This window comes from Pseudomonas donghuensis (genome assembly GCF_000259195.1).
In the GTDB taxonomy this organism is placed as follows: domain Bacteria; phylum Pseudomonadota; class Gammaproteobacteria; order Pseudomonadales; family Pseudomonadaceae; genus Aquipseudomonas; species Aquipseudomonas donghuensis.
Genome location: NZ_JH650762.1, coordinates 124,183 through 168,715 on the forward strand (window position 1 = coordinate 124,183; position 44,533 = coordinate 168,715).

The following is a 44,533-nucleotide window of genomic DNA, read 5'->3' on the forward strand; positions in this document are numbered from 1 at the left end:
CCAGCTCGCCGCTGGCCGGGCCCTGCTCGACCTGCAACGCGTGGCTGGTGAAGCTGGCCACCGTGGCCAGGCTTTGCACGGTCTGGTACTGGAACAGGTCTTTGGGGCTGAAATGAATACCGGCCTGACGCGCGCGGCTGACCACCTGGATGGAGACGATCGAGTCACCGCCCAGTTCGAAGAAATTGTCCTGGCGCCCGATCTGTTCACGCTTGAGCACCTGCGCCCAGATCTGCGCGATAGCTTGCTCAAGATCGCCCTGGGGCGCGCTGAAGGTTGTGCTGCCCGCCTCGTTTTCAGGCAGCGGCAATGCCTTGCGATCCAGTTTGCCGTTGACCGTCAAGGGCAGTTGCGCCAACCGCAGCAGGTGGCTCGGCACCATGTGCGCCGGCAAGCGAGCGGCAAGCGCTTCGCGCAGGGCGTGCACCTGGACCTCTCCCTCGGCCACCACATAGCCGACCAGTTGCGGCCCGCGCGGCCCCTCCTGGGCCAGCACCACCGCTTCGCGCACGCCGGCCTGGGCCTGCAGGCAGGCCTCGATTTCACCCAGCTCGATACGCAGGCCGCGCAGCTTGAGCTGATGGTCGATACGCCCGACATAATGCAGCTCAGCCTGCGCCCGGCGGCGCACCAGGTCGCCACTGCGGTACAGGCGCGCGCCAGGGGCACCGTAAGGGTCGGGGATGAAACGCTCGGCGGTCAGCCCGGGCCGGCGGTGGTAACCGCTGGCCAGCGAGGCGCCTCCCAGGTACAGCTCACCCAGGCCGCCCTGTGGGCAGCGCAGCAGGTTGGCGTCCAGCACCTGGGCACTGACGTTGCTGATCGGTGCGCCGATGCGGATGATGTCCTCGGGCTCCTGCCAGGTCAGCTCATGGCTGCTGGCATCGATGGTCGATTCGGTGGGGCCATAAAGGTTGATCACGCGGCCCTGCCAGTGCTGCGCCAACTGTTTTACCAGGCTGGCCTTGAGCGCCTCGCCGCCGACGAACAACAGCCGCAGCGACGCCAGTTGCCCAGGCTGCAACGAACTGAGCAGCCCTTGCAGCAGCGAGGGTGCCAGTTGCAACACGCTGATGCGCTGCTCGGCCACCAGTGGCCACAGCTGGGTCAGGTCCTCGTTGAGCTCGGCCGGTGCCAGCACCAACGGCGCGCCGCACAGCAGCGGCAGCCAGAACTCCCAGACCGAGGCATCGAAACTGCAGGCAGTCTTTTGCAGCACCCGGTCATCGGCCTGCAGCGGATAGGCGCGCATCATCCACTGCATGTGGTTGGCCAAGCCGCCGTGGCGAATGGCAACACCTTTGGGCTGACCGGTGGAACCGGAGGTGTAGATCACATAGGCCAGGCTGTGCGGGTGCAGCACCAGCGCGGGCGCTCCCGGGTCGCTGGCCGGTACGCCCAGGGCCTGCTCGTCGAGCAGCAGCGTACGTGGCGCCGACAGCGGCCCCAGGCGAGCACTGAGTGCGGCGTGGCTGAGCAACAGCTGCATGCCGCTGTCGTCGATCATGTACTGCAGGCGCTCGCGCGGATAATCCGGGGCCAGCGGCACATAGGCCGCACCGGCCTTGAGCACCGCCAGTTGCGCCACGACCATCTCCAGGCTGCGCTCCAGCGCCAGGCCCACCAGGCTTTGCGCGCCAATGCCGGCCTCGCGCAGTTGCCAGGCCAGGCGGTTGCTGCGCGCCTCAAGTTCGCCGTGGCTGTACGACTGCCCGGCGACGATCAACGCCACCGCGTCGGGCTGGCGTTGCAGTTGGGCACGCAACATCGGCAACAGCAGTTCGCCCGGCGCCTGCTCTGCCAGGCCCTGCGCGCAGGCGGGCTCGGCGTCCAGGGCAATGGCCTCCAGGCGCTGCCGGGTATCACCGGCGAACGCCTGCAACAGCACCTGCCAGTGGCCGGCCATGCGTTCGATGGTCGCTGCATCGAACAGGTCCAGGGCGTAGGTCAGCGATGCCCACAGACGCTCCCCCTCCTCGAAGGTGTCGAGGTTGAGGTCAAAGGGCGAGGCATGGCTGTCCCAGTTCAGCGCCTCGATGCGCAAACTGCCGGCAAGCCCGGCAGCACTGGCGCCCTGCCCGGCGTCGACCTGGTGGTTGAACATCACCTGGAACAACGGATTGAAGCTCAAGCTGCGCTCCGGCTGCAGGGCTTCGACCAGTTGCTCGTACGGCAGGTCCTGGTAGGCCTGGGCGGCGAGCGCGGTGTGTTTGACCTGTTGCATGAACGCGCTCAGCGTCTCGCGCCCATGCACCTCGGCCTTGAGCACCTGGGTGTTGACGAAAAAGCCGATCAAGCCCTTGGTTTCGGCGCGGTTGCGGTTGGCCACCGGCACCCCGACGCGGATCTGCTGCTGGCCGCTGTAGCGGTGCAGCAGCAGTTGGAACGATGCCAGCAGCAGCATGAACAGGGTCACCCCTTCACGCTGGCAGGTACGCCGCAGGCCACTGAGCAATTCAGGCGGCAGGTCAATCTGCCAGCGCCCGCCACGGTAGCTGCTTTGTGCCGGGCGCGGGCGGTCGTGGGGCAGCTCCAGCAAGGCCTGCTCATCACCCAGGTGTGCGGTCCAGTAAGCCAGTTGCCGCTCGCGCTCGCCGGCCTCCATCCAGCAACGCTGCCACAGCGCATAGTCGGCGTACTGGATCGGCAGCGCCGGCAGCGAGGCCGGCTGGCCCTGGCTGAAGCCCAGGTACAGCGCCACCAGTTCTTGCACCAGCACCTGCATCGACCAGCCATCGGCGACGATGTGGTGCAGCGCCAGCACCAGCACATGCTCCTGCTCGTCCAGGCGCAGCAAGCGCGCACGCAGCAGCGGCCCGTGCTGCAGGTCAAAGGGCTGTTGCAGGGTGCTGTCGACAAAAGCATCGATCAGCGCCTGGCGCGCCGGGGCCTGGGCCGGCGCCTCAACACTGTGCAGCTCCAGCGCCAGTTCGGCGTGTGCCTGTACCCGCTGGACGGCGTGCTCGGCCTGTTGCTCGAAGGTGGTGCGCAGGCTTTCGTGACGCGCGACCAGGGCCGTGAGGCTGCGCTGCAGGGCCTGGCTGTCGAGCGCGCCGTGCAGGTGCAAGGCGGCCGGAATATGGTAGGCACTGCTGTGCCGGTCCAGTTGCCAGAGGAACCACTGGCGCTGCTGGGCGTAGGACAGCGGCAGGTCGCCGTGTTCCAGGCGGCTGACCGGGATCGGCAGTTGCGCCAGGCTCATGCCCTTGCCGGCGAGTTTTTCCAGGAACAGCCGGCGCTGCTGCGCAGGCAGCTTGATGAAGCGCTGCACCAGCTGCGTATTGTCCATTCCAGCCATGTCAGTTCGCCTCCAGTTCGTTGAGAAAGTCAAACATGTCGCTCAGGTCTTCCTCTCGATTCGATCTCATGCACGCGGCCACGGCCTCGGCGTATTCCGCCAGGCTGCGGGCCTTGAAAATCAGCTCCAGGGCCAGGTCCGCGCCAAGCTCCAGCTGCGCCTGGGCGGTAGCCTGGGTGGCCAGCAGCGAGTGCCCGCCCAGTTCGAAGAAGTTATCCAGCAGACCGACCCGCTCAACCTTGAGCACCTGCTGCCAGATCGTCGCCAGGCGGCGTTGCAGGTCGCTTGCCGGGGCCTGGTAAGCCTCACTGCCGTGCAGCGCCTGGGGTGCGGGCAAGGCCTTGCGGTCAAGCTTGCCGTTGGGGGTCACGGGCAACTGTTCGAGCTGCATCAGCTGGCTCGGCACCATGTACGCCGGCAGCTGGCTTTGCAGCTGCACCTTGAGGGCGCTGAGCCAGGTTGCAGGCGCCTCGGCCAGGCCGTCGCGGCTGGCGACCAGGTAACCGACCAGGGTCTTGCCATGGGCGCCGTCACGGGCCACCACCACCGCCTCGGCAACCCCTGGCTGGGCTTGCAGGCAGGCTTCGATTTCGCCCAGTTCAATACGGAAACCGCGCACCTTGACCTGGTGGTCGATGCGCCCCAGGCAATCGACGATGCCGCTGACGCGCTGGCGCACCAGATCGCCGGAACGATACAGGCGCCCGCCAATGCTGCCGCTCGGGTCGGGCACGAAACGCTCAGCCGTCAGCCCCGGACGGTTCAGGTAGCCACGCGCCACCCCATAGCCCCCCAGGTACAACTCACCCGCCAGGCCATCGGGCAACAGGTTCAATGCAGCATCGAGTACCTGCACGCTACGCTCGCCGACCCGGCTGCCAATCGGCGCGTACGCCGCACCACAGGTGTCGCTCGCCGCCGCTTTCCAGATCAGCGGGGTGACCACGGTTTCAGTCGGGCCATAGCCATTGATGATGAACTCGGGTTTGAGCGCCCGCCGTGCCAGTTCGAAACTGGCCTGCGCCACGGCGTCGCCACCAAAGCAATAGATGCGCACCGCCGGCGGGTTGCCGCGGCGCTCGGCCAGCTCGGCCAATTGCTGCAGGTACACCGGCGGGAACGCCGCCACCGTCACCCCGTGGCGGTGCAACGCCTCAAAGGTCTGTTCCGGGGTCCACAGGCTGTCGTCACGCAACAGCACGCGCCCGCCGTGGGTCAGGGTGGTCAGCCAGCGTTCGTGAGCGCCGTCGAAGGCAAACGACATGAACAGCAGCTCGCAATCGCTGGCGCTCATGCCGTAGCGCTCGCCGATCCGCGCGCAGTGCATGGCCAGCGGCCCGTGGGCCACGGCAACGCCCTTGGGCTGACCGGTAGAGCCGGAGGTGTAGATGATGTAGGCCAGGTTGTCCGGCTCGATCGCGACCACCGGCGCCTGTTGCGGCCAGTCGTCCAGGCACAGGCGGTCCAGGTGCAGCACCTCCAGCTGCGCCGGCAGTGACACCTCCCAGGCCAGGCGGGAGTCGCTGAGCAGCAAGGCCGCAGCACTGTCTTCGAGCAGGTAGGCCAGGCGCTCGGCCGGGTAATTGATATCCAGCGGCACATAGGCGCCACCGGCCTTGAGCACCGCCAGCAGCGCCACCAGCATCGCTTCGTCGCGGCCCAGGCCCACCGCTACCCGTACTTCCGGGCCTACGCCACGGGCGACCAGGGCATGCGCCAGTTGGTTGGCACGGCGCTCCAACGCGGCGAAGCTCAGGACCCGCTCGCCTTGCAGCACCGCCGGTTGTTGCGGCTGTTGCACAGCCCACTGGGCAATGCGCTGATGCACCAGCGGGTAATCGCCTGGCCCTTGCTGCAGGTTGCGCTGATGTGCCTGGGCACGTTCAGCGGCCAGCGGCAAGGCGATCTCGCCCAGGCGAACATCGCTGCCAGCCATGAACTGCTCCAACAGGTTGAGCACATGCGCCGCCAGGCGCTGCACCGCCTGCGCGCTGAACTGGCCAGCGGCATAGTCGAAGCCCAGGTGCAGCGACTCTCCCAGTTCCACAGCCAAGGCCAGCGGGTAGTGCGTCTGCTCGTGGCTGCGCAGCGGGCCGAACTGCAGGCCGCTGTCGGCCTGGCGCTGCAAGGCCTCGGCGACCGGATAGTTCTCGAACACCAGCAGGCTGTCGAACAACGCCTCACCGCCCAACCCCGCCCAACGCTGGATTTCGAACAGCGGCGTCGCTTCATGCTCACCCATGGCCAGGCTCAACGCCTGCACTTGCTGCAGCCACTGGCCAACGGTCAAGAACGGCTGCGGGTTGGCGATCACCGGCAAGGTGTTGATGAACAGGCCGATCTGCCGGTCGGCGCCGGGCACCTGGGCCGGGCGCCCGGCCACCGTGGCGCCGAAGGCTACGCTGGCCTGGCCGGTGTAGCGTTGCAGCAGCAACAGCCAGGCCGCTTGCACCAGGGTGTTGACGGTGACTTTACTGGCCCGGGCAAAGCTTACCAGGGCCTCGGTGCCTGAGCGGTCGAGGCTCTGCGCATAGGTGGCACGCCCGCCCGCCTCGCTTACCTGACCATAGGCGGCCAATGCCGGTGCCAGGTGCGTCGGTGCTTCCAGCCCGGCCAGCTGCTGCTGCCAGAACCCTGCGCTGGCCGCGGCGTCTTGCGCCTGCAACCAGGCAATGTAGTCACGGTAACGCCCGGCCGCCGCCAACGGGGTATGGCCGTGGTAGCGTTCGAGCACCTCGCCGAGCAACTGCGCATAGCTCCAGCCGTCCATGAGGATATGGTGGTTGGTGTAGATGAACTGGTAACGATCGTTGTCGCAGCGCACCAGGCTCAGGCGCAGCAACGGCGCCTGCTGCAGGTCAAACCCCTGCTCGCGGTCACTGCGCGCCAGGGCCTGTACCGCCTGGTCCAGGTCGGCACGCCCGCGCCAGTCGAACTCGGCGAAAGGCAACTCGACCTGCTTGCGCACAAACTGCAGCGGCTGGGGCAGTTCGCCCTGCCAGATAAACCCGCTGCGCAGGATGTCATGGGCCTGCAGGGTCTGCTTCCAGGCCTGGCGGAAGCGGGCAACCTCCAGCCCGCGCACCTCGACCTGCATCTGGTTGACGTAGTCCCCGTTGCCTTGGGCATACAGCGCATGGAACAACATGCCCTGCTGCATCGGCGACAGTGGATACAGGTCGTCGATCTCGCCCGGCACCAACGGCAGGCTGTCGAGTTGCGCCTGGTCCAGGGCCGCCAGCGCCACATCCGAGGGGGTCAGGCCGCCCTGTTGCGGGGCGCAGCAGTGCTCGATCAGCGCTTGCAGGGCGGCGCTGTAGTCCTCGGCCAGACGGGCGATCAACGCCGGCTCGAATACCTCGGTGCTGAAGGTCCAGCCCAGGCTCAACCGGCCCTCATAGACCTGGCCATTGAGGGTCAACGGCGCGCCCAGCGGCGCATCCGGGCTCTGGTCGCGGCTACCGCTGTCGCCAGCCGGACGCAGCAAGGCCTGGGCGTCGGCAAAGCTGCCGTCGAACTGCCCCAGGTAGTTGAAGATGATCGGCGCGCCGGGCAATGCCGCCAGTTGCTGGCGGGTAGCCGGGTCGGCGAGGTAACGCAGCACGCCGTAACCGATGCCCTTGTTCGGCACCGCACGCAGTTGTTCCTTGATTGCCTTGAGCGATGCCCCCACCTCGGTCCGGGGCGTCAGGCGCAACGGGAACAGGCTGGTGAACCAGCCCACGGTGCGGCTCAGGTCCAGGCCTTCGAACAGCTCTTCACGGCCATGGCCTTCGAGCTGGATATGCAGGCTGGGTTCACCGGTCCAGCGGCAGATCACCTGCGCCAGCGCCGTCAACAGCAGGTCGTTGACCTGGGTCCGGTACGCCTGGGGCGCCTGTTGCAGTAACTGGCGGGTGGTTGCCGCATCCAGGCGGCTGTACAGCGTGTGCGCATGGCGGTTGAGCGCAGGCGCCAGCGATCGGCTGCCGGGCAACGGCCCGCCTGCGCCTTGACCCTGGGCCTGCCAGAACGCCAGTTCATCGCGCAGTTGCGGGCTGTCAGCCAGGCGTTGCAGGTGCTCGGCCCAGCCCTGATAGGCGCTGGTGCGTGCCGCCAATGCAACGGCCTGGCCAGCGTGCAATTGCCGGTAAACGCTCTGCAGGTCTTCAAACAGGATGCGCCAGGACACCCCGTCCACCACCAGGTGGTGAATGGCCAGGAACAGTCGCTGACTGCCATCGGCCAGGGTCGCCAACAGGCCGCGCAGCAACGGCCCCTGGGCCAGGTCGAGGCTGCGCTGGAGCTCATCGCACACGCGGGTCAACCCGGCGCTGTCCTGCACCCGGGCTTGAACCAGCAAGCCGGGCAACGGCGCCTGGCGATAGTGCGCCGACCAGCCCTCGGCTGATTCGACAAAGCTCAAGCGCAGTGCATCATGGTGCTTGACCAAGGCTTGCAAGGCCTGCTCCAGGTGTTGCGGGTCCAGGTGCTGCTGGGGCTCGAGCAACACCGACTGGTTCCAGTGCTGGCGCTCGGCGATGGCCTCGGCGAAAAACGCCTGCTGAATCGGCAGCAGGATCTGCTCGCCACTGACCTCGCCGCGGGCAAGCGCTGCGGGTGCCTCGCCGCGCCGGGCGACAGCGGCCACACCCTGGACCGTCTGGTACTGGAACAGCGCTTTGGCGCTGAAGTGGATGCCGGCCTGGCGGGCACGGCTGACCACCTGGATGGAGATGATCGAATCGCCACCCAGCTCGAAGAAGTTGTCCTGCACGCCCACCTGTTCACGCTTGAGCACCTCGGCCCAAATGGCGGCCAGCTGCCTTTCCATGGCATTGCGCGGCGCCTGGAACGCAGCCTGTGCCGCTACCTGCGGCAGCGGCAAGGCCTGGCGATCGAGCTTGCCGTTGGCGTTCAGCGGCAATTGCTCGAGCAGCAGCCAGTGCACCGGCAGCATGTGCTCCGGCAGGCGGGTGCGCAGGTGCGCCTTGAGCTGCTCCAGCAACCCCTGGTCAGCCCCGGGCGCGACGACATAGGCCACCAGTTGCGGCCCCTGGGCGCCAGGCTGGGCAAGTACCGCCACGGCACTTACCTGACGGTGCGCACGCAGGCGCGCCTCGATCTCGCCCAGCTCGATGCGCAGGCCGCGAATCTTCACTTGGTGGTCGATACGGCCAAGGTACTCGATGACCCCGTCGGCGCGCTGACGGCCCAGGTCGCCGCTGCGGTACAGGCGCGCACCGGAGGCCCCGAACGGGTCCGGCACGAACTGCTGCGCAGTCAGCCCCGGGCGCTGCAGGTAGCCACGGGCCAAGCCCTCGCCCCCCAGATAAAGCTCGCCAACCACGCCCCCAGGCACCGGGTTGAGCTGGGCATCGAGCAGATAGGCCGAACGTGCCCCCACCGGGGTCCCGATCGGCGCATACGGCGCCGCTTCACCCGAGGGCTCGCAGGCCCAGATCAACGGGCTGATCAGCGCCTCGGTGGGGCCGTAGGCGTTGTACAGCTGCACGCCGCGCAAGTGCTCAAGCGCCGCCACTTGCTGCTGGCTCCAGGCTTCCCCGCCGAGAATGCAGGCACGCACGTTCAGCGCCGGGCTGCCCGGGGCGGCGGCCGCGATGATGCCGGTAAGGTAGCTGGGCGGCAGGTCGAGGACACTCAAGCCATGCGCTTGAACCTGGGCCAACAGCGCTTCATAGCTCCAGTGAGTCACGTCGCCGACCAGCAGCGCCGCACCCTGGATCAGCGGCATGAAGATCTGCTCGGCGGCCGCATCGAAACTCACCGAGGCAAACTGCAGCAGGCGATCTTCGGCGCTCAGTGCATAACGCGCTGCCGCTGCCTGGCAATGCATGGCCAGGGCGCCATGCTCGACCGCCACCCCCTTGGGCTGGCCGGTCGAGCCAGAGGTGTAGATGACATAGGCCAGGCTTTGCGCCGAGACCTGCGCGTGCTCCAGCGCCTCGCTCGAGCCACTGCCCAGCGGGTCTTCCAGCACCAGGCGCCGGCAGGTGCTGTCCAGCCTCAAGCCATCGAGCAGTTGCCGATGGCCGAGCAGCAACTGCACGCCACTGTCCTCGAGCATGTAGTTCAAGCGCTCGGGCGGATACTGTGGGTCCAGCGGCACATAGGCACCGCCCGCCTTGAAGATCGCCAGCAGCGCGGTCACCAGCGCCATGCCGCGCTCGGCGAGCAGCCCCACGCGCACCTCCGGGCCCACCCCGGCGGCGCGCAGATGACGGGCCAATTGATTGCTGCGCCGATCCAGCTCGGCATAGCTCAAGCGCTGCTCGCCCTCGATCAGTGCCAGCGCCTCGGGCTGCTGTTGCACACGCGCGGCAAACAGCTCGACCAGCGATTCGGCATGCACTGCCGGCGCCTGGCCGCAGGCACCGGCGAGCAACGCCTGCCATTGCCGGTCATCCTGCACGCGCAGTTGGCCGATGGCCTGCTCAGGGTGCTCGACCATGGCCCGCAACAGGTTCTGCCAGTGCCGGGCCATGCTTTCGATGGTCGCGGCATTGAACAGCTCGGCGGCATAGATGAACGCCGCCTGGATGCCATGATCGGTTTCCAGGGTTTCCAGGGTCAGCTCGAACTGCGCCATGCCGCCAGGCAGCAGCATTTCCTGCGCGCTCAAGTGCGGCAGGCTGTTGCCCGCAGCTGCGGCACCGACGGTGTTGAGGTGGTTGTACATCACCTGAAACAACGGGTTGTGCTGCAGGCTACGCTGCGGGTTGAGCGCCTCGACCAATTTGTCGAACGGCAGGTCCTGATGGGCCTGGGCTGCCAGCGCGGTATCGCGCGCCTGCGCCAGCAGGGCATTGACCGAAGCCTGCGCCGCCAACGGCAGGCGCATCACCAGGGTATTGACGAAGAAGCCCACCAGGCCTTCGAGCTCTTCGGCGTTGCGGTTGCTGATCGGCATGCCGATGCGGATATCGTCCTGGCCGCTGTAGCGCTGCAGCAGCAGGGCAAACGAAGCAATGAACACCTGGAACAGGGTCAGGTTGTTGCGCCGTGCCAACTGGCGGATGCGCTGTTCGAGCTCCACCGGCAAGTGCAACTCGACCCGCCCTTCCCGGTAGTGCTGGCCGGCCTGGCGCGGATGGTCGGTGGCCAGCTCCAGCACCGGGTGCTCGCTGCCCAGTTGCCCACGCCAGTAGTCCAGCTGACGCGCCAGCTCACCGCCTTCGAGCCAGCGGCGCTGCCAGTGCGCATAGTCGCCGTACTGCACCGCCAGCGGTGCCAGGCTCAGCGGCTGCTGGCGCTGGAAGGCGCCATACAGGGCGGCGAACTCACGCCCCAGCACGCCCATCGACCAACCGTCAGAGATGATGTGGTGCAGGGTCACCACCAGGATGAAGTGCTCGGCCGCCACTTCCAGCACCTTGACCCGCAGCAGCGGGCCACGCTCCAGGTCAAACAGCGTGGCGATCTCGGCGCCGACGCTGGCCTGGATCTGCGCGCTGTCCGCCTGTTCCAGGCGCTCCCAGCGCACAATGAGCGGATCATCGGCGTCGACAATCTGGTACAGGGTCCCTTGCTGCTGGCTGAAACGGGTGCGGAAGGCCTCGTGCCGAGCCACCAGGGCGGCAAAGGTCTGCTCCAGGGCGGTACGCTCCAGTTGCCCCCGCAACTGCACCACAATCGGCGTGTGGTATGCCTGGCTTTGCGGTTCCAGGGTCCACAACAACCACTGCCGCTGCTGTGCGAACGACGCCGGCAACGGCTGCCCTGGCGACACCCGCTGCAACGCCGGGCGGCTGCTGGCGGTGCCGGCCTGTTGCACCTGGCGGGCAAATTCGGCAAGCGTTGCGCTCTCGAACAGGCTGCGCAGCGGCACATCGACCTGCAGTAGCCGGCGCACCCGGGAAATAATCTGCGTGGCCAGCAACGAATGACCGCCAAGGTTGAAGAAATTGTCCTGCAGCCCCACCCGCTCGACCTCCAGCACCTGTGCCCAGATCTGTGCCAGCTGTTCCTGCACGGCGTTCTGCGGTGCCTGGTAGGGCACCTGCCGCGCCTGCAACTCGATGGCCGCCAGGGCGCGCAAGTCGAGCTTGCCGTTCAAGGTCAGCGGCAGCGCCGCCAGCACGACGTAATGGGCCGGCAGCATGTACTCCGGCAGCACCTCGCCCAGGCGCTGCTGCAGCTGTGCGGTAAAGGCATGTTCACCGCTGTTGGCCTGGGACTCGTCCAGCACCAGATAGGCGACGATCTGCGCCTGGCCACCGACAGTGGCCAGGCGGGTGACGGCGTCCCTGACCGCCACCTGGCGCCGCAGGCAGGCGCTGATTTCATCGAGCTCGATGCGGTAGCCGCGAATTTTCACCTGATGGTCTATACGCCCGTGGAAACGAATCTGCCCGTCGTCGCGGTAACTGGTCAGGTCACCGGTGCGATACAGGCGCTGACCGGCCTGGCCATGGGGATCGGGAACAAAACGTTCGGCGGTCAGCCCTGGGCGCCGGTGATAACCGCGGGCCAGGCCGGCGCCGCCGAGCAACAGCTCGCCATTGACGCCCGCCGGCAGCACCTGCAGGTTGCCGTCCAGCACCCGTGCGCACAGGTTCGGTAATGGCCGGCCCAACGCCGGGACGCTGCCCGGGCTCGGCTCGATCGGCGCTGTCAGCGCGCCCACGGTCGACTCGGTCGGGCCATAGTGGTTGATCACCTGGCACGCCGGCGCCCAGGCGGCAATGCGTTCAAGCAAGGCCGGCGAGGCCGCTTCACCGCCCAGCACCAGGCATTGGCGCGGCAACCCGGCACCACGGTGGCTGTCGCTGAGCAACGCCTCGATATGCGAGGGGACGATTTTCAGCACATCAATCTGCTCGCGCGCCATGTAGGCGGCAAAACGCTCGGCATCCAGGGTCAGGTCAAGGTCGAGCACATGCAGGGTGCAACCGGAGCACAGTGCGCCAAACAGGGTGGTGTGGCCCAGGTCGGCCGCAATGGTCGAGACCACCGCCATGCTTTGCGCCCCGGCCAGCGGCAGGGTCTGCAGGATGCCCTGGACATAGTTGACCAGCGAGCGATGGGCCAGGGTCACGCCTTTGGCCTGGCCGGTAGAGCCGGAGGTGTAAATCACATACGCCAGGTGCTCGGGGTCCAGCGCCAGCTGCAGGTCATCGTCACGGTATGCGCTGGTCGATGCCTGCTCGCCATCGAGCAGCAGCACCTGCAGCGTGTCCAGTGCCGGCAAGCGCTCAAGCAGGGCCTGCTGGGTCAACAGCAGGCTCACCTGGCTGTCTTGCAGCAGGTAGGCCAGGCGCTCGCGCGGATACTGCGGATCGAACGGCACATAGGCCCCACCGGCCTTGAGGATGGCCAGCAGGCCGACGATCATCTCCAGCGAGCGCTCAACGGCAATCCCCACCAGCACATCCGGGCCTACGCCCTGGGCCTGCAGATGGCGGGCCAGCTGGTTGGCCCGGGCGTTGAGCTGCTGATAGCTCAGGCTGCGCCCGGCAAAGGTCACCGCGGTGCGCTGCGGCCAGGCAACGGCTTGGCGCTCGATCAACTGGTGGATGCACAACCGCGCATCGCTCACCGTCGGGCTCGGGCCCGACTGCTGGAGCACCGCCTCGCGGGCCTGCGCCGAGAGCATCGGCAATTCGCCGAGCGCCAGCTGCGGCGCCTGGACCATCGCCGTCAGCAGGTTCAGCCAGTGTTCGGCCATGCGCGCGATGGTGGCCGGGGCGAACAGTTCACTGCGGTAGGTGAAGGCCGCATGCAGTTGCCCGCCGCGCTCGAAGGTGTCCAGGGTGAGGTCAAAGCGGGTGGTCCGGCTGGTCCACTCCAGCGCCTGAAACTGCAGGCCGCCAGCGCTATGCACGGCGCTCAGGTCGGCGACTTGCGGCTGATGGTTGTACATCACCTGGAACAGCGGATTGTGGCCACTGTCGCGTTCTACGCGCAGGCCCTCGACCAATTGCTCGAACGGCAATTCCTGATGGGCCTGCGCCCCCAGCGCCGTGCCCTTGATCTGTTGCAGCAAGGTACTGACGGCGGCACTGGGGTCGAACTGCAGGCGCAGCACCTGGGTGTTGACGAAGAAGCCGATCAGGCCCTCGACCTCACTGCGATTGCGATTGGCGATGGGCACGCCAATGCGGATGTCGTCCTGGCCGCTGTAGCGCTGCAGCAAGAGCCCGAAGCCGCCCAGCAACAGCATGAACAGGGTGATGTTGTGCTGGCGGGCGGCGCCGCGCAGTTGCTCGGCCAGCACTGGCGGCACACTGAATTCATGACGGGCGCCGACCTGGCTGGGCCGTGGCGGACGCGGATAATCCAGCGCCAGCGCCAGCACCGGGTGTTCATCACCCAGCTGGGCGCGCCAGTAGTCCAGTTGCCGGGCCTGCTCACCCGCCTCCAGCCAGCGCCGCTGCCACAGGGCATAGTCACTGTACTGAATCGGCAAGGCCGGCAGGTCCAGCGCCTGGCCACGGTCGGCAGCGTCGTAACGGCGAATGAATTCGTCGATCAGCACGTTCATCGACCAGCCGTCGGCGACGATGTGGTGCATGACCAGCAGCAACACATGCGCCTGCTCGCCCATACGCACCAGGCTCACCCGCAGCAGTGGCCCCTGGGCCAGGTCAAACGGCAACAGGGCCTGGCGCTCGGCTTCGGCCCGTACCCAGGCTTCGCGCTGGTCTTCAGGCTGGTCGCTGACATCGTGCCGGGCAATCTGCAGCGCCTGCGTCACCGGCACCCGCTGCGGCAGGTCATCCGCCCCCTGGATGAACGCGGTGCGCAGGGTTTCGTGACGCGCCAGCAGGCCGGCGAAGGCCGCTTCCAGCGCCTGGATGTTGAGGGCACCGTTGAGGCGCACGGCGCTGGGCAGGTTGTAGGCGCCACTGCCGGGCTCCAGTTGCCAGAGCAACCACATGCGCTGTTGCGCATACGAAAGGCTTCCCTGATCGGCCGTTGCAATCTGCGCCGGAATCGGAAACTGGGCAAAGTCGACACCCTCGCGGCGAAGGCTTTCGAGGAAGATCCGGCGCTTTTCCAGCGGCAACTCTATGAATCGGCGGGCAAGCTTGCGAGCATCTTCGGCATTCATCGACTTTCATCCATCCAGAGGAACAACGAGCCCGCAGGCCCGGTAATTCAAGAAAAACGGATGACTGCGAAGGAAAATTAAGCGCAACTGGCCAGATCCCCCGGCGCCTCTGAAACATTTGCTTTCAACTAACCCTGCGGGTTTTACGATTCTCGTTCGTCTTATCTATTGCAGTCCCAAGGCTGAGCATCGGCTCGACCTCAATTTCTCTGAAAAGACACCTGCAATGTCCCAAAAACCGAAAAAGTCCAAATCCAGACTGTGGTTCCTGGTCCATAGCTGGCTTGCCCTGCCGATCTGGTTCTTCGTCCTGATCGTCTGCGTTACCGGCACCCTGGCGGTGGTCAGCCAGGAAATCGTCTGGCTGGCCAACCCCGATGTGCGCGCCAGCAAGCCCGATGGCAACGCCGAGCGGCTGAGCTTCCAGCAGGTGCTCGATGCCCTGCACAAGGCCGAACCGGACATGGCGGTGCGCTTTATCAGCCAGCCGGACGGTTCGCACTTTGCACTGACCGCGGCGGTGACCTTCCCCGATGGCAGCGCGCCGACCCTGTACGTCAACCCCTACACCGGGGCGATCCAGGGCAAGAGCCCATCGTTCAACTTTGAGGCCTTCACCCGTGCCTTGCACGGCTGGTGGCTGGTGCCGTTCACCAACGGCTACAGCTGGGGCTGGTACCTGGTGTCGCTGCTCGGCCTGCCGATGCTGGCCTCGCTGGTCACCGGGCTTGTGGTCTATAAACGGTTCTGGAAGGGCTTCTTCAAGCCTACATTGCGCTTTAACCATGGCGCGCGGATCTTCTGGGGCGACTTCCACCGCCTGAGCGGCATCTGGTCGATCTGGTTCATTGCGGTGATTTCCATCACTGGCACCTGGTTCCTGATCCAGGCGATCCTGGCCGACAACCACGTCACGATCTCCACCGAGCCGGTGGTGCCAGTAATTGCCCGCGAAGACGTGCCACGCACCGAAGCCGGCACACCTGCCCCGCGCATCAGCCTGGATGACGCCACGCGCATCGCCAAGGAGCAGATCGCCGGCCTGGACGTCAGCTTCGTCTCCCTGCCCGGCAACGCCTATGCCCACCTCTACCTGGGCGGGCGCGGCTGGTACCCGCTGATGTTCCAGACGGTCAACGTCAACCCGTACAACAGCAAGATCGAGTCGCAGTTCTTGATCGACGACCGCTCGACCCTGGAGTTCGTTACCGAATCCATGCGACCGCTGCACACCGGTGACTTCGGCGGCCTGACCATCAAGCTGATCTGGGCCTTCTTCGGCCTGGTGCTGTCGATGATGGTGTTGAGCGGCCTGCTGATCTGGACCAAGCGCACCGCCCAGGCCACCGCCGCTGCCCTCAAGCGCGAGCGCAAGCCGCACAAGCAGGCCACCACCGCTACCGATACCGATACCGTCACGGAGGCGAGCCTATGAGCAAGGCAGCCGTTATGCCGCAAAGCCCGCTGAGCCGCTTCTGGCACAAATGGCGCTTTCACCTGAACATCCTGCTGTTGCTGATCCCGCTTGGCTTCATGCCCAAGTATTTTGCCGACGCCGCGATGTTTCGCGGTGACAGCGGCCTGGGCGAGCGTGAGCTCGGCGAGGTCAAGGTCGGCCCGTGGAGCGTGCAACTGGCCGAGTTGCGCGACGAGGCACCGCGCGCCGATGGCCCTGCCGGTTACTTCAAGGCGTTCAATATCGCCCTGTGCCAGGCCTGCATCGCCGAGGTCAAGGCCGCTTACCTGCGCATCGGCAAGCCGCGCAGCCTGCGCGCCGCCGGGACGATCTTCTTCGGCACCCCGTACCGCATGAGCACCGGCCTGCCGATCCCGCTCAAGACCCGTGCGGACGCCGAGCTCTGGATCACCCTCGAAGGTTGGGACGGCAGCATGCACCAGGCCGCCGTGCCGTTGAGCAAGGCCTCGCCGGCTACCGTTGCCTGGCTGAACAAACAAGGAGGCAAATGATGAAATTTCGTAAGCAGCTCCTGCCCTTGCTGCTGCTCGGCGCTGCCGGCCAGGCGTTGGCACACAACCCGATGTGCGAATGCAAGGCCGTCGACGGCGGCCAGATCCAGTGCACCGGCGGTTTTTCCGATGGCAGCGGCGCGCCGGGGGTCACCCTCGATGTGATCGGCTATGACGAATCGATCCTGGTGCCCGGCAAGCTTGGCGATGACTCGAAGCTGACCTTCAAGCGCCCGGACGGCGAGTTCTACGTGCTGTTCGACGCCGGCCCCGGCCACGTGGTGGAAATCGACTACGCAGATATCGAGCAATGAGCCGCGTCCAGGTAGTGCGCCCGGCCGGCGCCGGGCATGAAACCCTTTACGTGCTGCTGGTCAGCCTGCTGATTCTGGCCGTGGCCGCCGGCATCGTCGCCCTGCGCGGCGAACGCCTTGACGAGGTCAGCATCGAGGCCCATCAGCTGGATGCCCGCCGCGACCTCAATGCCGCCGAACAAGGGGTGTACGCCGACTTGCGGGTGGCGTTCGACGAGATCCAGGCACGCCGCGAAGAGGAGCCGCAACTGCTGGCTGTCGAAGTCCTCGCCGAAGAAGGTTTCCCTCCATTTGTGCTCGACGCCAGTAGCGCCAGCCGCGGCCAGCACCAGTGGCAACTGCTGCAGGAGCGTGCCTATCTGGGCCTGAGCCAGGCCAACGCGGTGGCCGGCAGTTTCCTTCTGCTGGTGCCTGAAGCCCTGGACGGCGCCGCCGATGTCTGGCTGCAGCGCAGCCCCTCCGCCGCCGTGCCTGCCGACTTCAGCCAGGCCGCCCTGATCGCCGCCGGCTGGCAACAGATCGCCGCCCACTACGACGCCGGCGTCACCCGCCAGCATCGTCATTGACACAAGGACGCCCCATGTTTCGCGCCACCCTCGCCCGTCGCCTTCTCAGTGTGTTCCTCGCCTGCGCCCTGCCCGCCCTGGCCCTGGCCGATACCGGCAAGCCGCTGCGCATCGGCATCACCCTGCACCCGTACTACAGCTACGTGAGCAACATCGTCGGTGACAAGGCCGAGGTGGTGCCGCTGATTCCGGCCGGCTTCAACCCCCACGCCTACGAGCCGCGCGCCGAGGACATCAAGCGCATCGGCACCCTGGACGTGATCGTGCTCAACGGCGTTGGCCATGATGATTTTGCCGACCGGATGATCGCCGCCAGCGAAAAACCCAACATCACCACCATCGAATCCAACAGCAACGTGCCGCTGCTGGCCGCTACCGGCGTGGCCGCGCGCGGCGCCGGCAAGGTGGTCAACCCGCACACCTTCCTGTCGATCAGCGCCAGCATCGCCCAGGTCAACAACATCGCCCGCGAGCTGGGCAAGCTCGACCCGGACAACGCCAAGTACTACAGCCAGAACGCCCGCGCCTATGCCAAGCGCCTGCGCAAGCTGCGCGCCGAAGCCCTGGCCCAGGTCACCGAAGCGCCGGGCGCGGAGTTTCGCGTGGCGACCATCCACGCCGCCTACGACTACCTGGTGCGCGAGTTCGGCCTGGAAGTCACCGCAGTGGTGGAGCCGGCCCACGGCATCGAACCCAGCCCCAGCCAGCTGAAAAAGACCATCGACCAGCTCAAGGCCCTGGACGTGAAGGTGATCTTCTCGGAGATGGACTTCCCCTCGGCCTATGTCGAAACCATCCAGCGCGAATCGGGGGTGAAGATCTACCCACTGACGCACATCTCCTACGGCGACTACAGCAAGGAGAAGTACGAAGTCGAGATGAAGCGCAACCTCGACACCGTGGTGCGGGCGATCAAGGAGTCCCAGGCATGACCGTGGCCCAGCCGCTGCTCAACCGCGCCTGCGGGCCGGACATCGCCTTTGCCGAGGTCGACCTGACCCTGGGCCGCACGCGGATCCTCGACAAGGTCAGCTTCAACGTCGCCGCCGGCAGCGTGCATGCGCTGGTCGGCCCCAACGGCGGTGGCAAGAGCTCGCTGATCAAGACCCTGCTCGGGCAGATGCCGCACCAGGGCCAGTTGACCCTGACCTGGCCCGGCGACGAGCAGATCATCGGCTACGTGCCCCAGGCCCTGGAGTTCGACCGTGGCCTGCCGATGACCGTCGATGACTTCATGGCCGCCATGTGCCAGCGTCGCCCGGCGTTTCTTGGCCTGTCACGCAAGGTGGCGCCGGCCATCGATGCCGCGCTGCAGCGGGTCGGCATGCTCGACAAGCGCAAGCGGCGCATGGGCGCCCTCTCCGGTGGCGAGCGCCAGCGCGTGCTGCTGGCCCAGGGGCTGATCCCGGCGCCGCAATTGCTGGTGCTCGACGAGCCGATGTCGGCGCTGGACGAAGCCGGTATCCAGGTATTCGAACGCCTGCTGCACGACTGGCGCGCCGCCGGCACCACGGTGCTGTGGATCGAGCATGACCTGCAAGCCGTGGCGCGCCTGGCCGACCGCGTCACCGGCCTCAGCCGCCGGGTGCTGTTCGACGCGCCGCCAACCCAGGCGCTGACCCCGGAGCGCCTGCTCAGCCTGTTCTCCATTCACCCGCGCAGCGAGAGCACCGCCTGATGAACTACGAAGAATTTCGCCTGCTGATCCAGGGCTGGGCTACCGCCGGTTACCTGCCAGAAGCCCTGGCCTATGGCTTTGTGGTCAATGCCCTGCTCGCCGGCCTGATGATCGGCCCGGTACTCGGCGGCCTCGGCACCCTGGTGGTGGTCAAGCGCTTTGCCTTCTTCTCCGAAGCCGTCGGCCATGCGGCGCTGACTGGGGTGGCCATCGGCATTTTGCTTGGCGAGCCCTACACCGGCCCCTATGGCAGCCTGTTCGGCTACTGCCTGTTGTTCGGCATCCTGCTGAACTTTTTGCGCAACCGCACCGGGCTGTCGCCCGACACCCTGATCGGCGTGTTCCTCTCGGTGTCGCTGGCCCTGGGCGCCAGCCTGCTGCTGATGCTGGCCGGCAAGATCAACGTTCATATCCTCGAGAACGTGCTGTTCGGCTCGGTGCTGACCGTCAGTGGCCAGGACCTGCTGGTGCTCGGCATCGTCGCCAGCCTGGTGCTGGCCCTGGCCTTGCCGTTGTACAACCGCATCATGCTGGCCAGCTTCAACCCGCAACTGGCAGCGGTACGCGGCGTCGCGGTGAAACGCCTGGACTACCTGTTCGTGGTACTGGTGACCCTGGTCACCGTAGCAGCGGTGAAAGTCATCGGCGCGATCCTGGTCGGCGCCCTGCTGGTGATCCCGGCAGCCGCGGCGCGCCTGATCAGCCAGTCGCTCAAGGGCTTTTTCTGGGCCTCGGTGCTGATCGCCACCCTGAGCACCCTGGTGGGCATTCTGCTGCCGATCGTCTTCGACCTGCCGGTGCCTTCGGGTGCGGCGATCATCCTCGTCGCCGGCTGCTGCTTCGCCCTCGCCGCCCTCGCCCGCGGCCTTGTTCCACGCCTGCAAGGAAACCCGGCATGACCTTCAAACTCCAGCACCTGTGCCTGGCCCTGGCGCTCGCCGGCCTGCCCACCCTGAGCCTGGCCCAGAGCGCCCCGGCAGCGGCCAAGCAAGCAGCGGCCGGGGTTACCGTCCTGGCGTCGCTGCCGGTGACCCACAGCCTGGCCAGCGCCCTGCTCGACGGCACCTCGGTGAAACTGCAACGGGCAGCGCCAGCGAATATTCCGGCCTCGCGCCAACCGTCGTACTTCAGCGGCCGTGGTGGCGCCAGCCTGCAAAAAGCGGCCGGCGGCGCCGATGCGGTGATCGGCCTGCGCTCGATCTGGAGCGACGATCCGCTGTACCCGGTGGCCCGGCGCAGCAATATCCGCATCGTCGAAATCGACGCCGCGCGCCCGGTGGATGGCGCCCTGCCGGGCATCGCCGTGCAGGGCAGCAATGCCTTTGCCGGCTACCCCTGGCTCAACCCGAGCAACCTTGGGCGCATGGCCGATGTCCTGGCCAACGACCTGGGGCGCTTGAGCCCGGCGGACCAGCCGAAAATCCAGAGCAACCTGGCGGCCCTCAAGCGCCAACTGCTGGAGCTCAGCGCCGGCAGCGAAGCGCGGCTGGCCGAAGCGGACAACCTCAGCGTGGTCAACCTCTCGGATCGCCTGGATTACTTGGTCAGCGGCTTGAACCTGGACCTGATCGATCACCCGCAGGTGGCCGATGACCAGTGGGATGCGGCGGCGCTCAAGCGTCTGGGCGATGAACTCAAGGGCCAGGACGTGGCGCTGGTGCTGCATCACAAGCAGCCAGGCCAGGCAGTGGCCGAGGTGATCGCCGCGTCCGGGGCCAAACTGCTGGTGGTGGAGACCGATGCGCAGGATTCGCTGGCGGGGCTGAAGGCCAGTGTCGAGCAGGTGGTGGGGGCGTTGCTGGCGGGTAGCAGCTGAGGGCCTCATCGCGGGTCAAGCCCGCTCCCACAGGTATTGCAGTGTTCTCAGGGTGTATGCAAGACCTGTGGGAGCTGGCTTGCCAGCGATTGCTTCACCACCGACTCAACGTTTCATACAGCGCTGATAGCGTTCATCCACCCGCTTGGCAAACCAGGCCGTGGTCAGTTTGCGGGTGATCTTCGGGCTCTTCAGTTCAATGCCCGGTAGCTGCGCCCGCGGCACGGCCCTGCCCGCCGTGCCATCGGCCAGGGCATAGACACCCTTGTACAAGCGGGTGTCTTCGAACGCCAGGCTGTCGCCCTTCTCCAGCTGGTCGCGGATGCTGACGTTGCGCAAATCCAGCTTCACCCCCAGGCGCCTTGCTGCCTGCTCGGTGGTACCCGGCATGATCGCCCCCGGCGCGATCAGGTCGCCGTCCAGGGCCAGCTGCACGCCCGTGGCGCGGCTCAAGGCACTCTGGAACGCCGCGTTGCGACTGGCGTACCAGCCGGCATTGAAGTCGCCAAAACGATAGAGCGGGCGATCATAGTGGGTGGGGTAGCCGAGCAGGTGAGCGATGCCAAAATACAGGCCGCCACGGCGGCTGAAGACTTCCTGGCGGATGGTCCCGCCATAGGTGTAGGGGTAGCCCTGGGCATGCTGTTCGGCAAAGTCGATGCTCACCTGCATCGGCCCACCGGTACGCACCGGGTTCAAACCACCGAGCAGGGTCTTGCCCATGGGCAAGGCGCCGATCAATTGATCAAACAGGTCGCTGAGTTCTTTTTCGCTTCGCACCGCATCCAGGCGCTGGCCGTAGGTTTTGCCGGTCGGCGAGCGGGTTTGCAGGGTGGCGTCGATCAGTAGTTTGGGGATGTGCAGGCTGGCCGCGCGGCGGTCGATCTCTTGCCGGGCGATGCGGCCCAGGCCCGGCACTTTCGGGTCGGCCTGGAAGGTCGATTCCTGTTCGGTGACCGCCAGCACCGCGCACAGGTTGCTCTTGCTGGCGCTGATCTTCTGCGCGGCGAAGGCGCTCTGGATATCCCGCGCCCAGCCTTCACGGTCCTTGGTGCTGGCCGGCAGCAGGCGCACGATCTGTGCGCGCACCTTGGCCGGGGCCTGCTCAGGCGCTTCACGCTGGGTGACGCAGCCCTGAACCGTTAACAGCACGCTGATAACCACCAGCCAACCGGGTACTTGCATGGGCTCTCCCGCCACATCTGGCAACAGCTGCACAGTAGCGGCGGTCGGGCACGACTGCAATCAGCAGCCTGGTTTGCTCAGTTGCGTGCCGATGGTCACCGCGGTGATCGCCACCGGTTTGAAGCTCTGCAAGGCGACCGGGTCGAAACTGCGTTCGCAGTTGTATTGGGTTTCCATGACAAAGTCTTCGCCCTTGTGCTTCTTCATCTCGTCCGCCCATGTGTTCGAGGCAGCGATGGCCGCGTCGTCGGTGAGCATGACTTCGGCCAGGACCTGGGTGAAGCCGACCGCACGCGGCCCTTCCCACAGGGCATACACCGACGGATCGGCGGCGTTGCCACACATTTCCAGGCAGTCGGCATAGAACTCCAGCGGGCCACCGGTAGACTCATGCAGCGCGGCAAAGGTCAGCGGCTGGTTGGCTGGCGGGGCGAAGGTGCCGATGAACGAGCTGAGGTCGGCCTTGCAGGTCGGCGACAGCTCCAGGCGCAGGTCGTTGATGCTGCCACCGGTAGCGTCGGCAGTGATCTCGCAGCCCTGCACCTTGTAGGTGTGCTTGTCGCCTAAGCTGGTGCGGGCGATGCCTGCGACCGACTCGAAGTACTTGAGGTTGGTGCCGAGCATTTCACCGTTGAAGACCTGGGCGACAGTGGCCTGGGCCTGGGCGAACAACGGCAGGCAGACCAGGGTCAGGGTCGAGCCGATAGTCAGCAATGCACGCGGTTTCATCTGAACATCCTGTAAGCAATGAAGTGGCGCGCACTTTAATGCAGCGCCGCGCACAACACCACTGGCCAGTGCCCGAGCCCGACGCTCACGGCTGCTCGCCAACCATGTAGGTCTTGCTGACAGCGCGGAACTGTTCGTGGGCCGAGCTGCCGAGCAACTCGAAAACGACCATCTCGCGGGTGACGATCTGCGCCCCGGCGGCACGCATGCGGGCAATGCCGGCATCGCGGTTGTGGGCGCCGCGACAATCACAGGCGTCCTCGACCACGAATACCTGCTTGCCCAGCTCCAGCAGGTCGAGCACGGTTTGCAGCACGCAGATATGGGTTTCCATGCCACAGACGATCACCTGCTCGCGGGCCAGCAGCGATACCGGCAGGCACTGGGCAGCGACGCAGGAGAAGTGCAGCTTCTCGACCACCTGAGCCGCCGGCGAGGCCTCCTTGAGCTGCGCCACGGTCGGCCCCAGCCCCTTGGGATACTGTTCGGAAATTACCGTCGGCAGGCCCAGGGTAGCGGTCGCCGCCAACAACCAGCGGGTGCGCGCCAGGGTGCCGGCCGGGTCGCTCACCGCGCCAATGAGTTTTTCCTGAACATCGATGACCAGCAGGCTGGCCTGGTTCGGCTTGATCAACATCGCGTGCACCTGTGCTCTGGCTAAACCCCAAGGCTCGCCCATTCGCCGTCGCTGCGTCAACGTTCAAGCCGACAGGCGATGAGGTTCCAGGGCGGCGCTGAGCACGCCGAGCACCCGCTCTTCATGCTCATGGATGAAGAAGTGACCGCCAGGGAAAATGTCCAGCGAGAAGTCGCCGAGCGTTTCCTCGCGCCAGGCCAGCAATTGCGCTTCGCTGGCCTTGTCGGCCTCCCCGCCCAACACATGCAATGGGCAACGCAAGGGCTCACGCTGGCGATACACATAACGCCCGCACAGCATGAAATCGGCACGCAGCACCGGCAGGGTCAGGCTCATCAGCTCCTGATTGGCCAGCACCTCTTCCGGCGTACCCTGCAGCGTGCGCAGCTCGTCGATCAGTACCTCATCGCTTTTGGGCTCGCGCCAGTTGCCGCCGTCGTAATCTTCGCGGCGGGTTGGCGCAGCCGTGCCGCAGGCAAACAGTGCCACCGGTGGCGGGCAGCCCAGGGCCTGCAGTTCGTGGGCCAGCTCGAAGGCCAGCAAGGCCCCTAGGCTGTGCCCGAGCAAGGCATAGGGCTGGCTGGCGGCCAGGCGCTGCTCATGGGCAAGCTGGCGCGCCAGCACCTGCATGTCGGTCAACAGCGCCTCGCCCAGGCGCGCGCCACGCCCGGGCAGCTCCACCGGGCGCAGGTTCAGCCAGGCCGGCAGCTTGCGCCGCCAGCGGCTGTAGACCATGGCACTGGCACCCGAGTACGGCAGGCACAACAGGGTCAATGCAGACACAGGTGCCCCTTACTGCGCCGCAGCGGTTTCGGCCATCTTCTGGCGCAGGCTCAACGGGCGCATGTCGGTCCAGACTTCGTCGATGTATGCCAGGCACTCCTGCTTCAGGCCGCTCTTGCCGACGCTACGCCAGCCCGCCGGGATCGCCTTGTAGTCGGGCCAGATGGAATACTGCTCTTCGTGGTTGACCACTACCTGGAACACGATGTCGTCGCGGTCGAATACGGATGTCATTGCCTGTCTCCTGGATTGATTGGGCCCGTCACGCGCGTGGCGTACGCTGGCGTTCTAGAGAACGAGCGACAGGCCCGACAAATTAGTCCGCGCGCGGTAGCGCCCTGGTTTCAGGTATTGGACTTGAGCTTGGTCCACAGCCGCGTGCTCAGGCGGGCGATGGCACTGAACTCGGCGTCAGTCATCGGCCGGGTAAGGCTGGCGCTCAGTTCCATGCCGTTCGGCCAGCCGCTGAAAACCGGCGGTGTCTATTCGTTGTGCCTGCAGGCCGCAGGGGCTGGGCATCCGGCGTGCGCGGTGGTAATGCAGTGGTTTGCCGAGCAGCACGGTCGCTGATCCTGTTACATTTACCGCCTGTCCAACCCTCCAGAGCCTGAAAATGGATCTTCACGCACTTCTCGCCTTCACCCTGGTTGCCGCGATTGCCATCGCCAGCCCCGGCCCCGCCACCTTGATGGCGATCAACAACAGCCTGGCCTATGGGCCGCGATATGCGGTGTGGTCCTCGTTGGGCAATGCCAGCGGGCTGTTCTGCCTGTCGGCGGCGGCCATGCTCGGCCTCGGCGCGCTGCTCGCCAGCTCCGAGTGGCTGTTCAACGCAGTGAAAATTCTTGGCGCCGGCTACCTGTTCTATCTCGGTGCCAAGCAGCTGATGAAAAAGAGCCCGATGCTGGCGAGCGACGTTGCGGCGGGCCAGGCAGCGGTCAAGCCATCGCGCTTGAAGCTGTACAAGTCGGCCTTCCTCACCGCCGCCACCAACCCCAAGGCAACGATGTTCTTTACCGCCCTGTTCCCGCAATTCATCGACCAGAGCGCTGCGCTGCTGCCGCAGTTCCTGATCCTCACCGCGATTTTCATGGCCTTGTCGCTGACCTCCTTGAGCCTGTATGCCGCCCTGGCCTCGCGGGCCAAGGGCGTACTGACCCGGCCTGAGTTTTCCAGGTGGGTCAGCCGGGTGGTGGGCTCGACGTTTATCTGCTTTGGTGCGGCGATCCTGACCATGCGCCGCCAGGGTGCTTGATCTAGAGAGCAGCGCAAATCCTGTGGGAGCTGGACTTGCCAGTGATCGAGCGCGTAGCGCTCGTATCTCAGGCAATGCCTGGTGTGTTGGCTGTACGACCCCATCGCGGGGGTACAAACCGGGGACATGGTTTACAGGCTAATACGCATGATCAGGAGGTATCCGATCATGCCCTGGAACCAAGAGCCCCCATGGATCAACGCATCAGATTGATCAGCGCCTGGTTTTGGGGCCGCAGGTGCGCCCCATCGCCGGCAAAGCCGGCTCCCACAAAGGGCCAGCTCACCCGCAGTTTTTGGGTAGAAGCGACCGTAAGTCTTTAATCCCAGCTCACACCACGCTGGCGCGCTGCAGGCTGCTGACATGCCCCACACCGGCCGCCTGCAAGCGGCTGACCAGATCGCCACGGGCCTCGCCGCCACCTGCGCGGATGTATTCAAGCTCGGCCGCGGTGATCAACACCACCGGCACCAGGGTCACCGGCGACAGCGGCATGCCCTCCAGACGGGTCGGGAAATCCGGCGCCGGGCCGCCCAGCAGCACACCGATGCAGTCGTCCTCGGTCACGAAATGCTCGGGGAGCTGGCCGCTGATGTGGTGCGACTGGCTGAAGCCGGGCAGCTCCAGAGACAACGCACCGTACCTTGCCAACTGCTGGGTGATACCACCGGCATCGGCCACGGTTTGGGCGATGTTCTCGATCAACTCGAATGCCCAGCTGCGCTTGAACGGGTCGACTTCGCCCAAAGGTCCACGGGCATGTTCCGGGATGTCCGGCGTTTCGACGAACAACTCCATCTCGAAACCATTGCCTTGCCCCTGGGCATCATCGAAGGGGTCGGACAAGCCTTCGGTCGCCAGGATAATTGAGTCGCCACGGCGCACTACCCGATAGGCCTGACGGGTCGAGGGCCAGTGCGGGCCGCCGGAAAAACTCGGGCTGATGAGGTAGGCAAGGACATCCCGTTCCACGCTACCGACGCTGCTCCAGTGACGATCCAGGCAGGCTTCACCGGCAAGCCTTGCGGCCTGGTTGGCATCTTCGGCTTGCGCGATTGGCGGGTCTTCCTGGGGCGCTGGTCGTTTAAATGAGTCGAGTAGCTTTTTCAGGAGGTTCATCTGCGATCCTTGCGAGGTGGACACCAATGCTAACCACTCATTAGCATCGGCACTACCCCTGGCACACCAGAACACCCATCCCATGCCTGCAACACTGAAAACCTGTTGGCCCCTAGACTGGTGCAATGTGCCCGGCATCGACTACAGCGCAGCGACCATCGACCTGCAGGCCATTGTGCCCAACGCCGGCGAAAAGGCCTGGGCGCGGTTCGACAGACGCGACACGGTGCAAGCTGGCGATACCGTGCAACTGCTCTGGTGCCCTCCGGTGTCCGCCGTCAATGGCTGGAGCGAACAGCCTTCGGAAATTGCCCTGAGCTACTTGCTGACTGCGCTCGTGCTCAGCAGCATGGGCGACACCTATGAACTCGACATCCTTGGCAGTGAGCGGCTACTGCCAATGCTCAGGTCCCTGCCCCGCGATCAGGGCGCCTGGGCACTGCAGCAAGTCGGTGGCGAGGTGGGACAGATCATTGCCCTGGAGGAAGCCTGCTGGAGTGCCTGCGCGGTGGTCGAGGGGCTGACCTACCTGAGTGCCTGCACACCGTTCGAAGCGCATATGGAGCTGCTACTCGAGGTGACAGGCGATGAGGTTGTCGGGCTGTTCTCGGCGCATGTCGACCCGGGCGGGGCTTTCTATTCGTTTGGCCGGCGCAAGCTGGAAGGTCGGGAGCGGAAGGCGGTCGAGCAGGTGCTGAAGATTGCGCAACCACTCAAAGACTCTCAGGGCCGCTACCTGCTGACTTGAAGGCCTCATCGCTGGCAAGCCAGCTCCCACAGGCCCTGCACCATTCCTGAGAACAGCGGCAAACCTGTGGGAGCTGGCCTTGCCAGCGATGGGTTGCAAGGCAACCCCGAGGGCCTACTGGCCGAGCAACTCCCGCGACATCAACCACTGCTCCTTGCCCCAGGCCTCGAACCGCTCGCGCACGCTCCAGCCGCGTTTGGCGTAGTACGCGCTCTGGTCATGGGTGTGCAGGTACAAGGTGGCCACGCCGCGCTCCCGGGCTCGCTGACAAATCCCTTCAATCAGTTTTTCCGCCAGACCCTGCCCGCGAGCCTGCGGCTCGACCAGCACACAAGCGAGCCAGGGCCCTAGCTCCGGGCGCCCGGGCAGGTCATCGCGGGCCAGCGCAGCGCCACCGAGCAAGCGTCCTTGATCGAGCGCAACCAGGCATTGCCAGTCACCGTTGCGCTGGCCCTCGGCGAACTCTCGCCGCCATGCTTCCAGCGAAATATCGGCGTACTCATAGCTGAACTGCCGATACAGCCGCTCGGCGAAGGTGTCGCAGTGCTGCATGTGGTGTTCAAGCCATTCCAGGTTCGGCATGTGCAGTCCTTTTTATGTTTTGCTCAGGTGCCCGAGCGCTCGGGCAACAGACTACGGTCAAACACGAAGGGCGTCTCGGCTTTCGGCGTGTGTTCGAACAGTTGCTGGGGCCGGCCCATTTTCGGGAAATTCTTGTCACCGGTGTCGCGAATCCAGCCCTCCTCCTTCATGCGCTCCAGGCGCTTGCGCAGGGAGGTGTTGTTGACCGGGTGACCGAGGCAGGCCTGCACGGCGTTGAGTGCATCGAGCACGGTGAAGCGCTCGGGCGCCAGGTACAGCGGCAGGTTGGTATAAACCGCCTTGGACGCCAGGCGCTCGCACGTCAGTTGCACCAGCAGGTTATGGTCGAACGGCAGCACCCGCTTGCGCCCGATGACGCTGGCGACCTCGACAAAGCACAGCTGCTCAATGCCGGCCTCGACGTCCGGGCCAAGCAAGGCCAGGTAGTAGGTGCTCATCGACCAGCCACGCGGGTCGCGAAAGGCATTGCCTTCGGTGCCCACCTGCTCCAGGTGACGCGGCAGGATCCGGGCTTTTTCGCTCATCGCCCGGTCAGCCGCCGCCGCCAGGGTGTTGTCCGGGGTGCGGCCGTTGACGATCACCCCCGGCAGCGCCCATTCACCTTCGTGGGGCGCACGCTCACGCCGGTACAACAGCACTTCCAGCTGCTTGCTCTCGGGGTTCAGGCGCAACGCGACGATGTCGACGCTGGCCAGTACTTCTGCAGCACTCACTGTGGACTCCTATACACCTCAAACTCTTCAACGATGTCGGGCAGGCACCAGGCTGCCGGCAACGCCTGGCCATTGCGCAGGCCGGCGCGGATGGCCGAGCTGTGCACGCCCAGTTGCTCCTCGGCCACCAGCAGGCCGAAGTCGTCCAGCAGTTCCTGGCCTCGATAAAAGCCAGCAACATTGGCCTGGTTATCCTCGCCGATGACCAGGGCGATATCAGCGCGGGCAATACCGCTGCGCTTGCTCAACGCGCACAGCAGGTCATAGCTGTACACCGCCCCGCCCTCGCCGCCCAGCTCACGCTCCACGGCCGAGCAACTGACCCGCTCGCTCCCGAGCCGCTCGATCAGCCGCTGCAACCAACGACAACGCAGGTCGAAGTCAACCATGCGCTTGCCATAGGCATGCCGGTAACTGGGCACCACGACCACCTGATCGGCCCACTCCAGCGCCCGGGTGATCACGCTCAGGTGGCCGGGGTGCGGTGGGTCGAAAGCACCACCGTACACGGCCAGACGAAACCGCACCGGGCCCGACTCATATATTTCACTATGCATACTATATCCACCGTGGTTGCTTCTGAAAAAGAAAAAGCGGTTGACATACATATTACACCTAGTGAATTATGTGTCCACACCCAGTGCAGGAGCCACCCCATGAAAATCGCCAGCTTCGATGTCGACGCCCAAAACGGCTTCACCGACAACGCCCCCTCCGAGTTGCCAGTCCCCGGCGGCGCCGAGATCGCCCCGGCACTCAACGCCATGGCCAAGCGCGCCAGCCTGCGCATCGGCAGCAAGGATGCCCACACGCCGAAAGCCGCCTGGGTGGTGGGTAGTCACGCCGAGATGCTGCAGCCACTGGACATGGCCAACGCCGACCTGACCTGGGTCAGCCACTGCGTGCCGGGCACCCCGGGGTTTGAACTGCTGGCCGGCCTGCCCGCGCCGATCGACTACGACTTCTTCGTCTGGAAAGGCATCGAACCCGACCTGCACCCCTACGGCGCCTGCTACCACGACCTGGCCAACCGCCGCTCCACCGGGGTCATCGAGTACCTCAAGGTGCAAGAGGTCAAAGCCGTGATTGTCGGCGGCCTGGCCCTGGATTTCTGCGTCAAGAACACCGCCCTGCAACTGCAGGCCGCAGGGTTTCAGGTGTTTCTCTACCAACCGGCATGCCGGGCGATTTCCGCCCAGGGCGCCGCAGCGGCCATGGCCGAGATGACCGGCCAGGGCGTGATCGCCTGCACCGACCTCGCCAGCCTCGACCAGCAACTGAACGCATTCAAGGGAGCATGAATATGAGCGAGAGCGTCTTCGGCCCAAGCATCATCCAGAACCTGCTGGACACCGACTTCTACAAGATCACCATGATGCAGGCGGTGCTGCACAACTACCCCAACGCCGAGGTTGAATGGGAATTTCGCTGCCGCAACAGTGAAGACCTGACCCCGTACCTGGCCGAGATCCGCTACCAGATCGAGCAACTGGCCGAGGTCTCGATCACTCAGGACCAGCTGGCTTACCTGGGGCGCATCCCTTTCATCAAGCCGGACTTCATCCGCTTCCTCAGCCTGTTCCGCTTCAACCTGCGCTACGTGCACGTTGGCGTCGATGATGCCGGGCAACTGGCGATCCGCCTGCGCGGGCCCTGGCTGCACGTGATCCTCTACGAGATCCCGCTGCTGGCGATCGTCTCCGAAGTGCGTAACCGCTACCGCTACCGTGAAGTGGTGATGGAACAAGTGGGTGAGCGCCTGTACGAAAAACTCGACTGGCTCAAGGCCGAAGCGTCGCCTGCGGAACTGGCCGGCCTGCAACTGGCTGATTTCGGTACCCGTCGGCGCTTCTCCTACCGGGTCCAGGAGCACGTGGTGCACACCCTCAAGCAGGACTTCCCGGGGCGTTTTGTCGGCACCAGCAACGTGCACCTGGCGCGCGAACTGGACATCAAGCCGATCGGCACCATGGCCCACGAGTGGTTCATGGCCCACCAGCAACTGGGCCCGCGGCTGATCGACAGCCAGGTCGCGGCACTGGAGTGCTGGGTCAAGGAATACCGCGGCCTGCTGGGTATCGCCCTGACCGACTGCATCGGCATGGATGCCTTCCTCAAGGACTGCGACCTGTACTTTGCCAAGCTGTTCGACGGCCTGCGCCACGACTCTGGTGATCCGCTGCTGTGGGCCAACAAGGCCATCGCCCACTACGAGAAACTCGGCATCGACCCGAAGAGCAAGACCCTGGTGTTCTCCGATGGCCTGAACTTCGCCAAGACCCTGCACCTGTACCGCGAGCTCAGCCCACGAATCAACGTCAGCTTCGGCATCGGCACCAACCTGACCTGCGACATTCCCGGCGTTGAGCCGATGAACATCGTGATCAAGATGACCGCCTGCAACGGCGCTCCAGTGGCGAAGATCTCCGACAGCCCAGGCAAGACCCAATGCCGTGACGAGAACTTCGTCAGCTACCTCAAGCACGTGTTCAAGGTTGAAGGCCAGTAAAGGAGAAGCACATGAACAGTCGTCAGATCGAGATTGCCAAGGCCCTGGGCGTGGTGGCGCCCTTCGCAGATAACGCGGCAGTACAGAACGAGATCAGCCAGCGCATCGATTTCATCAAGCAGACCCTGCTCGATGCGCGCTTGAAGGTGTTGGTGCTGGGCATCAGCGGCGGCGTCGACTCGTCAACCGCCGGGCGCCTGGCGCAGTTGGCGGTCGAGCAATTGCGCGCCGAACAAGCCGACGGCGGCTATCGCTTCATCGCCATGCGCCTGCCGCACAACACCCAGCATGACGAGCCCGATGCCCAGGCGGCGCTGGCCTTTGTCGGCGCCGATGAGTGCATCACGGTGAACATTGCAGACGGCGTCAACGGCCTTGCCGGGCAACTGCCGCAACTGGCCGAGCTCGCTGACGGGCAACGGGATTTCGTCCTCGGCAACGTCAAGGCGCGCCTGCGCATGCTGGCCCAGTACACCCTGGCCAACGCCCGCAATGGCCTGGTGATCGGCACCGACCATGGCGCCGAAGCGGTGATGGGCTTCTTCACCAAATTCGGCGACGGCGCCTGCGACCTGGCCCCCCTGAGCGGACTGTGCAAGGGCCAGGTGCGGGCCATTGCCGCCGCGCTGGGGGCACCTGAACACCTGGTGCACAAGGTGCCGACCGCCGACCTCGAAGAACTGCGCCCGGGCCTGGCCGACGAGCAGGTACATGGTGTCAGCTACGGGCAGATCGATGCCTTCCTGCAGGGTGAAAACGTCGATGACGCGGTCGCAGCCATCATCATCAATGCCTACGACAAGACCCGGCACAAACGCGAATTGCCCAAGGCACCGGCGGCACGATTCGATACAATGCTGCCATCCTGAATGGACTCACCGGAGACTGTTGTGCAACGCCTGATCCTCACCGCCCTGTCCGCCGCCGCCCTCGCCGGCTGCGCGACGCCCTCCAAGGAAAGCCTCGACCAGTACATCGGCACCATGCTCGCCCAGCCGCTGTCGACCTACAGCCTGTTTCGTGAAGGCGATGTGCTGAGTTTCCAGGTTAACGTACCGGCCAACAACGGCTTGACTGATCGCAGCTTCCAGCTCGAAGCCTCCTGCGCTGAGCCGAACGTGGCGATCATGTACCTGGATGCCGACCAGCGCGCGTACTTCAAGAACCCCAGCGGCTACGCCCCGCCGCAGCCGATGCCTGATCGCTTCCATGCCATCCTGATGAACAACCCAAGCTTCGCCGGGGCCTGCAAGACTCAAGCAAAGGCCGACTGGCGCAAGCTTAAAGGTGAAGATGGCGAGCCATGGGTGCTGGTCGATCGCAACAGCATCAAAAAGGTGGGCAACGACGTCAGCCTGTGGGCCGCCTTCGACCAGCCGAGCATCCTCCTCGACCTGCCGTACAACGCGCCCTACGCGCAAAAGCGTGAGCATCACCGCTTCAACTGCAGCACCGGTACCTACACCCTGCTGGCCGGCTACGATGTCGATGCCAACAACCGGGTCACCGACGGCATGGTCCCGTCACTGCCCAAGCCCGAGCCTGTGGCCGACAGCAACGCCGACTACCAGGCGCTGTTCGCCCTGGCCTGCGCCACGCAGGATAAAGTCGCGCAACTGGCGCCATTCAGCCCGCGCTTCAAGGCACCGATCGTCACGGCCGTGTTGCCGCCGGTCAGCCCATCGGTGATGGTCGCCCTCGAGCGCCTGCAACTGCCCAAGCCGGCACAGCCGCTCACGTACCTGGACGCCGTCGGCACCTCGACCATAAAAGGCAAGACCTCGCCCATGCGCGAGGAGCAGTTCCTGTCAGTTGATGCCAATAGCCAGCAATTGATGGTGATCCTGCGCGGCAAGGGCTATGAGGCGCAAAAGATCACCTGGCGCGGATTGATCCCGCTGGTGAGCAAGACCGACTTCACCGGCATGAGCGAAAGCAGTGCGCTGACCAGCCTGAGTTTCAAGGGCGACTGGAAGACCATGGCGGTGGGCAGCAAGCTCAGCTATTCACAGCAAGGTGCGACCAACAACAACGTGATCGGCCAGTACGGCAAGGACCTGAAGATCACCGAGTGCACGGTGCAACAGCAACTGCCGGCCAGCACCCTCAACGCCAGCTTGAGCGGCAGCGCCAAGGCGCTGGACTGCAGCGTGCAGGGTGACGAGGGCAAACGCGTCAATCACCTGTTCTACCTGGAAGACTACGGCTACTTCTTCAGCGCCAGCATCGACAAGAACACCTTCTACTACAATGACCTGCGCCTGCAGACGGTGAAGTGAACCCTGGGGCCGCTGACGCGGCCCATCGCCGGCAAGCCGGCTCCCACATTGGATCGGCATGCACCATTCCTTGTGGGGGCTGGCTTGCCGGCGATGGACCGCGAAGCGGTCGCAAACCAGGCGACTCAGGCAGGCTGCCCCCCCGATTTGCAGCCCCCACGCTTTGGCTGGCAAACTTCGCCATGCACGATACCCCGCTACAACCCGCTCAGCTCGGCGTCGCTGGCGTCTGCTGCATCAAGCAAGCGCATGCCGCGCAGCTGTTCGGCGTGGCGCAATCTTACGGGCGCAAGTACACCAGCAGCAGCCCACTGTCCCAGAACCTGCGCGCACTGATCGACGAAGACACCCGTCGCCTGGCTGCCAATACTGACCCACACCCCGAGAACGCCATGATCCTGCGCCCCGAAACCCCGGCCGACGCCCTGGCCATCGAACAACTGACCGCTGCAGCCTTCGAGCAGGCACCCCACTCAAGCCACACCGAACATTTCATCGTCAACGCCCTGCGCCGCGCCGAGCAATTGTCGGTGTCGCTGGTGGCTGAAGTCGCCGGGCACATCATCGGCCATGTGGCCTTGTCGCCGGTGACCCTGTCTGACGGCAGCCCCGGCTGGTATGGCCTGGGCCCGATCTCGGTGGCGCCCGAGCGCCACGGCCAGGGCATCGGCAGCCAGTTGATGCGCGCGGCGCTGCAGGCCCTGCAAGGATTGGGCGCCAACGGTTGCGTGGTGCTGGGCGATCCAGGCTACTACGCACGCTTCGGTTTCGAGGCGCACCCGCAGTTGCAGCTGCCGGGCGTACCACCCGAGTATTTCCAGGCCCTGAGCTACAGCGGCCAGTGGCCGCAGGCCCAGGTCAGCTATCACCCGGCCTTCGAAGCCACGAGTTGATCACAACCTTTACGGAATGATTTGCACCCACGGCGATCCTTGTACAAAATCGCCGCCTTTGCCTCGAAAGGATGCGTGCAATGAAGTTCGAAGGGACTTTCCAATACATGGGCCAACACGGGATCGTCTTCAACGTCTCGCAGATCACCCTCACCGACAGCGAACGCGGACGCCTGCGCGAGCTGCATTTTGGCGAAGCGAAAAGCGCCCACTACGAGGTTAACAGCAAGGTTGTCGAGGTCTACGACAAGATGCTGGCCAAGAACCTGCCGTGCGTGATGAAGATCGCAATCTCCAAGCCGCTGACCCGGCAACAGGGCGACACCCTCAACGCTCAGCGCACCACGGTCGTCAACGCCTGCGCCTCGGCCTTCACCGCCGCCACTACCAGCGTGGCCTCCTCCTTTGTAGGTGTGCCCGTGGGGGCCGCCGTGCGTACCTACGCCAATGAAATCCTGCCGACCTACCATGCCGGCGATGTGCTGGTCAGCATTGACGCCCAAGTCAATGGCGGGATCGGCCCGCAACGAACCATTTCGACCATGATCATCAAGACCTGAGTGAGACTGCTCCGCAAACGCCGTCGGTTTGAGCAGGTTGGCTGAGGTTTTGTAGGGGGCTGATCGCTAATTTGGGATCAGCCCTACTATTTTGTAGGAGTGGTACGACATACACCCAAAGTTGTTTTGGGCATCTTTCCCTGCTTGTCGATGAGGTGCGCGCGGCGCGTCTGTATTACACAGGGAAGGTTGTTGTGCAGATACAAAGAACCTATGAGTACGCCGGTCACTTCGGAATCGTTTTCCACGTCTCGCAGCTCGTCGTCCTGCCGGGTCATCGCGCCCGGCTGCGCGAGTTGCATATCAGTGAAGCGAAGGGGGCGCACTACGAGGTCAACACAATGCTCGTGGCGCTCTACGACAGAATGCAGGCCGGCAATCGTGCCTGCGAGATGAAAGTCGCTATTTCTCGAGCGCTGAGCCGTCAGCAGGCTGATAGGTTGAACAGCCAGCGACAAACTGTGAGCACTACTGTAGCCGGGGCCTTTGCCGGCTTCGCCAGCTGGCTGATCAATCCATTGATTGGAAAAGCCACAAACACCGAAGCAGGCGACTTCATTAAAAACCGCATACCCACCCACCATGCCGGAGATGTAATCGTCAGCCTTCAAGCGTCGGTCAGTGGCGGCATCGGCCCCCAACGTTCAGCTTCCTCAATGATCATCGAGAATCAAGGCTGAAAAGAACATGTCAGAGCTCAATCAATTCCTCCTCGTCCTGGCGCTTTTCATCCTGATAGACCGTCTGGTCAAGCCGTCCAGGCCACGAAAATGGCTCGGCCTGGCTTTCTTGGGTGGCGGCTTGCTTGGCAGATTGACACTGACCGAAAGCCATTGGCTTGGCTTTGACTTGCAACTCGTTTCACTCTTTGCAGTTGTCGGTGGGCTGGAGCTGTTCTTCAGACGTCATCGATTCAATCCCGACCTCTGGGCCTGAGCAGAACATACGCCATGTCTGTAATTACACAAATGTGCTACGCAATGATCCTGATATCAGCGATAGACCACTGCCTGAAACCCTACCCGATAAGAAAGTGGTTAGGGATTTCGCTTTGGGGGGCAGGTACATATGGTCTCTTCGCATTTCCTGACAAGTACTGGTACGAACTGGACATTTGGCTAGTGTCATTGCTCATCTCAGGTGCTGGCTCCAGCCTATTCTTCAGGCGTCGCAGGTTTGACCACCTGGACTGAATGGCTCTGTACCTGCGCAATTGCTGCTCGACAAGCCGAGCAACCACCTCGACCTGCCCTCCCTCGCCGCCCTGGAAGCCATGCTGCGCCAGTATCGCGGGACCTTGCTGGTAGCGTCCCACGACCAGGTGTTCATGCAGCAACTGGCGCTGGACGACTACCTGCAGTTGGGCGAAGGCTCAGAACTGCACATCCGCCGTTGATTGCAGGCGGGCAAAGGCGCCGCCCAGGGTCAGGTTGTGGTGGGCGATGATCGCCTCGGCCGACAAGCCGGGGGTGTCCATGCAGGTGTGGGCATCGCTGACCAGCACCACGTTGAAGCCCAGCTCGCGGGCAACCCGGCAGTTGGTGTCGACGCAGTACTGGGTTTTGAGGCCGACGATGACCAGCTCATCAATGGCGGCCTCGCGTAGCTGATCGGCCAGCGAGGTGGCAAAGAAGGCACTGGGGCGGGTTTTATCGAACACGATGTCGCGGGCAGGATCGACCGCCAGCGCGGGCAGCAACTGCCACGCGGGGCTGCCTGCGGCGATCGGCGACCCTTGCGGGCCGGTGTGGCGAACCGCAAAAACCGGCGCCTGGGCAGCGTGGGCAGCGCCAATCAGGGTGTTGACCTTGTTCAGTACCCGATCACCCTGCCAGGGTTGTTCGGGGCTATGGAACAAGCCCACTTGCATATCCAGGACCAGCAGTGCGCGTTTTGCTTGCATCTTCATCTCTCCGTGATTGGCCAGCCAGGACGGAGAAAAGACAAGGCCCCGTCCATTGCTGGCGGGGCCTTGGTTTACCTGCTGCCTAAGGTTAAGCAGCCGTACCCGCCCCGCGTATGGCGGTGGTAGTGGTACGCGACGAGGTCAGCAGGCAAAGCTTCATACTTCGATAATGCGCCCGGACCGAGGAACGGTCAACGCCTGTTGCAACAGGCAGCGTCAAAGATTTTCACTGCGACCATGGTCCAATCTATGACTGGGCGTTCCCGATCTGCACGGGATGTATTATCGTGGCCGAGTGCGCAATAAGAACCGCCTGCTCCAGCAGGCATCTGCAACCGAATCGAGGGTGCCATGAGTAACGAAAGCATTAACTGGGACAAGCTGGGCTTCGACTACATCAAGACCGACAAGCGCTACCTGTCCTATTTCCGTAACGGCGAATGGGACAAGGGCACCCTGACCGAAGACAACCAGCTGCACATCAGCGAAGGCTCGACCGCGCTGCATTATGGCCAGCAATGCTTCGAGGGGATGAAGGCCTACCGCTGCAAGGACGGCTCGATCAACCTGTTCCGCCCGGACCAGAACGCCCTGCGCATGCAGCGCAGCTGTGACCGCCTGCTGATGCCGCAGGTGCCGACCGAACAGTTCATCGACGCCTGCAAGCAGGTGGTCAAGGCCAACGAGCGTTTCATTCCGCCGTACGGCAAGGGCGCCCTGTACCTGCGACCGTTCGTCATCGGCGTGGGCGACAACATCGGCGTGCGTACCGCGCCGGAGTTCATCTTCTCGATCTTCGCCATCCCGGTCGGCTCGTACTTCAAGGGCGGCATGACCCCGCACAAGTTCCTGATCTCCGACTACGACCGCGCCGCGCCACAAGGCACCGGCGCTGCCAAGGTGGGCGGCAACTACGCGGCCAGCCTGCAACCGGGCTACAAGGCCAAGCAAGCCGGCTTTGCCGACTGTATCTACCTTGACCCGCTGACCCACACCAAGATCGAGGAAGTCGGCTCGGCCAACTTCTTCGGCATCACCGCCAACAACGAGTTCGTGACGCCGAAATCGGCTTCGGTACTGCCAGGCATCACCCGCCTGTCGCTGATGGAACTGGCGCAATCGCGCCTGGGCCTGAAGGTCATCGAGGGCGACGTGGAAATCAACAACCTCGCCCGCTTCGTCGAGGCTGGCGCTTGCGGTACCGCTGCGGTGATCACCCCAATCGGCGGCATCCAGTACGGCGACAAGCTGCATGTGTTCTACAGCGAAAGCGAAGTCGGCCCGGTCACCCAGAAGCTCTACAACGAGCTGACCGGCATCCAGAGCGGCGACATCGAAGGCCCGGCGGGCTGGGTTGTGAAAGTCGCCTGACCTGCAATAGGGGCCGCGCTGCGGCCCATCGCCGGCAAGGCCGGCGCCCACAGGGGTCGGTGCATGCCGGCCCATTGTGCCCCTCTCCCCTAGATGAATTTTTCTTTAACCCGGGCACCGCCTATTCTTTGGCACAATCAGGTTTCTACCCGCCGCCCAGGTAAAAGCATGCCCCGCGTACTGACTATCGAAGACGACGCTGTCACCGCCCAGGAGATCGTCGCCGAGCTTTCCAGCCATGGCCTGGAAGTGGAATGGGCCAACAACGGCCGTGAAGGCCTGGCCAAGGCCATTGCCGGCGGTTACGACCTGATCACCCTGGACCGGATGCTCCCGGAGGTCGATGGCCTGACTATCGTCACCACCCTGCGCACCCTGAAGATTGCCACGCCGATCCTGATGATCAGCGCCCTCTCGGATGTCGACGAACGGGTCCGCGGCCTGCGCGCCGGCGGTGACGACTACCTGACCAAGCCGTTCGCGTCCGATGAAATGGCCGCCCGCGTCGAGGTGTTGTTGCGGCGCAACAGCGTGCCCCTGGCACAGACCCGCCTGCAGGTCGCCGACCTTGAGCTGGACCTGATCAGCCACGAGGCCAAGCGCGGCGATCAGACCCTCAACCTGCTGCCCACCGAGTACAAGTTGCTGGAATTCCTCATGCGCCACGCCGGCCAGGTAATTACCCGGATGATGATTTTCGAGGAAGTCTGGGGCTACCACTTCGACCCGGGCACCAACCTGATCGACGTGCACATCGGACGCTTGCGCAAGAAGATCGACGCCGCTGGCCAGACACCGCTGATTCGCACCGTGCGGGGATCGGGCTATGCCATTGCCGAACCCGTCTAAGGGCTGGAGCTCGTCCACCAGCCGCCTGCTGGCGCTGTACAGCTTCCTGTTCGTGGCCTGGAGCAGCATCCTCATGGGGGTGCTGTACTTCGAGGTCTCGGGCTACCTGAACAAGCTCACCCGCCATTCCTTGCTGCAGCGCCAGCACCTGTTCGCGCACATGAGCGGCAAGCAACTCGATGACGCGCTGATTGCCAGCCAGGCGTTCGAGGAGCGCAGCTTCGATGCCTATGGGCTGTTCGATGGGCAGTTCAATCCGCTCGGCGGGCAGATCCGCCAAGTGCCGCCCGAGCTGGGCCTGGATGGCAAGATTCATGAACTGAGCCGCTGCCTGGACGCCGACGACCCGCACCTGCCCCGCGACAGCTGCGATGCGGTGGCGATCAAGGTCCGCGATGGCCGCTGGCTGCTGCTGGTGCGCGACAACGGCTCGCTGTTCGTGGTCACCCGCATCATCCTCCACGCGCTGCTCTGGGGCCTGTCGCTGACCATCATCCCCGGCATCGCCGGCTGGTACCTGCTGCGCCGCCGGCCACTCAAGCGGATCCGCGCGATCCAGGCCAGCGCCGAGCAGATCGTCGCCGGCGACCTGACCCGGCGCCTGCCGCTGTCGGCGCGGCGCGACGAACTGGACATGCTGGCGGCCATCGTCAACGCCATGCTCGACCGCATCGAGCGCCTGATGCATGAAGTCAAAGGCGTGTGTGACAACATCGCCCACGACCTGCGCACCCCACTGACCCGTCTGCGCGCCCAGCTCTACCGGATTCGCCAGCAGGCCGGCGATGATTCACCGCAGGCCGAGGCGCTGGAACAGGCCATTGGCGAAACCGATACCTTGATGGCGCGTTTTCGCGGCTTGCTGCGCATCAGTGAGCTGGAAGACCGCCAGCGCCGCGCCGGCTTCGTCGAGCTTGATCCCCATGGGCTGCTGCAGGAGCTGCATGACTTCTACCTGCCGCTGGCCGAAGACGGCGAGATTGACCTGACGCTGGACATGCCTGAACAACTACCGGCACTGCACGGTGACCGCGAGTTGCTGTTCGAGGCGCTGGCCAACCTGGTGGGCAATGCCATCAAGTTCACCCCGGTGCAGGGTCAGGTGCTGATGCGTGCACTGAGCGATGCCAAGGGTGTGCATATCGAGGTGCACGACAGCGGCCCGGGGATTCCCGAGGATGAACGCGGGGCGGTGTTGAAGCGCTTTTATCGCAGTGAAGAAGGCCAGCGTCACCCGGGGTTCGGGCTGGGCTTGTCGATCGTTGCAGCGATCGTCGACCTGCATGGCTTTGAGCTGGAGGTGGGAGGGAGTGAGCTGGGTGGGGCGAAACTGGTGTTGCACTGCAGGACGGGTGTCGTCAGTTAGGGGCTCATCGCGGGGCAAGCCCGCTCCCACAGAGGATTGCAGTCTTCTGTGGGAGCGGGCTTGCCCCGCGATTGCTTAGTCAGCCAAGCGCCAGGTCGTGCCGCCCTTGCCGTCTTCCAGCACCACGCCCATGGCGGTCAGCTGGTCGCGGATGCGGTCGGATTCGGCCCAGTTCTTGTCGGCGCGCGCTTGCAGGCGCGCCTGGATCAGGGCTTCAACCTCGGCGGCATCAACCTTGCCTTCGGCACCGGCACGCAGGAAGTCATCGGCGTCCAGTTGCAGCACACCGAGCAAGTCACCCAGCTCGCGCAGACGACCGGCCAGGCCAGCAGCGGCCTGTGGGTCGCTCTCGCGCAGGCGGTTGATCTCGCGCACCAGGTCGAACAGCACGGCGCAGGCTTCGGGGGTGCCGAAGTCGTCGTTCATCGCCACGGTGAAACGCTCGACGTACTCCTCGCCACCTTCAGCCGCCACCCGCGGCAGGCCGCGCAGGGCGTGGTAGAAGCGCTCCAGGGCACCCTTGGACTCGCGCAGGCTGTCTTCGGAGTAGTTGATCGAGCTGCGGTAGTGGCTCGACACCAGCAGGTAGCGCACCACCTCCGGGTGATACTTGTCGAGCACGTCGCGAATGGTGAAGAAGTTGTTCAAGGACTTGGACATCTTCTCGCCATTGATGCGAATCATGCCGCAATGCATCCATGAGTTGGCGTACTGCTTGCCGGTCGCGGCCTCGCTCTGGGCGATTTCGTTCTCGTGGTGCGGGAACTCCAGGTCGTTGCCACCGCCGTGGATGTCGAAGCTCTCGCCCAGGCAGCAGGTGGACATCACCGAGCACTCGATGTGCCAGCCCGGACGGCCCGGGCCCCATGGCGACTCCCAGCTCGGCTCGCCCGGCTTGACGCCCTTCCAGAGGACGAAGTCGAGCGGGTCCTGCTTGGCTTCGTCGACCTCGATGCGGGCACCGATGCGCAGGTCTTCGATCTTCTTGCGCGACAGCTTGCCGTAGCCGACGAACTTGCCGACCCGGTAGTACACGTCGCCGTTGCCCGGCGCGTAGGCATAACCCTTGTCGATCAGGGTCTGGATCATCGCGTGCATGCCGGCGATATGGTCGGTGGCACGCGGCTCCTGGTCCGGCGGCAGGATGTTCAGGCGGCGCTCGTCTTCGTGCATCGCGTCGATCATGCGGGCGGTCAGGGCGTCGAAGGATTCGCCGTTGTCGTTGGCCCGGTTGATGATCTTGTCATCGATGTCGGTGATGTTGCGCACGTAGGTCAGGTCGTAGCCGCTGTAACGCAGCCAGCGGGTCACCAGGTCAAAGGCGACCATGCTGCGCCCGTGGCCCAGGTGGCAGAAGTCGTAGACGGTCATGCCGCAGACGTACATCCGAACCTTGTTGCCTTCAAGCGGTTTGAAGACTTCCTTGGTCTTGCTGAGCGTGTTGTAGATGGTAAGCACGAGAGTTCCTTAGCTGCCCCACGAATCGCGCAGGGTCACGGTGCGGTTGAACACCGGGCGACCCGGCTGGGAGTCTTTCAGGTCGGCGCAGAAATAGCCTTCGCGCTCGAACTGGAAGCGGTCTTCTGGCTGGGCCTGGCCCAGGGAAGGTTCCGCACGACAACCGGTCAGCACCTGCAGCGAATCAGGATTGATGTTGTCAAGGAAGTTGCCGCCATCTTCGGTCTTCTCGGGGTTGGCCGAGCGGAACAGGCGATCGTACAGGCGCACTTCGCATTCGACGCTGGCAGCGGCCGGCACCCAGTGGATCACGCCCTTGACCTTGCGGCCTTCGGGGTTCTTGCCCAGGGTGTCCGGGTCATACGAGCAGCGCAGCTCGACGATGTTGCCGTCGGCATCCTTGATGGCCTCGTCGGCGCGGATCACGTAGCTGCCGCGCAGGCGCACTTCACCGGCCGGCTCCAGGCGCTTGTAGCCCTTTGGCGGCTCTTCCATGAAGTCGTCGCGATCGATGTAGATCTCGCGGGCAAATGGCAGCGCGCGCACGCCCATGTCTTCTTTCGGGTGGCGCGGCAGCTCGAGGTTCTCGACCTGGCCTTCGGGGTAGTTGGTGATGACTACTTTCAGCGGGCGCAGCACGCACATGGCGCGGGGCGCGGTGCGATCGAGGTCGTCGCGGATGCTGAATTCGAGCATCGACATGTCGACCACGCCGTCAGAGCGGTTGGTACCGATCATTTCGCAGAAATTGCGGATCGAGGCCGGGGTGTAACCGCGGCGACGGAAGCCCGACAGGGTCGACATGCGCGGGTCGTCCCAACCGTTGACATGCTGCTCGTCGACCAGTTGCTTGAGCTTGCGCTTGCTGGTGATGGTGTAGTTCAGGTTCAGGCGGCTGAACTCGTACTGGCGCGGCTTGGCCGGCACCGGCAGGTTGTCGAGGAACCATTCGTACAGCGGGCGATGGCCTTCGAACTCCAGGGTGCAGATCGAGTGGGTGATGCCTTCGATGGCGTCCGACTGACCGTGGGTGAAGTCATAGTTGGGGTAGATGCACCAGGTGTCACCGGTCTGGTGGTGGTGGGCATGACGGATGCGATAGAGGATCGGGTCGCGCAGGTTCATGTTCGGCGAGGCCATGTCGATCTTGGCCCGCAGGACGCGCTCGCCGTCCTTGAACTCGCCGGCCTTCATGCGCGCGAACAGGTCGAGGTTCTCTTCGACCGAACGCTCGCGGAACGGGCTGTTCTTGCCTGGGGTGGTCAGGTTGCCACGGTATTCCTTGGCCTGCTCCGGGGTCAGGTCGCAGACGTAGGCCTTGCCGGCCTTGATCAGCTCGACCGCCCAGGCGTGCAGCTGGTCGAAGTATTGCGAGGCGTAGCGCACCGGGCCGGTCCACTCGAAGCCCAGCCACTTGACGTCGCTCTGGATCGCATCGATGTACTCCTGGTCCTCTTTGGCCGGGTTGGTGTCATCGAAACGCAGGTGACAGGCCCCACCGAACTCCTGGGCCAGGCCGAAGTTCACACAGATCGACTTGGCATGACCGATGTGCAGGTAACCGTTGGGCTCTGGCGGAAAACGGGTGACGATGCTGCTGTGCTTGCCCGAGTCCAGGTCTGCCTGCACGATCGGACGCAGGAAGTTCGCAGGGATGGCGGGAGCGCCTTTGGCAGCGGCGTTGGGAGCGGTGTCGGCAGTGGGCTTGCTCATAGGATCCTTGAATACGGGGTGCACGGCCTGGGTAGGCCGACTGAATCAAAGCGCTTATCATAGCCGAAGCGGTCGAGCTGCCGACAGCATCGCGCCGACAAACTGGCGCGATATTCGCCGGCGAATGCAAAAAAACTGCCGCGAATCACGTATCGCGGGCTGTAGACTGTACGTCAGGTGTGTATCGCGATACTGCGCGAACAATTTCCAATGCCTTGAAAAGAGCGAATTTCAGCATGTCCAAAGTCAAACTGAGCACCAACCACGGCGACATCGTCCTGCAACTGGATGCCGAAAAAGCCCCGAAAACCGTCGAGAACTTCGTTCAATACGTGAAAGAAGGCCACTACGACAACACCGTGTTCCACCGTGTGATCAAGGGCTTCATGATTCAGGGCGGCGGTTTCGAGCCAGGCATGAGCCAGAAGAAAACCCGCGCCAGCATCCAGAACGAAGCTGACAACGGCCTGAAGAACGACAAGTACAGCATCGCCATGGCCCGTACCATGGAGCCGCATTCGGCCTCGGCGCAGTTCTTCATCAACGCCTCGAACAACGATTTCCTCAACCACAGCGGCAAGAACGTGCAGGGCTGGGGCTACGCGGTGTTCGGTAAAGTGACCGAAGGCCAGGACATCGTCGACAAGATCGAAGCCGTTGCCACCGGTTCCAAGTCCGGTCACCAGGACGTGCCGAAGGACGACGTGATCATCGAGAAAGCCGAGATCATTGAGTGATACTGCTGATCTCTGATCTGCACCTGCAAGAAGAACGCCCGGACATTACCCGGGCGTTTGTTGATCTGCTCGACGGTCGTGCGCGGCACGCCGAGGCGCTGTACATCCTCGGCGACTTCTTCGAGGCATGGATCGGCGACGACGCCATGACGCCCTTCCAGACCTCGATCTGCCAGGCCCTGCGCGCCCTGAGCGACAGCGGCACGCAGGTCTTCCTGATGCACGGCAACCGCGACTTCCTGCTCGGCCAGGCTTTTTGCAAGGCCGCGGGCTGCACATTGCTGGCGGACCCCAGCGTGGTCGAGATGGGCGGTGAGCCGGTGTTGCTGATGCACGGCGACAGCCTGTGCACCCGCGACCTGGCCTACATGAAAATGCGCCGTTACCTGCGCAACCCGCTAAGCCTGTGGATTCTCCGGCACCTGCC

The 44,533-nt window shown here is 64.6% G+C and carries 37 protein-coding genes and 2 pseudogenes; 25 read left to right on the forward strand and 14 right to left on the reverse strand.

The window, feature by feature from the left end; all coding sequences use genetic code 11:
• On the reverse strand, window positions 1–3,298 hold a 3,298-nt coding region (locus tag UW3_RS29075; RefSeq protein WP_193384791.1), incomplete at its 3' end, for a non-ribosomal peptide synthetase.
• 1 nt (window position 3,299) lies between these two features.
• Window positions 3,300–14,351 carry a non-ribosomal peptide synthetase gene (locus UW3_RS0110885; protein WP_010222470.1) on the reverse strand — a complete coding sequence of 3,684 codons (11,052 nt, stop codon included), beginning with the start codon at window positions 14,349–14,351 and terminating at the stop codon, window positions 3,300–3,302.
• A 226-nt stretch (window positions 14,352–14,577) separates the two neighbouring features.
• On the opposite strand from UW3_RS0110885, the gene UW3_RS0110890 reads away from it, so the two are divergent.
• From UW3_RS0110890 to UW3_RS0110925, 8 genes are read left to right on the forward strand one after another with little or no spacing between them, the layout of a single operon-like run.
• A complete protein-coding gene (locus UW3_RS0110890) occupies window positions 14,578–15,786 on the forward strand; it encodes a PepSY-associated TM helix domain-containing protein (protein ID WP_010222471.1) in 1,209 nt (402 codons plus the stop codon).
• A complete protein-coding gene (locus UW3_RS0110895) occupies window positions 15,783–16,319 on the forward strand; it encodes a hypothetical protein (RefSeq protein WP_010222472.1) in 537 nt (178 codons plus the stop codon). Before UW3_RS0110890 ends, UW3_RS0110895 begins: the two co-directional genes overlap by 4 nt.
• The gene (locus UW3_RS0110900) at window positions 16,316–16,633 is read left to right on the forward strand and encodes a hypothetical protein (protein WP_193384792.1); all 318 of its coding nucleotides are present in this window, start codon (window positions 16,316–16,318) and stop codon (window positions 16,631–16,633) included. The genes UW3_RS0110895 and UW3_RS0110900 overlap by 4 nt, the downstream gene beginning before the upstream one ends.
• Window positions 16,630–17,199 carry a DUF6162 family protein gene (locus tag UW3_RS0110905; protein ID WP_010222475.1) on the forward strand — a complete coding sequence of 190 codons (570 nt, stop codon included), beginning with the start codon at window positions 16,630–16,632 and terminating at the stop codon, window positions 17,197–17,199. The genes UW3_RS0110900 and UW3_RS0110905 overlap by 4 nt, the downstream gene beginning before the upstream one ends.
• Window positions 17,200–17,213: 14 nt before the next feature.
• Entirely contained in the window at window positions 17,214–18,131 is a 918-nt protein-coding gene (locus UW3_RS0110910; RefSeq protein WP_010222476.1) for a metal ABC transporter substrate-binding protein, read from the forward strand.
• The gene (locus UW3_RS0110915; protein WP_010222478.1) at window positions 18,128–18,877 is read left to right on the forward strand and encodes a metal ABC transporter ATP-binding protein; all 750 of its coding nucleotides are present in this window, start codon (window positions 18,128–18,130) and stop codon (window positions 18,875–18,877) included. Before UW3_RS0110910 ends, UW3_RS0110915 begins: the two co-directional genes overlap by 4 nt.
• Window positions 18,877–19,776 (forward strand): metal ABC transporter permease, encoded by a 900-nt coding sequence (locus tag UW3_RS0110920; RefSeq protein ID WP_010222479.1) that lies wholly within the window; start codon window positions 18,877–18,879, stop codon window positions 19,774–19,776. Before UW3_RS0110915 ends, UW3_RS0110920 begins: the two co-directional genes overlap by 1 nt.
• Window positions 19,773–20,693, forward strand: a complete 921-nt coding sequence (locus tag UW3_RS0110925) for a metal ABC transporter solute-binding protein, Zn/Mn family (protein ID WP_010222481.1) — start codon at window positions 19,773–19,775, stop codon at window positions 20,691–20,693. Before UW3_RS0110920 ends, UW3_RS0110925 begins: the two co-directional genes overlap by 4 nt.
• 105 nt (window positions 20,694–20,798) lie before the next feature.
• Here UW3_RS0110925 and UW3_RS0110930 read toward each other — a convergent pair whose 3' ends face one another.
• From UW3_RS0110930 to UW3_RS0110950, 5 genes are all read right to left on the reverse strand, one after another.
• Window positions 20,799–21,878 (reverse strand): DUF1615 domain-containing protein, encoded by a 1,080-nt coding sequence (locus UW3_RS0110930; protein ID WP_010222483.1) that lies wholly within the window; start codon window positions 21,876–21,878, stop codon window positions 20,799–20,801.
• Window positions 21,879–21,938: 60 nt separating this feature from the next.
• Window positions 21,939–22,607 (reverse strand): hypothetical protein, encoded by a 669-nt coding sequence (locus UW3_RS0110935; protein ID WP_010222484.1) that lies wholly within the window; start codon window positions 22,605–22,607, stop codon window positions 21,939–21,941.
• A gap of 85 nt (window positions 22,608–22,692) precedes the next feature.
• On the reverse strand, window positions 22,693–23,244 hold the full coding sequence (locus UW3_RS0110940) for a hydrolase (protein ID WP_010222485.1): 552 nt from the start codon (window positions 23,242–23,244) through the stop codon (window positions 22,693–22,695).
• 63 nt (window positions 23,245–23,307) lie between these two features.
• On the reverse strand, window positions 23,308–24,027 hold the full coding sequence (locus UW3_RS0110945) for a thioesterase II family protein (protein WP_010222486.1): 720 nt from the start codon (window positions 24,025–24,027) through the stop codon (window positions 23,308–23,310).
• A 9-nt stretch (window positions 24,028–24,036) separates the two neighbouring features.
• A complete protein-coding gene (locus UW3_RS0110950) occupies window positions 24,037–24,261 on the reverse strand; it encodes an MbtH family protein (RefSeq protein ID WP_010222487.1) in 225 nt (74 codons plus the stop codon).
• Between the two features lie 213 nt (window positions 24,262–24,474).
• On the opposite strand from UW3_RS0110950, the pseudogene UW3_RS28690 reads away from it, so the two are divergent.
• Window positions 24,475–24,597, forward strand: a pseudogene (locus UW3_RS28690) (LysR family transcriptional regulator); the annotation flags it as partial.
• Between the two features lie 43 nt (window positions 24,598–24,640).
• Window positions 24,641–25,282 carry a LysE family translocator gene (locus UW3_RS0110965; RefSeq protein ID WP_010222490.1) on the forward strand — a complete coding sequence of 214 codons (642 nt, stop codon included), beginning with the start codon at window positions 24,641–24,643 and terminating at the stop codon, window positions 25,280–25,282.
• Window positions 25,283–25,612: 330 nt separating this feature from the next.
• On the opposite strand, the gene UW3_RS0110970 is transcribed toward UW3_RS0110965, so the two are convergent.
• Window positions 25,613–26,401 (reverse strand): suppressor of fused domain protein, encoded by a 789-nt coding sequence (locus UW3_RS0110970; protein WP_010222491.1) that lies wholly within the window; start codon window positions 26,399–26,401, stop codon window positions 25,613–25,615.
• Window positions 26,402–26,528: 127 nt separating this feature from the next.
• On the opposite strand from UW3_RS0110970, the gene UW3_RS0110975 reads away from it, so the two are divergent.
• Window positions 26,529–27,149 (forward strand): hypothetical protein, encoded by a 621-nt coding sequence (locus tag UW3_RS0110975; protein WP_010222492.1) that lies wholly within the window; start codon window positions 26,529–26,531, stop codon window positions 27,147–27,149.
• Window positions 27,150–27,263: 114 nt separating this feature from the next.
• Here UW3_RS0110975 and UW3_RS0110980 read toward each other — a convergent pair whose 3' ends face one another.
• From UW3_RS0110980 to UW3_RS0110990, 3 genes are read right to left on the reverse strand one after another with little or no spacing between them, the layout of a single operon-like run.
• Window positions 27,264–27,731, reverse strand: a complete 468-nt coding sequence (locus UW3_RS0110980) for a GNAT family N-acetyltransferase (protein WP_010222493.1) — start codon at window positions 27,729–27,731, stop codon at window positions 27,264–27,266.
• A gap of 23 nt (window positions 27,732–27,754) precedes the next feature.
• Window positions 27,755–28,465 (reverse strand): NUDIX domain-containing protein, encoded by a 711-nt coding sequence (locus UW3_RS0110985; protein ID WP_010222494.1) that lies wholly within the window; start codon window positions 28,463–28,465, stop codon window positions 27,755–27,757.
• Window positions 28,462–29,022, reverse strand: coding sequence for an adenylyltransferase/cytidyltransferase family protein (locus tag UW3_RS0110990; protein WP_010222495.1), 561 nt, complete (start codon window positions 29,020–29,022; stop codon window positions 28,462–28,464). Before UW3_RS0110990 ends, UW3_RS0110985 begins: the two co-directional genes overlap by 4 nt.
• Before the next feature lie 99 nt (window positions 29,023–29,121).
• Here UW3_RS0110990 and UW3_RS0110995 point away from each other — a divergent pair, with 99 nt between their 5' ends.
• From UW3_RS0110995 to UW3_RS0111040, 9 genes are all read left to right on the forward strand, one after another.
• Window positions 29,122–29,766, forward strand: a complete 645-nt coding sequence (locus UW3_RS0110995) for an isochorismatase family protein (RefSeq protein ID WP_010222496.1) — start codon at window positions 29,122–29,124, stop codon at window positions 29,764–29,766.
• Window positions 29,767–29,768: 2 nt separating this feature from the next.
• On the forward strand, window positions 29,769–30,974 hold the full coding sequence (pncB, locus tag UW3_RS0111000) for a nicotinate phosphoribosyltransferase (RefSeq protein ID WP_010222497.1): 1,206 nt from the start codon (window positions 29,769–29,771) through the stop codon (window positions 30,972–30,974).
• Window positions 30,975–30,985: 11 nt separating this feature from the next.
• Complete coding sequence (gene nadE / locus UW3_RS0111005) at window positions 30,986–31,843, forward strand: ammonia-dependent NAD(+) synthetase (RefSeq protein WP_010222498.1); 858 nt, start codon at window positions 30,986–30,988, stop codon at window positions 31,841–31,843.
• Window positions 31,844–31,864: 21 nt separating this feature from the next.
• Window positions 31,865–33,253 carry a hypothetical protein gene (locus tag UW3_RS0111010; RefSeq protein ID WP_010222499.1) on the forward strand — a complete coding sequence of 463 codons (1,389 nt, stop codon included), beginning with the start codon at window positions 31,865–31,867 and terminating at the stop codon, window positions 33,251–33,253.
• Window positions 33,254–33,645: 392 nt separating this feature from the next.
• The gene (locus UW3_RS0111015; protein WP_026001280.1) at window positions 33,646–34,146 is read left to right on the forward strand and encodes a GNAT family N-acetyltransferase; all 501 of its coding nucleotides are present in this window, start codon (window positions 33,646–33,648) and stop codon (window positions 34,144–34,146) included.
• Between the two features lie 80 nt (window positions 34,147–34,226).
• Window positions 34,227–34,706, forward strand: coding sequence for a hypothetical protein (locus UW3_RS0111020; protein ID WP_010222501.1), 480 nt, complete (start codon window positions 34,227–34,229; stop codon window positions 34,704–34,706).
• A gap of 194 nt (window positions 34,707–34,900) precedes the next feature.
• Window positions 34,901–35,386, forward strand: a complete 486-nt coding sequence (locus tag UW3_RS0111025) for a hypothetical protein (RefSeq protein WP_010222502.1) — start codon at window positions 34,901–34,903, stop codon at window positions 35,384–35,386.
• Between the two features lie 7 nt (window positions 35,387–35,393).
• Window positions 35,394–35,642: a hypothetical protein gene (locus UW3_RS0111030; protein ID WP_010222503.1), complete on the forward strand. Its 249-nt coding sequence runs from the start codon at window positions 35,394–35,396 to the stop codon at window positions 35,640–35,642.
• 277 nt (window positions 35,643–35,919) lie between these two features.
• Window positions 35,920–36,102, forward strand: a complete 183-nt coding sequence (locus tag UW3_RS0111040) for a P-loop NTPase family protein (protein ID WP_010222505.1) — start codon at window positions 35,920–35,922, stop codon at window positions 36,100–36,102.
• Here the strand turns inward: UW3_RS0111040 and UW3_RS0111045 are convergent.
• Complete coding sequence (locus tag UW3_RS0111045; RefSeq protein WP_010222506.1) at window positions 36,079–36,609, reverse strand: cysteine hydrolase family protein; 531 nt, start codon at window positions 36,607–36,609, stop codon at window positions 36,079–36,081. The two genes, UW3_RS0111040 and UW3_RS0111045, sit on opposite strands and share 24 nt — an antisense overlap.
• 354 nt (window positions 36,610–36,963) lie before the next feature.
• On the opposite strand from UW3_RS0111045, the gene UW3_RS0111050 reads away from it, so the two are divergent.
• From UW3_RS0111050 to UW3_RS0111060, 3 genes are all read left to right on the forward strand, one after another.
• The gene (locus UW3_RS0111050; RefSeq protein ID WP_010222507.1) at window positions 36,964–37,983 is read left to right on the forward strand and encodes a branched-chain amino acid aminotransferase; all 1,020 of its coding nucleotides are present in this window, start codon (window positions 36,964–36,966) and stop codon (window positions 37,981–37,983) included.
• Window positions 37,984–38,151: 168 nt separating this feature from the next.
• Window positions 38,152–38,832, forward strand: a complete 681-nt coding sequence (locus UW3_RS0111055) for a response regulator transcription factor (protein WP_010222508.1) — start codon at window positions 38,152–38,154, stop codon at window positions 38,830–38,832.
• Window positions 38,810–40,198, forward strand: coding sequence for a sensor histidine kinase (locus tag UW3_RS0111060; RefSeq protein ID WP_010222509.1), 1,389 nt, complete (start codon window positions 38,810–38,812; stop codon window positions 40,196–40,198). The genes UW3_RS0111055 and UW3_RS0111060 overlap by 23 nt, the downstream gene beginning before the upstream one ends.
• 75 nt (window positions 40,199–40,273) lie before the next feature.
• On the opposite strand, the gene cysS is transcribed toward UW3_RS0111060, so the two are convergent.
• Window positions 40,274–41,656, reverse strand: coding sequence for a cysteine--tRNA ligase (cysS, locus tag UW3_RS0111065; RefSeq protein WP_010222510.1), 1,383 nt, complete (start codon window positions 41,654–41,656; stop codon window positions 40,274–40,276).
• A gap of 9 nt (window positions 41,657–41,665) precedes the next feature.
• Entirely contained in the window at window positions 41,666–43,369 is a 1,704-nt protein-coding gene (locus UW3_RS0111070) for a glutamine--tRNA ligase/YqeY domain fusion protein (protein ID WP_010222511.1), read from the reverse strand.
• A gap of 236 nt (window positions 43,370–43,605) precedes the next feature.
• On the opposite strand from UW3_RS0111070, the gene UW3_RS0111075 reads away from it, so the two are divergent.
• On the forward strand, window positions 43,606–44,106 hold the full coding sequence (locus UW3_RS0111075; RefSeq protein ID WP_010222512.1) for a peptidylprolyl isomerase: 501 nt from the start codon (window positions 43,606–43,608) through the stop codon (window positions 44,104–44,106).
• A pseudogene (locus UW3_RS29450) lies at window positions 44,103–44,533 on the forward strand (UDP-2,3-diacylglucosamine diphosphatase); the annotation flags it as partial. The gene UW3_RS0111075 and the pseudogene UW3_RS29450, both read left to right, overlap by 4 nt.

Excerpts from the sequence above, each read along its gene's own strand:
- UW3_RS0110885 (WP_010222470.1), bottom strand. The coding sequence starts at position 14,351 with ATGAATGCCGAAGATGCTCGCAAGCTTGCCCGCCGATTCATAGAGTTG.
- UW3_RS0110890 (WP_010222471.1), top strand. The coding sequence starts at position 14,578 with ATGTCCCAAAAACCGAAAAAGTCCAAATCCAGACTGTGGTTCCTGGTC.
- UW3_RS0110895 (WP_010222472.1), top strand. The coding sequence starts at position 15,783 with ATGAGCAAGGCAGCCGTTATGCCGCAAAGCCCGCTGAGCCGCTTCTGG.
- UW3_RS0110900 (WP_193384792.1), top strand. The coding sequence starts at position 16,316 with ATGATGAAATTTCGTAAGCAGCTCCTGCCCTTGCTGCTGCTCGGCGCT.
- UW3_RS0110905 (WP_010222475.1), top strand. The coding sequence starts at position 16,630 with ATGAGCCGCGTCCAGGTAGTGCGCCCGGCCGGCGCCGGGCATGAAACC.
- UW3_RS0110910 (WP_010222476.1), top strand. The coding sequence starts at position 17,214 with ATGTTTCGCGCCACCCTCGCCCGTCGCCTTCTCAGTGTGTTCCTCGCC.
- UW3_RS0110915 (WP_010222478.1), top strand. The coding sequence starts at position 18,128 with ATGACCGTGGCCCAGCCGCTGCTCAACCGCGCCTGCGGGCCGGACATC.
- UW3_RS0110920 (WP_010222479.1), top strand. The coding sequence starts at position 18,877 with ATGAACTACGAAGAATTTCGCCTGCTGATCCAGGGCTGGGCTACCGCC.
- UW3_RS0110925 (WP_010222481.1), top strand. The coding sequence starts at position 19,773 with ATGACCTTCAAACTCCAGCACCTGTGCCTGGCCCTGGCGCTCGCCGGC.
- UW3_RS0110930 (WP_010222483.1), bottom strand. The coding sequence starts at position 21,878 with ATGCAAGTACCCGGTTGGCTGGTGGTTATCAGCGTGCTGTTAACGGTT.
- UW3_RS0110935 (WP_010222484.1), bottom strand. The coding sequence starts at position 22,607 with ATGAAACCGCGTGCATTGCTGACTATCGGCTCGACCCTGACCCTGGTC.
- UW3_RS0110940 (WP_010222485.1), bottom strand. The coding sequence starts at position 23,244 with ATGTTGATCAAGCCGAACCAGGCCAGCCTGCTGGTCATCGATGTTCAG.
- UW3_RS0110950 (WP_010222487.1), bottom strand. The coding sequence starts at position 24,261 with ATGACATCCGTATTCGACCGCGACGACATCGTGTTCCAGGTAGTGGTC.
- UW3_RS0110965 (WP_010222490.1), top strand. The coding sequence starts at position 24,641 with ATGGATCTTCACGCACTTCTCGCCTTCACCCTGGTTGCCGCGATTGCC.
- UW3_RS0110970 (WP_010222491.1), bottom strand. The coding sequence starts at position 26,401 with ATGAACCTCCTGAAAAAGCTACTCGACTCATTTAAACGACCAGCGCCC.
- UW3_RS0110980 (WP_010222493.1), bottom strand. The coding sequence starts at position 27,731 with ATGCCGAACCTGGAATGGCTTGAACACCACATGCAGCACTGCGACACC.
- UW3_RS0110990 (WP_010222495.1), bottom strand. The coding sequence starts at position 29,022 with ATGCATAGTGAAATATATGAGTCGGGCCCGGTGCGGTTTCGTCTGGCC.
- UW3_RS0110995 (WP_010222496.1), top strand. The coding sequence starts at position 29,122 with ATGAAAATCGCCAGCTTCGATGTCGACGCCCAAAACGGCTTCACCGAC.
- pncB (WP_010222497.1), top strand. The coding sequence starts at position 29,769 with ATGAGCGAGAGCGTCTTCGGCCCAAGCATCATCCAGAACCTGCTGGAC.
- nadE (WP_010222498.1), top strand. The coding sequence starts at position 30,986 with ATGAACAGTCGTCAGATCGAGATTGCCAAGGCCCTGGGCGTGGTGGCG.
- UW3_RS0111015 (WP_026001280.1), top strand. The coding sequence starts at position 33,646 with ATGATCCTGCGCCCCGAAACCCCGGCCGACGCCCTGGCCATCGAACAA.
- UW3_RS0111020 (WP_010222501.1), top strand. The coding sequence starts at position 34,227 with ATGAAGTTCGAAGGGACTTTCCAATACATGGGCCAACACGGGATCGTC.
- UW3_RS0111030 (WP_010222503.1), top strand. The coding sequence starts at position 35,394 with ATGTCAGAGCTCAATCAATTCCTCCTCGTCCTGGCGCTTTTCATCCTG.
- UW3_RS0111045 (WP_010222506.1), bottom strand. The coding sequence starts at position 36,609 with ATGCAAGCAAAACGCGCACTGCTGGTCCTGGATATGCAAGTGGGCTTG.
- UW3_RS0111050 (WP_010222507.1), top strand. The coding sequence starts at position 36,964 with ATGAGTAACGAAAGCATTAACTGGGACAAGCTGGGCTTCGACTACATC.
- UW3_RS0111055 (WP_010222508.1), top strand. The coding sequence starts at position 38,152 with ATGCCCCGCGTACTGACTATCGAAGACGACGCTGTCACCGCCCAGGAG.
- UW3_RS0111060 (WP_010222509.1), top strand. The coding sequence starts at position 38,810 with ATGCCATTGCCGAACCCGTCTAAGGGCTGGAGCTCGTCCACCAGCCGC.
- UW3_RS0111070 (WP_010222511.1), bottom strand. The coding sequence starts at position 43,369 with ATGAGCAAGCCCACTGCCGACACCGCTCCCAACGCCGCTGCCAAAGGC.
- UW3_RS0111075 (WP_010222512.1), top strand. The coding sequence starts at position 43,606 with ATGTCCAAAGTCAAACTGAGCACCAACCACGGCGACATCGTCCTGCAA.